The following is a 54,310-nucleotide window of genomic DNA, read 5'->3' on the forward strand; positions in this document are numbered from 1 at the left end:
CGCCGTCGCCGTGGACACGCCGGCGGCCTTCGCCACCTCGGTCAGTCGTGCCTTCACCCGGGCCAGTCTGCCAGCACTTGCGGTGGAAGCGCTTGCAGCCGTGGGATCGGGCGCATGATCGGAGTGGCGGTCGTTTTCGGGCTGAACGGGCTGGCCGTGGCGTCGTGGTTCGCCAGGGTGCCCGCGGCCAGGGACGTGCTCGGGCTGAGCGCGGGCGCGCTCGGCCTGGTGCTGCTGTGCCTGTCCGTGGGCGCGACGCTGGCGTTGCTCACCGCCGGGGAGATCACCCACCGGCTCGGCGCGCGGCGGGCGGTGTGCGTGGCGACCGGGGGCGTCGCGGCGGGCCTGGGGATCGCCGGGTTCGCCATCGGCGCCTGGCCGTCGGCGGTGGCCGCCGGAGCCGGGTTGTTCGTGCTGGGGTACGGCTCCGGCATCTGCAATGTGGCGATGAACGTGGAGGCTGCGGCGGTCGAGCGGGCCGCGGGGCGGACGGTGATGCCGCGGTTCCACGCGGCCTGGAGCCTCGGCACGGTGACCGGCGCCGGACTGGCGGCACCCGCGGCCTGGCTGGGGTTGCCGGTCACCGTGCACCTGACCGGCATCGCGCTCATCGCGCTGCTCGGCACACTGGTCGCCGCGAGGGGGTTCCGCCACGGCGGCGCTCCCGGCGGCCGGGGTGGAAGCGGCGTGCTGAAGGCCTGGCGGGAACCGCGCACGTTGCTCATCGGTGTCCTGGTCATGGTGCTGGCGTTCACCGAAGGCACGGCGAACGACTGGCTCGCACTGGCGTTCGTCGACGGCCACGCGTTCAGCCAGGCCGCGGGGGCCGCCGTCTTCGGCCTGTTCGTGACCACGATGACCTGCGGGCGAGCACTGGGCACGTTCGCACTCGACCGCTGGGGCCGCGTGCCGGTGCTGTTCGCCACCATGGCGCTCGCCATCGGCGGCGCGCTGCTCGTGGTGCTGGGAGAGCCCGTCCTGGCGATCGCCGGGGTGGCTTTTTGGGGCTTGGGCACGTCGCTGGGCTTCCCGGTCGGCATGAGCGCCGCGGCCGACGACGCGAGCCACGCTTCCGCCAGGGTGAGCGTGGTTTCGGTGATCGGCTACACCGCGTTCCTGGCGGGCCCGCCGGTGGTCGGACTGCTCGGGGACCAGACGGGAATCCTGCGTGCCCTGCTGGTGGTGCCGGTGCTGCTGGTTCCCGCGCTGGCCCTGGTACCGGTCTTGCGGCCGGGCGCGCGTGCCGCCCCGGAGGAGGCGCGCACCCGGTAGCTCGTGTCAGGCGCGATAGGTCAGGGTGTAGCGCCAGAACAGGCGGCGCCGGATGCGCGCGCCGGGGAGTTCGGCGGCCGCCGCGGCCCGGATTTCGGGCAGGGTTTCGGTGGGATCGGCGGTGGGCGCCCTCATGTGCGCCGGTGGTTCCTCCGCGCGGGCGGGGTGCTTGACCAGGCCGGCGATCGGATTGGCGAGCATCGCGGGGAGCGCGGCGAGCAGGTCGGCGCGACCGGCTTCGCGGTAGCAGCCGACGACCACGAGCTTGCCACCCGGCTTCAGGCAGCCGCGCAGTTCACGCAAGGCGGGCACCAGCGGCAGGTGGTGCAGCACGGCGACCAGCGTGATCGCGTCCCAGCGCTGCTCCGGATCACGGCAGGCGAAGTCGCCTTCCACGATGGTGACCGCGGGATCGTCCGCGAAGCGTTCCCGCGCCACGCGAGCGGCCGCCGGGTCGGGTTCGAGGCCGGTGACCGTGGCGTGACGGCGAAGCCGGTCGACGAGATTGCCCGTGCCGCAACCGATGTCGAGCACCAGCCGGGCCCCGGCCACCTGCCTGGCCACCCACGGGCCGTAGTGGTCGTTGTGGCTCCACGGGTGCCGCCGGTTGAACCGGTCGAGCCGCGCCAGGAAATCCACGGCGCCCACCCTAGTGGTTCCCCGTGACGACCCGCGGACGAATTCGCCACTGCCGTAGCGGTGCCGTGCCGGCTTGGGCTAGAACGGCGTCCAGCATCCGACTGTGGAAGGCAGGGCATGGCGAGAACGATCATGGGCGCGGTGGTTTCGCTCGACGGGTACCTAGCGAAGCTGAACGGCGAGATCGGCCCGTTGTTCGAGTGGTACGACAATGGCGACGTGGAGTGGAGATTCTCCGAAAAGCAGGAGGAATTCGCCCGCACCACGATGGCGTCCAAGGAATTCATGGAAGCGGTGTACACCGACATCGGCGCGGTGGTGATCGGGCGCAGGCTGTTCGACGAGACGAACGGCTGGGGCGGGGTGCCCGCCGCCGGGGACCGCGTTTTCGTGGTCACCCATTCCGTGCCGAGGAACTGGGAGTTCGCGGCCACCGCGCCGTTCACCTTCGTCACCGACGGCGTCGAGTCCGCGATCGAGCAGGCCAAGGAGTTCACCGGGGACGGGCAGGTCGACGTGGCCGCCGGCCAGGTCGGCGGCCAGGCCCTGCGGCTGGGGCTGATCGACCAGGTCGTGATGAACGTGGTGCCGGTGGTGTTCGGCGCGGGCCGCCCGTTCTTCGCCGCCATGGGCCCCGGCGAGGACATCCTGTTCTCGAACCCCACCCGGGTGGCACAAGGTGATCGGGTCACGCACCTGCTTTACGACGTCCGGCGGAATTAGCTCTCCGCCCGCCCACCGCCGCGCGGATCGGCCTGCTGGGTCACCTGGTGTCCTCCGGCCTCGTACTCCGGGGGACGTTAGGGGTGACCGGTGAATTCACGAGGAAACGGCGGACGGGCGCAGCCCGGCGGTCAGCGTGAGGCTTTCGGGCAGCAACGCGAACATCCGGTTCAGGTGCCCGGCGAAATCCGCGACCGTCGGCGTGCCCGCCTGCTCCGCCCACGCCTCCTGGGCGAGGTGGAACACCGCGACGAGCATGTCCAAGGCCAGGCGCGGGCGGGGATCGGCCGCGCCGGGGAGTTCGAGCCGCGAGTGGAGGATCTCCAGCGCGGTGCGGCTCGTCCGCTCGCAGAAGTAGAGCCCGTGTGCTTCCACCGAAGGCGTCTCGGCGGCCAGTTTCCGGCCTTGCAGCACGCGTTCCGCCCACCCGTCACCGGTCATGTCGTCGAGCGCGGTGAGCAGCGCGTCCCGCAGCACGGCCATCACCGTCCGGTCGCCGGGATCGAGGGTGCGCAGGTGCGCCAGGAAGGCGGCCCACAGGTCCTCGGACGGCGCCAGCGCGGCTTCCTCCTTGCTGGCGAACGTGCGGAAGAACGTCCGCTTGGACACGCCCACGGTGTCGCACAGTTCGTCCAGCGTCGTGGCCGCGAAACCGCGTGAGGTGAACAGGTCCAGCGCGGTGCCGATCAACGCGTCCCGTGTCTGCTGCTTCTTGCGCTCGCGCAGGGTGTTCATGGCGCAAGGGTAGCCGAGGAGCACTTGCCCCTTGTAGGCTAATGCCACTGAGTGGCACCTAGCGAGGAGTGAACCCATGCGTGCTCTGCTGACCGATCCCGCCGCGCCCGGCGGCCTCCGCCTCGGCGATGCCCCCGAGCCGGTGCCCGCGCCGGGCCAGGCGCTGGTCCGGGTGTCCGCGACCTCGCTGAACAGCGGCGAAGTCCTCGGCATGCTGCCCGGAGCGCCACCCGGCGCGGTGCTGGGCTGGGACGCCGCGGGCGTGGTCGAACAGGCCGCGGCCGACGGTTCGGGCCCGGCCGCGGGCACCCCGGTCGTCACCTTGGGGATGGCCGGGGCCTGGGCCGAACTGCGAGCCGTCGACACGGAACTGATGGGGGAGGTGCCCGCCGGGGCGGACCTCGGCGCGATCAGCACCGTGCCGGTCGCGGGGGCGAGCGCGTTGCGCGCGCTGCACCGCGCCGGGCCGATCCTGGGCAGGCGGGTGCTGGTCACCGGGGCGACCGGCGGGGTCGGCCGGTACGCCGTGCAACTCGCGCGGCGTGGTGGCGCGCACGTGATCGCTTCGACCGGAAATCCGGACCGGCACGGGGAAAGCCTGCGCGCGCTGGGCGCGCACGAAGTGGTCGACGGTCCGGCCGCGGTCGACGGCCTGGTCCACGCGGTGCTCGACATGGTCGGCGGCGCCCAGCTCGTGCAGGCCTACGGCAAGCTGGCCGAACACGGCACGCTGGTCTCGGTCGGGCGGTCGTCCGGGGCCGACGAGGTGTTCCCGTACGGCGCGTTCGAGGGCATGGGCAGGCACGACCGCTCGATCACCTCGTTCTTCCTGCTCAACCACACCGGTCTGGGTGCCGATCTGGCCTGGCTCGCGGGACTGGTGGCGGCCGGTGAACTGGATCCGCACATCGCCTGGCGCGGCAGCTGGACCGACGCGGCGGAGGCCATCAGCGCACTGCGTGAACGCCGCCTGTCCGGCAAAGCGGTGCTCGGTTTGGTGTCCTAAGAGGACGGAGGGGCCAGCCAGCCGTGCAGCACGAGCACCCGGCACCGGCGGTCGACCACCGCACGCAGCCGCTGGTCCGCGCGGTGGGCCTGGAACCGGGGCTCCGACATCAGCAGGACCAGCCGCTCCGGCTCCGGCGCCTTCACCGCGGCCGCGCACATCGCCCGCACCGACCGGAAGCGGCGCGCGATCGGCACGTCGAGGTCACGGGCACCGGTCAGGCCGATGTCGGTGAAGGTGCCCGCCGCCCACACCGCGGCCGCGTCCGCGGGCAGCTGAACGCGCAACTGACTCGGCTTGCAGCACCCCACCTCGCTGAGCCGGACGACGCGTTCGGGCACCGGGTTGGACTGACGGAACGACCAGGGCACGTCGAGGCGACCTCCTGAGCAGCGTCGGCGCATGCGCACGAGCAGGGTACGGCGAACCCCACCCCCCACCCCCCGAACCCCACGTTCCCGCACCCGAACCCCACGTTCAGACACCCGAGTCCCACATTCAAACAGCCGAGTCCACGTTCAGCGGGCCGAACTCCACATTCAGGCACCCGAACCCCACGTTGGCGCAGCCGAGTCCCACGTTCAAGCCCCGAAACCCACGTTCAGACATCCGAACCCCACGTTGGCGCAGTCGAACCCCAGGTTCAAGCCCTGAACCCCACGTTCAGGCACTCGAACTCCACGTTCAGGCACCTGAGTTCCGCATTCGGGGAGCCGAACTCCACGTTGGGGCGGGCGAATTTTCGTTGCGCCAGTCGAGTCCCCATGCCGGGTACGCAGCCCGCGCCCGTGGCGGATCCTGAACGCGGAACCCCCGGATGCCCGAATGTGGGGCCCACAGGTCCGAACGTGGGACTCGGCTGCCCGGACGTGGGACTCAGCTGCCCGAGTGTGGAGTTCGGCTGCGCCAACGTGGGGTTCGGCTGCTCGAGTGTGGAACTCGGCTGCCCGAGTGTGGGGCTCGGGTGCGCCAACGTGGGGTTCGGGTTCGGGTGCGTGGGTGTGGGGGTCGGGTGCGGGGATGTTGTGGGGGATGGCGTGTCCATTTGGGGGGTGGGCGTTCGTGGTTGGGGGGTACGGGCGAACGAGAGTCAGGGAGCGGACATGCGACGCGAACAGATCATGGGCTGGGTCAAGGACGAGCGGCTGAGCCTCGCCGACCTTCTTGAGGGGCTCAGCCAGCAGGAATGGGACGTGCGGTCCCTCTGCGAAGGCTGGACCGTGCGTGACGTGGCGGCGCACCTGTCCCTGTCCACGCGCATGACGATCCGCCTGTCCATCAGGGGCGCCATCCGCGCCCGCGGCAACGTCCACCGCATGTTCGACCTCCTGGCTCGTGAACGTGCGAACCAGTTCACGCCGCAGGAACTCGTGGCGCAGATCCGCGAGACGGCGGGGTCGACGCACCTGACGCCGGGTGCCAGCCCGCTGGATCCGCTGATCGACATGCTGGTCCACGGCCAGGACATCGCCCGCCCGCTCGGCAGGCCGCGGCCGATGCCGCTCGACGCGGCCGTCGCCGCGCTGGATCACGCCTGGAGCAGCCGGTTCTACGGGGCGCAGAAGCGCCTGCGCGGCCACCGGCTCGTCGCCACCGATCGGGAGTGGACCGGGGAAGCGGGCGCGGAAGAGATCCGCGGGCCGGTCGCCGATCTGTTGTTGCTGGCCACCGGGCGGAAGCTCCGGGCACCCGCCGGCTAAGCCGAGGTGCCAGGAGGGTCGTCGATTCGCCGGTCGAGTTCGGCGCGCAGGGCGCCGATCTCCTCCTGCGCCGCGGTCAGTTCGTCTTCGAGACCGGCGATGCGCGCCGCCGCCTGCAGGGTGTGGCCCTGGTCGAACAATTCCCGCAGCCGCGCGGCCTGTTCCAGCTGCCTGCGGGAGTACCGCCGGTGCCCACCGGTCGAGCGCTCGGGGCTCACCACGGCGGCGGTGTCCAGGCTGCGCAGGAAGGCGACCTGCACGCCGAGCAGTTCCGCGGCCTGTCCCGTGGTGAACGCCGGGAAGTCCTGGTCGTCGAGCCTGCCCAGATCTGGCACAACTCCTCCTTCCGTAGCAGCCCAATCACCTTAAGGTCAGCAGTCAGTTGACACAACCTCCAGTGCGCGCTACATATTTAGGCGTGACCGCTACCGGGTCTCCGAGGTCCCGGGAACAGAAAACTTGAGTCCATCGTTAGCAAGAACGACTCGCCTCCCACCCAGGAGGCGCCGGAAGGAGGACGACCATGATGTTGCTGCGCACCGACCCGTTCCGTGAGTTCGACCGGCTCACCCAGCAGTTCTTCGGCTCCGCCGGCACCAAGACGCGTCCGGCCGCGATGCCGATGGACGCCTACCGGGCCGGCGATGACTACGTCGTGGAGTTCGACCTGCCCGGCGTCAGCGCGGAATCCATCGACCTCGACGTGGAGCGCAACGTGCTGACCGTGCGGGCCGAGCGCGAGACCCGCTTCGGCGACGACGTGGAGGTCAGCGTGTCCGAGCGGCCGCGCGGGGTGTTCAGCAGGCAGCTGTTCCTCGGCGACACCCTCGACACCGACCGCATCGAGGCCGACTACCACGGTGGCGTGCTGACCCTGCGCATCCCGGTCACCGAGCGGGCCAAGCCCCGCAAGATCGCCATCGGTTCGCGGGACGAGACCAAGCAGATCGACGCCTGACCGACCCCACCCGCACACAGCCCCGGCCGCCACCACGCGGCCGGGGCCCGGCTGTCACTGGACACGAGGATGTTCCACACCACCCTGCTCGGATACGACCGGCTCGAAGTCGACGACCACCTGCGGCAGGCCGAACTGGCCCACGCGCGACTGGCGGACGAGCGTGACGCCGCCGGGGCGCGCTGCCGCGAACTCGAACGCCGCCTCAACGCGGCCCACCACGAGAACAACCAACTGCGCGACCGCGTAGAGCTGTTGCAGCGCCAGCCGATCGACGCCGCCGCGTTGCAGGAACGGTTGCGCGGCATGCTCGACGTCGCCCGCGAAGAAGCCGCCGAGCACCTGGCCGCCGCCCGCGCGCAGGCCGCCCGCGAACTCGAAACCGCCCGCCGCGAGGTCGCCGAACTCCAGCGGCTGCGTGACCGGCTCCGCGACCAGTTGCACCAGGCGAGCGAACTGCTCGAGGCCGACCTGCACACCGATCCGCCCGCGCCACCCCGCCTGGTCGCCGCCTGACGCTCAAGGCCCGTGGGCCGCGCCTCGCCGCATGATCATGATCCGGTCACCCGCGGCGAGGCGGAGCGCTTCGGCGTCGGCGCCCAGGTGCCGGACCCCGCTCCGCAGCACGCCGACCGCGCTGGAATCGCACTCCCGCAGGGAAAGCCCGATCTCCGAGGACTGCACCGGCCGTGACTGCACCAGCCAGCCCGGTCCCGCCTGCGGCCCCGGCGCGACGCGGCGGCCGAGCACTCCGGCGGCCAGCGCGGATCCCGCGGTGTCGGAGGAGATCACCACCTGGTCGGCGCCACGGAGGAAGCCGACGTGCCCGCGGTCGTTGACGGCGGTGACCACGACGGCGTCCGGCACGCACAGCTCACGCGCGACCATGGTGAGGAAGACCGCGAGGGCGTCCGGCTGCACGGCCACGACGATGTGCCGCGCGCCGGTGATCCCGGCCAGGCGCAGGGTCGAGCGGTCCGAGGCGTCCCCGAGCACGGTCCGCACGCCCAGCCGCTCGGCTTCGGCGACGGCCGAACCACGCTGGTCCAGTACGACGAGCTGAGCGGCGTGCACACCGGTCGACATCAGCAAGCGGGCGGCGGCGGCCCCGATGGCGCCGAACCCGATGATCACGGTGTGCCCGCTCACCGGGTTCCCCGCCTGTGTCGGCACATGAGGCGCGAGTAGATCGAAGTGAACACGAACGGGTGAAGGGCTGAGGGGGAATATTTACGTCTTCTTTGCGCTCGGCGGGGACGGATCAGCTGCGGTAGCGCGGATTTCGCGCGTGCCACTCGAAGCCGCCCGCCATCCAGTCGCGGACGCCGGCGAGGAACCGGTGCAGTTCCGGCGACGGCACGACCAGCAGTTTCTCGTGCCCCTCCCGGAAATCACGCACGATGGAATTGTGCAGTTCGACGGTGGCCTCGGTGGCTTCCTCGATCGAGCAGTCCCGGTCGGCCGCGATCTGCAGCACCATGTTGCAGACCGGGTGCTCGTCGGCGGCGTCCTTCGCCACCGAGTGCAGATCGTTGACCAGCACGCACGCCGTGCCCGCCTGCATCATCAGTTCACGCACGCGCGGGTCGTAGTACAGGTGCGCCGGTAACTCGTACCCGCCGACCGCGTCGATCAGCGTCATCGAGGTGTAGAAGCTGTCGTGCTGGCGCGCGGCCAGGTACTCCCACGCGGGCGGGTAGGCACCGGTGTACCGCCAGGCCGCGTAGGCGTCCCACGAGACGAACATGGCGAAGGTCGAGTAGCAGACCCGCTGGACCTGCACGGCCGAACCGTGGCGGGACAGGTGCCCGATCCCGGAGTTCAGCCCCACCAGGATCGGGTCCCGCCGCAGGGCCTCGTCCAGTTCCCTGGTGAACTCGCCCGCCGGGGCCACCGGGTCCATCGCCGCCATCACCAGCGCGAGCCGCGGCGGCAGTTCGGTCGGCGCGGCACCGAGTTCGCTGTCGTCGGCGTAGTAGTCGTCGGCCGCCCACCAGGCGGCGTTGAGCTGCGCGGCGATCAGCAGGTGGTCGGGGTCGTCGGAATCGGGGTGGGCGAGCATGACCAGCCTGCCGAAGCCGGCGCGGGCGATCTGGTCCAGGCCCGCGCCGGTGAACCCGCAGTCCACCGCCCAGGCGACCAGCCGCCGGTCGACCTCTTCGGCGAGCGCTTCGTCGTCACGCCGCAGTACCGGGCAGTACAGGGGCGACGCGCTGCCGTCACCCCAGGGCATGTCGGCGTACCCGGGCGCGGGCGCGGCGGACGGCTCGAGGCGGGCCGCCGCCACCCGCGCCGCCGAGGTGCCCAGGCCGGACGGCCCGGACAACACGGCGGCGAGCGCGGAATCGGTGTCGGTCATCGAGCGGTCAGACCCGGTCGGCCGCGATGAGCAGGTAGTGGAAACTGCCTTCGCGGTAGGCGGTGAGGAACGGGTCCTCGATACCGGTGGCGACCGAGGACTTCGCGCGCAGTTCCCAGTACGGGATCGTCGCCGCGGTCAGGTCGACCACGTTGATCGGCACGAACCCGTTGACCGCCAGCGCCTTGAAGTAGTCGCCGCGGGCGTGGATGTTGCAGATGTAGTGCTGGTCGATCTGGCTGACCGCCCGCGAACGGCCGCCGGTCACGTCGTTGTAGCAGCCGGTGATGGTCACGTACCGGCCGCCGGGGGCGAGCTGGCGGGCGTGTTCGGCGAACAGTTCGGTCAGGTCGACGTACATGGTGGACTCGTTGTTCCAGATCCCGGCGAACGCGCCGGATTCGAATCCGGTGTCCAGCATGTTGCGCTGGTGGTAGGCGACGTGGCCGTCGACCCCGAGGTGGGCGGCCTGGGCGTTCGCGAAATCCACCTGCTGGCGCGAAAGCGACACGCCGTCCACCCGGCAGCCGAAGCGCCGGTGCGCCATCACACTGGTGCCGCCGCGGCCGCAGCCGGCGTCGAGCAGGCGGTCGCCGGGTTTGATCGGGCCGAGGTGGTCGAGCAGCACGTCGGCCTGCGCGGTTTCGAGCCGGTGCATTTCGGCGATGATGGCCCGGTTCCGGATTTCCGGCGGGGTGTCGAGCACGGCCGGGTCGTAGGCGCCGATGCCGTAGTGGTGGTGGTAGAGGCCGTCGATTTCCCCGAGCCGGAGATTGACCGGGTCCTTCTCCCTGTCCCAGTAATCAGCGATCGATTGCTGATAGGCGGTGCGCACGACGGGACGGTCCAGAGAAGTCATTCCAGCGGCTCCTTAAAGCTAATAGCTCTAGTATGCTAGACGTTCTTTCCCGGGGTGATCGTTCGAACGCGGTGTAACGCTAGACGCGGCTTCTTGATCAAGACAAGGCGGTCGCGCACGGTTCACTCAGCGGTGGACCCGGTGGGGCGCGGACTGCCTGCTTGGCCCAGCCGACTCGTCGGCTGATCAGTACCGGGGGCCGGTCAAATGGGCGATGGCACCAAGAAATCTCTCGAACGGCTGACGGGCACTGACTGTCAGTGAAAGACGATCGCGGTGCCGAGTGCCTCGGCGGCCGGGACGAAGAGGTCGCCGGAGGGCGTCCGGCGCGGGTCGATCCCGTTGTCCCGCAGGAATTCGCCGGTGGCGTCGAGGTCGCGCACGGCCACGGTGCAGGCGACGAGCGCGGGCCGGGCGGCGGGGCGCTCACCCGGCAGCAGGGCCGCCAGGCCGGATTCGGGGACGATGGTCAGCCGCGCGCCATCGAGGCCGAACACGCGCGCCGGGCCGTCCGGACTGGCCGGGCGGTCGAGGTAGCTCCCGTACCGCGCGGTCGTGTTCTCGAGTTCCCCGTCCGCCACGCAGAGCACGGCGCCCACGAGGTCCTGTGCGCCGTTGGGGTGCGCCGACTGCCGGGTGCCCTGGATGTCCGGATCGAGGTCGGCGACCACGCCGACGCGCCCTTCCGCGGGGTCGTCGATTTCCAGGTAACGAACGGTCTCGGCGACGATCCCGGCTTCGGTTTCGACCGGGCGCTTCACCGTGTTCACCCCGCCGTGCCCGATTCCGGCCGCGCTCAGCCGGGCGGCGGCCGCGTCGATGTCCGGCGACGAAAACATGAGAATGTGCAGGCCTTCGAAACGCGCCAAATGCGCCGCCAGCCCGGCGCTGGTGGCGGTGACCCGCTCGACGAGCCGTGGCACCACCTCGGGCGGCGCCTGCAACGGAACCAGTTTCGCGTCGGCGGGAATCCGGTCGCCCTCACGCACGATGGTCGCGAGTTCGAGGAAATTGCGCGGGAAATCGGCGTGGGTATTGGCCGCGCCGAATGCTTCCGGCACACCGCCTTCGCGGCGGACCATGGCGGGATAACTGGGCGCAGGCACGGTGAAACCCAGTTCCCGGTAGCGCGCGAGCGCCGCGGTCATGTCCTCGACCACGTGACCGATGTGGTGCAGTCCGCTGATGTCGTGCGCCATACCGGACAACCTAGGGGAAACCGAGGACCGGCGTGGCACCGGCACGGACGACGACCAGTGCGCCGGGGGCCGGGACGAGCGCGTGGCGCCGGGTCCCGGAAAGCAGGCTCGGGGCGACTTCGGTGAGCGCGGGCCACGCCACCGGAACGCTCAGTGCTGGGCTGCCGTCGAGAGCCTGGCGGTGCAGGTGCGGGCCACTCGATCCCGAGCACAGGCGCCAGTAGGCCGTCACCGTGGTGGCGTGCGCGAGGCGGGAGTCGCAGGCGGCGAGGTCGACGGGGATGCCGTTTCCCACGGTGGCACTGAGGGTTTCGCCGTTCTGCGTGCGTTCCAGCAAGGGTGACGGACCGAGTTCGACCCGCGCCGGGACCTGACTGTCCAAAGTAGACGTCACCGCGCCGGTGGCCGCGTCCAGCAGGACATCGGCGGCGGCTTGGGTGTGCCGCAGGCTCAGCGACAGGGTTTCACCGCCGGGGGAGGAGTGCAGGAAGTAGTCCGTGCGTCGCTCGGACGGGCCGGTCACCGCCAGCCGGAATTCCCAGCGTTGCACGCCGGTGCGCTCGTCGAGCCCGAGCACGGCGATGCGGTCGTCGCAGCGCAGCGGTGCCAGCACCACGTCGCGGCCGCTCGCGGGCAGCGCGAACGGCGAATCGCAGCCGTCCGGGGCCGACCACGTCCAGAGTCCCGCGCCGGTGCGCAGATCCACCGTCTCGATGCGGAAGTCGTCCTCGCCCTGGTGGACGGTCCGCGGCAGGACACTGGCCGTCGGGGCGAGCTGGTCGGCGTCGCCGAGGACCTCGTCGAGCTGGCCGTCGTGCACGGCCACCCCGGTGAACGCGTCCAGCACCACCAGGTGGTGGCTGCCGGTGTCACGCCCGCCGCCCGGCGCGTACGAGGCGAGCAGCAGCGCGCGATCCGGGGTGGCCACCAGCGCGCGCACGTGGGCGCCGGGGCGGGCGTAGGTCCAGCGCACGGCGCCGGTCGGGCCGTCGAGCGCGGTGACGTCGCCGCTCGATCCGGCGACCGCCACACCCGTGCCCGCCGCGACGACCTCGCGCACGCCCGTCGGCGAGGTCCATGACCAGGGATCGCCGGACACGTGGTCCGCCATCGGTGCCGCCGGTGCCGGGGCGGCCGTGGCCGAGCGCACCGGAAGGCCGGGTACGACGGTCACCGCCGTGACGGTTCCGGCGGCCAGGACCACCACCAAGGGCACGGCGGGCCACCGGCGCGACCGGTTCAGGGTGAGGGCGGCGCCGAGCCCGACCACGGCGGCGACCGCGAGCACCCCGGTCGAGCTTCCCGGCGTGCCGCTGCGCAGGTCGCCGACCAGGCAGTACACCGCCCAGGCCGCGGCCGCCGTCGCCAGCCCGAGCGCGGTCCACCGGTTCGCCCGCGACTTGCCGAGCGCCAGCAGCGCCACAGCGGCCAAGGCCATCGCGACCAGCACGCCGCCGGGCTCCGGCCAGTCCGGCCGGATGGCGTCACCGGGCAGGAACAAGGCCACCACCGCGCAGGCGGCGGCGAGCGCCGCGACCACCGCACCCATCATCGGCGTCATCCTCGCACGGGCCCCTCGCCGTCGTGGCCGGAACGACCACGGCAACGACCACAGCACAGCCGGGCAGGAAGGCGCCACCTCGGCGGGGCCGGCCGCCGAGGTGGCCCGTGCCGGTCAGACGCCGGCGACCTGGGAGATCCAGGTGCGGTACCGGGTGATGTTCGTGTACGCGGTGTTGTTCGAGCGGTCGCTCGTCGAGGCGACGCCGACCTGGCGGCCGGAGGCGAACATCGGGCCGCCGGAGTCACCGCCCGCGGTGATGCCGTCGATCCGGTTGGCGCACACCGAGATGCCGCCGTAGTAGTCGCTGCAGTTGACCGAGTTGACCCGGACGTTGGCGTACTTCAGGTAGCGCGACTGGCAGTTGATCTCCGAGCCGCACTGGCTGGTCGCGCCCCAGCCGTAGACCTGCACGGTCTGGCCGGTCGAGACGTCGGCGGTGGTGCCGAGCGGGGAGTAGGTGGCGTTGACCGCGGTGGTCAGCCGGACGATCGCCAGGTCGGCGGAGCCGGGGTAGCGGGTGACCGTGCTGCCGGTGGCCATCGTGCCGCCGGTGGTCTGGTCCAGGCTGCCGATGCGGAAGGTGTAGGTGCCGCTGCCGCTCACGCAGTGCTTCGCGGTGAGGATGTACTGCGGCGCGATGATCGTCGAGGTGCAGGTCTGCCTGCCGTTGAGGAACAGCCGGGCGGCCCACGGGCCGCTGGTGGCGTGCTGGCCGCCGATGATGAACGGCTGCACCCCGGCGGGTTCGTCAGCGGCGACGGCGGTGGGCGCGGTCATCCCGAGCAAAGCCAGCAAAGCGCTGCCGAGCAGGACGGCCAAAGAGCGCAAGCGCATGATTCCGACTCGTTTCTGCGGCCGTGGTGCGACCGCGTGGGGGAGAGGGGGATGCGCTCATTCTGTGACCGGCCGCGGAAGCCGGGAACCGACGAAAGTCGGGTGGTCCAGACCAGAGATACCTAATTTACCGGTGCTATGACTGCGGTGTTATGGGTACCGTTGCGCCATTCGGCGGAGTGGGTACCGGGGAAATGGAAAAAGCCCGCGCGTTCGGCGGGCTTTTTGCACTTGGAGTCAGTCGGGGAGGTGTTCCGGGGTGAGTTCGTGACCCGGCTCGGCCGGGGTGCGGCGCTGCCGCTTGAGCCGCGCTTCCCAGCTGTGGCGCTCGCCCCCGGTGAGTTCACGGGTGCGGGCCACGTACTCGCGGAACACCTCGTAGTAGGTGTCGTCGTAGTCCTCGACCACCTGGAACGTCCATCGTCCCGGAAGGACGTTGCGCCCGAGCAGTTCGCGCTCCAGGTCGGCGGCCAGGTCGTGGTGCCCGGCCTGGCGCAGGGCGTCGATGCCTTCTTCCAGCGCGAAGTCGGCGGTGCCGGTGAGCTGGTGGAAGGTGTAGAGGGCGCCGCGGGCGCGCTCGATCGTCTCGAAGGCGGCGCTGATCTTGCCGACGGCTTCTTCGGTGGCCGGTGACTGGTCGGTCATGATCACCGGGTACCCCGGCGGCCGCCGGTTCAACGCACCGGCTCAGCGGTGGGCCCACCAGGCTGAGCGCGGCCGAAACCACGCCCGTGTTACAGCGCGTGAGGACCGGGACTACCATCCGGGTGACCACCGACACTCCGGGGGAGACCACCTTGAACCATTCCGCGTTGCACATGCACCAGAAGGTCACCTTCGCGGTGAACCGCTACGAGATCTTCGCCGACAACAATGGCGAGCCGGGCCCGCTGATCGCCTTCGTCGAGCAGAAGCGGCTCAAGTTCAAGGAGGAGGTGACGATCTACACCGACTCCACCAAGCGCACCGTGCTGGCCGCGTTCAAGGCCCGCAAGGTGATCGACCTGGGCAGCGGCTACGACGTCACCGGCGCCGACGGCCGGTCGATCGGCTTGTTCCGCAAGGACTTCGGCAAGTCGCTGCTCAACTCCACCTGGCACCTCGACCAGCCCGGCGCGGGCACGGCCACCGGCAGCGAGCGCAGCCAGGGCATCGCCGTGCTGCGGCGGGTGTGGAACTTCCTGCCGATCATCGAGAACATCCCGTTCCCCTTCCGCTACCACTTCGACTTCGTGCGCGACGGCAGGCCGGTGTTCAGCGTCGACAAGAAGACCTGGCTGCGCGACCACTACCGGATCGAGATCGCGGACGCCGAGGTCGACCGCCGCCTGGTCATCGCGCAGGCCGTGGCCGTGGACGCGCTGCAGTCACGCTGACGGACGCCGGTGCCTGCCGATCAAGGCTGGTCCAGCAGGACGAGGCGCGTGGCCGGGGTCAGCAGACGGGTGGCGCTCAGGCCGAACATGGTGCGGAAGCTGTCACTGAAGTGACCGGGTGAGGCGAAACCGGCGTCGACGGCGGCGGTGGTCAGGGTGTGGCCCGCGCTGACCGCCGCGCCGACGTGCAGCATCCGCGCCCACAGGCGGTAGCGGCGAAAGCTCGTGCCCGTGTGCGCGGAGAACAGGTGCTGGAACCGCGAAGCCGACAGATTCACCGCCTTCGCGACCTCCGCCACGCTCAAACGGCCTTCGCGATCGGCGCGCAGGAGCCGGAGTGCGGTGCTGATCCGTGCGTCGGCGGGTTCGCCCCACGGCGAGAACAGGGGCAAACGGCCGCCACGGGCTTCCTCGGCGAGGGCAAGCTCATCCTGGTGTCCGATGTGGACGGAGTCGTGCGCGGTCATCCGGGCACGCAGTCCGTCCAGCCACGCCGTGCTCGGATCGCGGTAGAGGAACAGCATCCGCCCGCCCGCGGACTCGAGGTGGTTCGGCGTGCGCGCGGGGATCAGGGCGCTGCGCACGCCGGGTTCGCCGTTGAGGGTGAACGGCGCGTCGAGGCCCAGCGCGAAGCAGTGCACCGAGCCCGAGTGCTCCCGCAGCCGCAGCGAAGGCCCGAGGTAGGCCGCCCGCCCGAGGCCGACCCACACCGTCGCCTCGGCGCAGCACGTTTCCGGAAGCGCCACGTCGTTCACCGCCCGCATGGTGGCACACGACGAACAGGAGCGTGCATGACGACGATCGTGCCCATCGGGGTGGCCGCCTTCTTCCTCGCGATGGGCGCCTACGCGCTCGCCGCACCGGAGGCGCTGGCGCGCCCGTTCCGCATCACCATCGACACCCCGGAAAGCCGATCCGAGATCAGGGCGGTCTACGGCGGCTTCGGCCTCGCCATCGCCGCGGTGCTCGTGCTCGCCGTGGTCGATGGCGGGGAGTTCCGCCGCGGGGTGGTGGTGACCGTCGCGCTGGCGCTGGCCGGGATGGCCGCCGGACGGGTCGTCTCCCGGCTCGTCGACAAAGCCACCCGGTTCTACCCGATCTGGTTCTACTTCGGCGTCGAGGCGGTGGCCGCCGGGCTGTTGTTCTGGACCGCCTGAGGGTTCACCCGCGCTAGGGTCGGCGGGGTGCTGACCGGGAAGCTGGTGCGCCTGCGGGCGCTGGAGCCGTCCGACGCCGAAGCGCTGTACCGCTGGAACGAGGACCCGGACGTCGGCCGCTGGATGATCAACGAGTACCCGCTGTCGCTCGCGCAGGTGACCGAACACTGCGAGCAACGGCGGCACAACACCTACGGCGACCTCACCCTGTGCGTCGAGACGCTCGCGGAGCGGCGCGCGATCGGGCTGGTGTCACTGACCGGCGCCGAACCCGAGTCCGGGCGGGCCGAACTGGACGTCTACCTGGGCGAAGCGGAGTTCCGCGGTGGTGGGTACGGCACGGACGCCGTCCGGGTGCTCTGCCGGTACGGCTTCGACGCCATGCGGCTGCACGGCATCAGCCTGTGGGTGGTCGCGGGAAACACCGCCGCCTACCACGTCTACCGCAAACTCGGCTTCGTCGAGGAGGGGCGGAAGCGGGAGAGCTTCCGCCGCGACGGCCAGTGGCACGACGAAATCCTGATGAGCGTCCTCGAAGGCGAACTGGTCGACCCCCGCTGACCCTCGCTGAACCCGCGTCAGCGCTCCGAGATCGCCTCGTCGACCGCTTCGCGGGCCCCGGCGTCGCCGACCGACTTGAGGTACTCGGCGAAGGTCGCGCTGACCTGGGTCTTGCCCCGCGCCACGACCGCCGCCAGGTGGGTGGTGGTGCGCACCGAACCGTCCACCCGCGCCAGTTCCATGCCGAGTTCGACCGCGAGCGACTCGTCCACGACGGTCGCCGCCGCGATCAGGTCGGCGAGCTGGGTGCCGAGGTCGAAGGACGGCCTCGGGCCGTCGGTGAGCCGCCGGATCCCGCGGCGGACCACCTCGGGCAGCAGGTCGAGCACCGAGGGCAGGCTCTTCGCGTTCAGCGCGAAGGCCAGCCGCCAGTCGAAGTACTGCTCGTCGGCGATGGCGAGCAGCGCGCGCAGCGCGGCCAGCCGATCGGCTTCCGTGCCCTTCGCCTCGGTGAGGTCCTCGCTGAGGTACATGGTGCCCGCGAGGTGGGCGAAGGTCTCGTCGACCGAGTAGCGGTGGTCGGTCAGCGCGCCGTGCCAGACCACCTGACCCGACTCGGCGGCCGCGGCCGCCACGGCCGCGTACCCGTCACGCTCGGCCCAGGAAGCCAAGGCGCAGCAAGCCAGGAACCGGTCGTACGGATCGGCGGACTCGTCGCCGAGCACCGCGCGCAGCGGCTCGATCCGCGCGGTGTAGCGGGGATCGTCGAACGCTTCGGTGATGACGTCGTCCGGGTCCTCGACCGGCTTCCCGTCGAAGTCGGTGAAGAGCAGCTCACGGATCGGGGAACCCACTGGCATCGTCCCATCGTACTCAGGCATTGGCCGGCCCATCGATGTACTGCTTGGGCACCACGCCCTTGATCAGCCATTCTTCGTCGCGCCGGGTGTTCAGCATGGCCTGCACGTCTTCGAGCAGCTTCTTCGACTTGCCCTTGCTGAGGCCCTGGTCGTCGACGAACTTCTGGACCTCCTGCGGGGTGGCGTTCGGCTTGAGGTCCACGTCGACCTTGCGGCCCGCGGTCTTGTCCAGGTTCTCCTGGATGCTGTCCTGCACCTTCTGCGGGGACAGGACTTCGACGTCCTTCACCTTGCCCGAGGCGATGTCGGCCTGGAGCTTGTCGTGGTCGATCTTGATCTCCTGGCCGCCGTAGACCTTGCCGTCACCACCATCCACGCTGAACGAGGTGTACGGGCTGTTCGCCTTGGCTTCCTTGCGCTTGCCGCCCAGCACGTGCTCGCGCGGCGTGGTGGCGCCGTTGGGGTTGGCGGGCACCAGGTTGCCGTCGGCGTCCAAATGCGACTTGCGGATGCCGCCGGGGTTGGTCTCGGCCGGGAAGTTGTCGTCGCGGCGGACCAGTTTGGGGTTGCTCGACGACGGGTTGGTCGAGCCCGGGCTGTTGTTCCCGACGTTGGCCGGGTCGTTGCCCGCGCCACCTCGCGACGGCACGTTGTTCGTGTTCGTGTTCGGTCCGCAGGTGGTCGAGGTCAGCCCCAGCGGGTCGGCGGCGCTGAGCGGGTTGCCGACGTAGGCCACCGGGTTCGGCGCGGGCCGCAGGCCCAGCGGGTCCTGGCTGGCGTACCGGCCGGTGGCCGGGTCGTAGTAGCGGTAGACGTTGTAGTGCAGCCCGGTTTCGGCGTCCTCGTACTGACCGGGGAAGCGCAGCGGCGTTCCGGCGCCCGGGGCCGGGAGCACCTTGCCCCACAGCGTGGACCGGCGGCGCCAGGCCACCGAGCCGTCACCGCCGACGAGTTCGGTCGGGGTGCCGATCAGGTCGGTGACGATGGCGTGGAAACGCTGGTCCACCTGCTCGCCGGTGGGCCGCAGCCGCCGTTCGGACTGGGTGAGCGGGCGGTCCTCGTGCGGGTGGTGGTCCCAGGTCAGCACGTGGTGCCTGCCGTCGCCGGTGCGGTGGACCTGCTCGACCACGGCCGCGCCGTCCCAGCTGAACAGCACCTCTTCGGCCACCACGGGCCTGCCGTCCGGCCCGGGTGCCAGCCGCTGCTTGGCGATCCGGCGGCCGAGCGGGTCGTAGCGGTAGCACCACCGGGTGCCGTCGGGCGTGAGCACCGCGGTCATCCGGTCGAGCGAGTCCCAGGTGTACCGCCAGACGTCCTCGCCACCGGCGCGGTTCGGGCACCGGCGCGCGACCAGCCGTCCCTGCGCGTCGTACTGGTAGCTGACCGCACCGGCCCGGGTCAGCACGTTGCCGGTGTACTGGCGGGGGCCGCCTTCTGCACCGCCGGTCGACCCGGCGATGTTCCCGGCGGCGTCGTAGCGGTAGCTCTCCCGGCGATCCGGTGCGGTGACCCCGGTGACCTCGGTGACCCGGCCCGCGGCGTCCAGCCGGAACCGGACCTCGCCGGTCGCCGAGTCCTGGACGCCGGTGAGCTTGCCGTCCGGCCGGTAGCCGTAGCGGCGCTGCTGCACGATCCCGCCCGCCTGGGTGGTGATGGCCTGGGAAGCCAGGCGGTGCGCGGCGTCGAAGCTCTGGCCGAACACGACGGTGTTGTCGAGCCTGCGCTCGACCTCCCGGCCCGCGGCGTCGTGCCCGAAGCGCAGCAGGTGCCCCGAGGTGGCCAGGGAAACCGGGTTCCCTGCCTCGTCGTAGGACCAGGTGCTGTCCACTCCGGACGGTGTGCGCCGGCGCATGCCGCGGCCGTCTTCGGTGTAGCTGAAGGAAACCGAGCGGCCGTTGACGGTTTCGGCGAGCACCCGGCCGTCTTCGTCGCGTTCGATGGTGAGGACCGAATCGGGGTTCGCGGCCGCGGCCAGCCGTCCGACGGGATCGTAGGTGTAGGTGGTGTTCCCGGTCGGCGTCCGCCGCTCGATCGCGTTGCCGAGCAGGTCGTAGCGGTACTCGGTGACCTCGCCCAGCGCGTTGACCGAGCGCACGAGCTGCCCGGCGGCGTCGTAGGCGAAGCGCAGCACGCGGCCGTCGAAGTCGACCTCCTGGACCACCCGCCCGGCCGCGTCGTAGGTGTAGTGCCACACCAGCCCGCGCGGATCGGTGACCGAGGTCAGCCGGAACTCGCGGTCGTAGCCGTAGGTCGTGCGCGCGCCGGTCTGGTCCACGCTCGCCGCGAGCAGGCCGAAGGTGCCGTACTCGCGCCGGGTGACCTGGCCGAGCGCGTCCACGTGCTCGACCTCGTTGCCCTCGCTGTCGTAGCGCCATTGCTCACGGGCACCGGCCGCGTCCAGCCGCCACGAGCGCTTGCCCTCGACCGTCCAGCCCAGCTGGGACCGGCCGCCGACCGCGTCGGTGACCAGGGTCGTCCGGCCGAACAGGTCCCGGTCGTGCCGCACCCCGCCCGCCGCTCCCGGCTCCGCCTGCCCGGGGTCGAACGTGGTGGCCACGCCGACGCGTGCGCTCAGCGGGTCCGTGTCACCGGGGTAGGCGCGGCGCCAGATCCGGCCGTCCTGCTCCACGGTGATGGTGAGCACGTCGTCGTCCTGCGAGACCCCCACCAGGGTGCCGTCGGGCCGGATGATCGCCAGCAGCGTGCCGTCGTCGTCGTATTCGTAGCGGGTGGTGCGGCCGAGCGGATCGGTGCGCGCCAGCAGGCGGTCGTACCGGTCCCACTCGAACCTCGTGGCGTTGCCGAGCGGATCGATCTCGCGGAGCGTCTGGTTGGCCTCGTTCAGCTCGAAGACCGTGGTGTGGCCGACGGCGTCGGTGTAGGTGGTGACCAGGCGCTCGCGGTCGTAGGCGAAGGCGCCGTCGAGGAAGCCGTCCGCCCCGACGGTCCGCACGCAGCGGCCGTCGGCGTCGTAGACGTAGCGGTACCAGGTGCCGTTGCGGTCCTGCCAGCCGGTGACCCGGCCGTCGGTGTCGTAGTCGAAGCGCAGCGGGCGGCCCGAGGAGTTGACCACCTCGGTGAGCCGCCGGTCGCCGTCGTAGCCGTAGCCCGCGACCAGCACCCCGCCGTCGCGCTCGGGGTCGAGCATCCGGATCGCGGTGACGCGGCCGTTTTCGGTGTCCACGGCCACCTGACGCCCGTCCGAGTGGACCAGGCGCGCGGGCACCCCGCCGCGGTATTCGAGGTCGACGCGGTTGCCCGCCCGGTCGGTGATCGCGTGCAGCGGCAGGCGGTTCCGGCCGGTCGCGGGGTGCGCGCGGAAGTGCAGCGTGTGCCCGGCGCGCGGGTCGGTGAGCTGGTAGCCGCCGTCCGCGGTGGCGGTCAGCGGCCGCCGCGGCCCTTCGACCGGCAGGACCGGGCCCGCCGCCGAGGGCAGCGGGTACACCAGGATCATGCCGTCCGGCGAGAAGTAGCAGGCGCTGTCCGCGTCCAGCTCCAGCCGCTGGTCCACAGTGGACGCCCAGGACGGGCCGAAGAACCGCCCGGCGCGGTAGGAGGACACGTGCGTGCGCTCGAGGCGCAGCAGGTCCGGTAGGTCCAGGTCGACCTGCTCGAGGATCATCTCGCCGGTGGCGATGTCGATCGGGTCCGACTTGCAGTTGCGGTCGGGACCGGGCACCGCGCTGTCCCGCGGCGGATCCGGCTTGGCCGCGGTCGGGGTGGTGGTCGAATCCGAAGTCGGCGTCGGCTTGGGCGGCGGGGGCGTGGGGGACGGTCCCGCACCGCTCGGCGTGGTGTCCGGGGTGGTGTCCGGCCCCTTGGGCGTCGGTGGCGGCGGGGTCGGCGTGGGCGTCGGCGTGGGGGAGGCCGAGCCGGGCGTGGTGTTCTGGTCGGGGCCCTTGGGGCCCGGCGGCGGGGGGCCGGGGGTGCCGCTCGGCGAGGTGTCGCCGCCGCCCCTCGGGGTGTCCTTGACCGGCGGCGGCGCGTCCACCTTCGACGTCTGGATGTTCTTCAGCGCCTTGGCGGCGTCGTCGAAGGAGTCGCCGAGCTTCTTCAGCAGCGGCGAGAGCTTGCTCATCGCCTGCACCAGCTTCTTGGTGATGCTGGCGATCTTGGTGGCCGTCTTCGCGACCGCGGCCACCACCTGCGGCACCACCCAGGCCAGCCCGATGCCCAGGGTGAACAGCACCTGCAAAGCCCAGCTGATCATGTGCCCGACGAGCTCGGCGATGATGTCGCGGACCAGCGTGCGCACGGCGTCGACCACGGTGCCCGCGGTGCCGATCCCGTCCGAGGCGCCGGTGGCCGCGCTCTGCGCCGTCGTCAGCAGGGTGGCGGTGTCGGCGCCGCGGGCGCGGTAGGCGTCGCCACCGGGACCGGTCCAGCTCGCGGTGTCCTCGGCGACCATCTTGGCCAGATCGGCGCTGATCGCGGTGAGCTCACCGGCGACGTTCTTCCAGGTTTCGGAGTGCGCCTTGATCTCGTCGGGATTGCCTGCCAGCGCGTCGAGCGCGTCGCTCAGCGGGCCGACGTGCTCCATCAGCCAGCCGACCCCGGCCGCGAGGATCGCGCCGAAGGGGTCCATCGCGGCCGCGGCGGCGTCCATCGCGGTGCCCACCGCGCCGAGGACCCCACCGGCCCAGTCCCCGCTGGAGATCGCCTTGCTGGTCTCGTTCACCGACTCCAGCAGGGGGATCCCGGTGTAGGCCTTGGTGTCGTCCTTGGCCTCGGCCACCAACGGATTGCTCAAGACTGCCCAACTCCCGCGCGCTCGCCTGCTGTGATCGCCGGACGGGCCGGCGGCCACGGCAGTCAACACAGCGGCGGCGGGGCAAGTCACCCGTTCGGCCGATTATTGCGCGATCCCCCACCGAAGGTTGCCCGTTCGGTCGCGGGCGGGCTCCGGCTCACCCGGCGACGGCGTCCACTTCGAACAGCATCCCCGGCAGCGCCAGTTTCGCCACGCCCAGCAGGGTCTGCGTGGGCGGCCGGTCGCCCCAGATTTCGGCGATCTGCGCGCCGAGCACGCCGAGCTTCTCCTCGTCGTGGTCGACGATGTAGGTACCGATGCGGAAGACCGCGCCGAAGTCGAGCCCGGCGGCTTCGAGGGCGATCCGCAGGTTGGCGAAGGACTGGCGCACCTGGGCGGCGAAGTCGCCCTCGATGAGGTGGCCCTCGGTGTCGGCGGCCCATTGCCCGGCGACGAAGACGAGGCCGCCGGAGGTGCGGGCGAGGTGGCTGTAGCCGTAGGGAACGGGGTCGGCGAGGCCGTCGGGATTGACGATCGTGTGAGACATGAACGCGATCCTGTCAACTCGACCGCACTGGAGGTCAAGGGCCGACTTCCGCGCGTCGGCTCGCGCAACCTGAGTTCCACACTCGAGCAGCCGAAACCCACGTTCAGGCGCCCGAGTTCCACGCTGGGGAGGAAGCCGAGTCCCACGTTCAGGCGCCCGAGTCGACACTCGGGCAGGCGAGTCCCACATTCGGCGACTGATTCCCACGTTCGCAACGCGGGTGTGTTCGGGTGGGCGAAAGCCGAATCGCCCACGCCAATGTGGGGTTCGGCTACCCGAACGCGGGGTTGGGCTGCCTGAACGTGGAACTCAGGCGCCTGAACGTGGGGTTCGGGTGCCTGAACGTGGAACTCGGGTGCGGGGCCCGTTTACAAGGACGAATCGAACAGCTATAAACAAAAACACACAACATACCGCAGGGTCGCGGGTGCGGTTCTGGCGTGGATGGGAGCCCTCATGTCGCTCGGCCGCCCGTTGGTCCTGCTCGCCGTGGTGTCCCTGCTCGCGGGGACGGCGACACCGGCGACACCGGCGACAGCGCGGGCCGTGCCGGTGTATCCCGAGGTCGGCGCCGGTACGCACCTGCTGGACCAGCGCGCGAAGCTGGCCGGGTTCGTCGAGCCGGAGTGGTATGAGGCGAACATCCCGTTCGTCGACCTGCCGGACAAGACGATCGAGGACACCTACTACTACCGCTGGCGCACCTACAAGGAAGCGCTCAAGTACACCGGTGCCGGCGACGGCTGGATCGTGTCGGAGTTCCTCGGGCCGGTCGGCTACTCCGCGCCGCACGGCGGGATCGTCGCCGCGGCCGGGCACCACGTGTACGAGGGCCGCTGGCTGCGCGACCACCGCTACCTCGACGACTACCTGGACTACTGGCTGCGGGGCAGCGGCGCCGGTCCCAAGCCCGCCACCGACCACCTCAACGAGAACACCACCGACTGGGCGCACCAGTACTCGTTCTGGGCGGCCGACGCGATGCTGGCGCGGGCCTCGGTGGACGGCCGGTTCGACTTCGCCGTGGACCGGCTGCCGGAACTGGAGAAGCAGTGGCGAACGTGGTCACCGCAGTTCGACCGGGAGCTCGGGCTCTACTGGCAGGTCCCGGTGTGGGACGCGATGGAGTACACCGCCAGTTCGTACCAGAGCGACGATCCCTACCACGGCGGTGAGGGTTTCCGGCCGACGCTGAACGCCTACCAGTACGGCGACGCCAAGGCCATCGCGAGCCTGCTCGAACTGCGCGGCGATCCGCAGCGGGCGCGGCAGTACGAAAGCGACGCCGAAGCGCTGCGCTCGGCGATGGAACAGCGGCTCTGGGATCCGGACGCGCAGTTCTACAAGCATGTGATGCGGGACGGCAACCCCGGCCGGGAGCAACTCGACGACCGCGAGCAGATCGGGTACATCCCCTGGTACTTCCACATGGCGCCGGAGGCGAATTCGGCGGCGTGGGCGCAGCTGCGCGATCCGGCGGGCTTCGCGGCGCCGTTCGGGCCGACCACGGTGGAACGCCGCAGCCCGTGGTTCATGCACCAAGCCGAGGCGGGCTGCTGCCGTTGGTCCGGGCCGAGCTGGCCGTTCGCCACCAGCCAGACGCTCACCGCGCTGGCCAACCTGCTCGCCGACTACCCATCGCAGTCCTTTGTGGACAAGAACGACTACGCCGCACTGCTGAAGGGTTACGCGGCCACCCAGCGCAAGAACGGCGTGCCGTACGTGGCCGAAGCCCACCACCCGGACCAGGACCGCTGGCTCTACGACAGCGCCGGGCACAGCGAGGACTACAACCACTCGACGTTCAACGACCTGGTGCTGTCCGGGCTGCTGGGCATCCGGCCGCAGCAGGGCGACCAGGTCAGGCTGGCGCCGCTGGTGCCGGACGGCTGGGACCACTTCGCCGTGGAAAACGTGCCGTACCACGGGCGGAACCTTTCGGTTGCCTGGGACCGGGACGGGAGCCGGTACGGGCAGGGCGCGGGCTTGACCGTGTGGGTCGACGGCCGGCCGGTGCACCACCAGGCGGACCTGCGCCCGGTGGAGATCGGGGTCGGGGCCGGGGCGCCCCGGCCGCTGGCCACGGGGGTCGACGACCTGGCGAACGTGGCGGGAACCGGGTTCCCGGCGGCCACGGCGTCGTACACCTGGCCCGCCGACACGCCCGCCGACGCCATCGACGGCCAGGATTTCCACCTCGACGTGCCGGCCACGCGCTGGACCTCCTACGGCAGCCCGAACCGGGAGGACTGGCTGGCGGTCGACCTCGGCACCGCGAAGCCGGTTTCGGACCTGCGCCTGTCCTTCTACGACGACGGCGGTGGCGTGCGCACCCCGGACCACTTCGCCGTGGAGTACCGGACGGCGGCGGGGGAGTGGGCGGCGCTGCCGGGCCGGACGCGGGTGCCGCCGACGCCGGAACGCGGTCGCCTGAACCGGATCCTGGTCGAGCCACCAGTGACCACGAGCGCCCTCCGCGTGCGCCCGGTCCGCGCGGACGGCGGGGCGGTCGGCATCACCGCGTTCCAATCGTGGCGCTCGCACGGTTGACACCCTCCTTGGACGGCTTTACCGTTAAGTTTCGGATGCATGTCCGAAACTTTCGAACCGCCACCACCTATCCGAAAGGAGGGCCCGGTGAAGCACGGTTCGGGCCGTTTCCAGATCCGTTCGATGGTTGTCCTGCTCGCGGTGGCGGCACTGCTGGTTCCCGGCACGGCGAGCGCCGCGCCACCGGTGGAGGACGAGGGCGCCGACTGCGCGGTGACCCTGCCCGGCTCCATCCCCGCCAACGCCAAACTCCCCGATCCCTTCAAGCGTCTCAACGGTTCCCGCGTTTCCACCAAGGCCGACTGGCGGTGCCACCGCGCGGAAACCAAGAAGCTCGCCGAGAAGTACGTCTACGGCGAGAAACCCAAGAAGCCCGCGAGCGTCACCGGGAGCGTCACGAACACCGGCATCACGGTGAACGTCTCCGACAACGGCAAGAGCGCGAGTTTCTCGGCGAAGGTCGAACTGCCGAGCGGCACCGGCCCCTTCCCGGCCGTGGTGGTGCTGGGCGGGTTCGGCGCGGACACGGCCGCCATCAAGGCCGCCGGCGCCGCGGTGATCAACTACGACCCGCTGGCGGTGGGCAAGGAGGGCACGCCGCGGAACAACAAGCAGGGCGCGTTCTACAGCGTCTACGGCTCGTCGAGCAGCACCGGCCTGCTGCTGGCCTGGGCGTGGGGCGTCAGCCGGATCATCGACGTGCTCGAGCAGGCCGGTGGCGGCGTGCTCAAGGCCGACGCGACCGGGGTGACCGGGTGCTCGCGCTACGGCAAGGGCGCGTTCGTCACCGGAGCCTTCGACCAGCGGATCGCGCTGACCATGCCGGTCGAGTCCGGGAGCGCCGGTGGGCCGATCTTCCGCGGCCTGCCCGGCGAAAGCGGGGCTCAGCCGCTGAGCAGCGCGTACGGGGAACAGCCGTGGCTGGGTGACGCCTTCGGTTCCTACACCGGCAATCCCGCCGGGCTGCCGGTGGACACGCACCAGCTGGCCGGGCTGGTCGCCCCGCGCGGGCTGCTGATCATGGAGAACCCGCACATCGACTGGCTCGCCGCGAAATCCGGCAGCGTCGGCGCGCTGGGTGGCGCGGAGGTCTACAAAGCACTCGGGGCCGGGGCGAACATCACCTACTGGTCCGACGTCCAGGACGGCAACCACTGCGCGGCCAGGACCGAGTGGAAAACCCCGATCCAGCAGCACATCCAGGCGTTCCTGCACAAGAACGGGAGCGTGAGCGGAACGATGCGGATCTCCGGCAAGAAGGCCGGGAACCTCGGCGAGTGGCGGGACTGGCAGACGCCTGCCCTGTCGTGAACCACGGGATCGGCCGCCCCCGCCGGGGCGGCCGATCCTCCACAGAGGACAGCTACTGTGCCGGAGCACACTGGCTCTTGCTTCTTAGGTAAGGCTGTCTTTAGTGTGTGCTCGTGTCCCCGACCCCGCCCGCCGTTTCCGGCGTGTCCGCCCGTGAGATCGACGTCGCCTACGGGCGTGACGTCGTGGTGCACGCCGCTTCCGTCACCGTCGGCGCCGGGATGGTCACGGTCCTGATCGGCCCCAACGGCAGCGGGAAGTCCACCCTGCTGCGCGCGCTGGCCCGGTTGCACGACCCGGCAGGCGGCGGGATCACCTTCGACGACGGCGCCGACCTGCGTGCCCTGTCCAGCCGCGACCTCGCGCGGCGGATCACCCTGCTTTCCCAGCACCGGAACACGCCCGGCGGGCTGTCGGTGCGCGAACTGGTCGAATTCGGCCGCCACCCGCACCGCGGCCGCTGGGGCGGCCGCGATCCCGAGGGGCCCGAGGCGGCGGCGCGCGCGATGCGCCTGACCGGCCTCACCGCGATCGCCGACCGGCCGGTGCAGGCGCTCTCCGGCGGGCAGGGGCAGCGCGTCTGGCTGGCCAGCTGCCTCGCCCAGGACACCGGGTTGCTGCTCCTCGACGAGCCGACCACCTTCCTCGACCTGCGCTACCAGGTGGAAATCCTGGACATGATCCGCGAACTCGCCGACGAGCACGGCGTCGGTGTCGGGGTGGTGCTGCACGACCTCGACCAGGCCGCCGCCATCGCCGACCGGCTGCTGCTCATCGAAGCCGGCCGGGTCACCGCCGAGGGCAGCCCCGGCGAAGTGCTCACCGAAGCGAACCTCACCCGGGCCTACGGCATCCGGGTGGAGGTCGAAACCGGCCCGGACGGGCGGATCCGCACCCGGGCCGTCGGCCGGTTCAACGGCGTGCCCGCCGTCCGGGCCTGACCGGTACCCCCCAACCGGTAGATCGAGTAGGAGACACATGCGCAAGTTGATCGGGCTGGCCGCGGCCGCCGTGTTCCTGGCCGCCGGGTGCGGCACCACCGAGGATCCGCAGGCCCAGCCGGGAACCACGGCGGCGGGCGCGCCGATCACCGTGGTCGATTCCCGCGGCAAGGAAATCAGGCTCGACGGGCCCGCCAAGCGGGTCGCGGCCACCGAGTGGAACGGGGTCGAGCACCTGGTCTCCCTCGGGGTCATGCCGGTCGCGGTGTCCGACATCCAGGGCTACGGCCAGTGGGTGAGCGCGGCACCGCTCGACGGCACCCCGAAGGACATCGGCACGCGGGGTGAGCCCAGCATCGACACGCTCAACTCGCTGGACCTCGACCTCGTCGTGGTGACCGACAGCCTGGCCGAGGGCGCGCTGGAGCAGATCGAGGCCAAGGTGCCGGTGATGGTGCTCGCCGGCGGGGACGCCAAGGACCCGATCGGCTCGATGTTCGCCGCCGTGGACCTGATCGCCGAGGCGACCGGGACCGAGGCCAAGGCCGCGCGGTTGCGCACCGAGTTCGACGCCAAGCTCGACGAGGGCAAGAAGGCCGTCGAACAGGCCGGTGCGGCCGGGCAGCCGGTCGCCTTCTCCGACGCCTACGTCAGCTCCGGCACGGTCGGCATCCGGCCCTTCGCCCAGGGCGCGCTGGTGCCCGCGGTGTTCGAGCGCATCGGCCTGACCAACCCGTGGCCGATGGCGGGCGACCCGGTCTACGGGCTCGCGCAGGCCGACGTCGAAGGCCTGACCCAGTTGCCGGACGTGCGGTTCTGGTACATGGCGAACGACGCCTTCGGTGACCCGTACACGAAGGAACTCGCGGACAACTCGATCTGGAAGAACCTGCCGTTCGTGGCCGGTGGCAAGGTGAAGCGGCTGCCGGATTCGCTGTGGATGTTCGGCGGGCCGAAGTCCATGGAGCAGTACGTCGACGCCGCGGTCGCCGCGCTCAAGCCGTAGCGCCGATCCCCAGTGGACAGAGTGGACAGAGCGAGCACAGTGGACACACTCGAGCGGCCGGTGGCGGTGCCGGTGCGGCGGCGGGGCGGGCGGCTCACCCTGCTGGCCGGTTCCCTCGCCGCGCTCATCGTGCTCGGCTCCGCGGTGCACCTGACCCAGGGCACCGCGAGCCTGGGCCCGTGGGACGTGCTGCGGATCCTCTTCGGCGCCGAAACCGGGGACGCCACCGCGGTGCTGCTCGAATCGCGGCTACCCCGCCTGGCCGCGGCGCTGGTCGTCGGCGTCGCGCTCGGCGTGGCCGGTGCGACGCTGCAATCGGTGGCGCGCAACGTGATGGCGTCACCGGACACGCTCGCCGTGGATTCCGGTGCCCACCTGGCCATCGTCGCGGTCGCCGCGCTGGGGTTCTCGCTGCCGCTGCTGGGCGCGGCGGGCATCGCCTTCGCCGGTGGGCTGGCCGCGGCGATGCTCGTGCTCGGCCTGGCCGGGACCGGCGGGCAGGGGATCGTGCGGCTGGTGCTGGCCGGGACGGCCATCGCGCTCGCGATGATCGCGGCGACCCGGGTGCTCCTGCTGTTGTTCTCGCACGAGACCCGGGGCCTGTTCGCCTGGGGTGCGGGATCGCTGGGGCAGAACGGGCTCGACGGCGTCCGGACGCTCGGGCCGGTGGTCGGCGGCGCGCTGCTCCTGCTGCTCGTCCTGTCGCGCCGGCTGGACCTGCTGTACCTGGGCGACGACCACGCGCGCACCCTGGGTGTCCACGTGGGACGGATCCGCTTCTCCGCGGTCGCACTGGCCGTGTTGCTGTCGGCGGCCGCGGTGACCCTCGCGGGCCCGATCGGTTTCGTCGGCCTCGCCGCACCCGCGCTGGTTCGCCTGCTGGCCAACGTGGTGCCCGGACTGCACCGGCACGCGGCACTGCTGCCGGTGTCCGCGGCCATGGGCGTGGCCCTGCTGCTCGGCGCGGATGTGCTGCTGCGGGCGGTGATCGGCTCGCAGGGCGCGCTCGAAGTGCCGACGGGCGTGGTGACCACGGTGCTCGGCGCGCTCGTCCTGATGGTGCTGGCCCGCAACATCCGCGTCGCGCCGACGGCGGCCGAACCACCGTCCGCCCACGCCAGGGCCGGGGTGAGCGGCTCGCGCTACCGCGTGATCGTCGGGGTGCTGGTCGTGGTGGCGATCGGCGCGCTGGCCGGCGCGGTCCTGCTGGGCGACACCAAACTGCTGCTCGGTGACCTGGTCAACTGGCTGGCCGGGCAGGCGGGACCGCTGGTCAGCGGGGTGATGGAGAACCGCGCGCCCCGGGTGGCCGCGGCGTTCCTCGCGGGTGCCGCACTGGCGCTGGCGGGTTCGGTGATCCAGGCGGTGGCCAGGAACCCGCTGGCGGAGCCGGGGATCATCGGGGTCTCCGGTGGCGCCGGGCTCGGCGCGGTCGCGGTGATCACGCTGGTGCCCGGGGTCGGGTTCTGGACCCAGGCCGGGTTCGCGGGCCTCGGCGCGGCGCTGGCCACGGTCGTGGTGTTCGCGATGGCGGCCAAGGGCGGGCTCGCCAGCGAACGGCTGGTGCTGATCGGCTACGGGATGCAGGTGGGCACCCAGGCGCTGGTGACCCTGCTGATCACCATCTCGGACCCGTGGAACGAGGCGAAGGCGCTGACCTGGCTCGGCGGGTCGACCTACGGCCGGTCGTTCGCGCACCTGCTGCCGATGGCGCTGGCGATCCTGCTGGTCGTGCCGCTGCTCATCCGCGCACGCGGGGAACTGGACCTGTTGTCGCTGGACGACGAAACCCCGCGCGTACTGGGCGTCGCGGTGCCGCGGTCCCGGCTGGTCCTGCTCGTCGGCGCGGTCCTGCTGACCGGGAGCGCGGTGGCGGGCATCGGGGTGATCGCGTTCGTGGGCCTGGTCGCGCCGCACGCCGCCCGCGCCATCGTGGGACGCCGCCACGCGCGGGTGCTGCCGGTCGCCGCCCTGCTCGGCGCGATCCTCGTGTGCGCGGCGGACACGATCGGCCGCACGATGATCGCGCCTTCCCAGCTCCCGGCCGGGCTGATGACCGCGCTCATCGGCGTGCCGTACTTCGTCTGGCTGCTCCACCGCTCCCGCGCCGGCGCTACCCTGCGCCCATGACAGCGACCCGGATGGCCAAGGCCGACCGGCGGCGGTTCCTGCTGGAGCGCGCCTTCGAACTCAGCGGGGAGCAGGGCACCGCCGCGCTGACCCTGGTCAGCCTCGCCGAGCGGGCCGGCGTGTCCCGGCCGGTGGTCTACGAGCACTTCGGCACCCGCGAAGGCCTGCTGATGGCGATGTACGCGGACTTCGACCAGCGGCTCGCCGAGCGGATGCGCGCCGCGCTGGCCGCGGCGGGTGGCTCGCTGGCCGACATCGCGCGCGTGCTGAGCACCACCTACATCGAGACCGTGGTCGCGGAGGGCGCCGGCTGTGCCGAAGTGAGCGCGGCGCTGGCCGCCACCGAGGAGACGAGGGCCTTCCGCGACGACTCACAGGCGGTGTACCTCAAGGAGTTCGAGGCGGCGTTCCGGCCGTACGCGAAACCGGGCCGCGCCACGCTCATCGCCGTCCACAGCGCCGTCGACGGACTCGCCACGGCGGCACTGGCCGGGCGGATTTCCCGCGCACAGGCCGTTTCCGCCGCGATCGCGGTGATCGTGGGCGTGCTCGGACGCTGAACCTACACTTTGTAACTTACATCATGTAGGTTCAGTGGCATGGACATCGTGATCGGGACCAGCAGCCGCGCGGACGCGCTGCGGGCGGCACTGGCGAACACCCACGGGGAGCACGACCTCGTGCTGGTGTGCGCCGACGACTACGCCGCCGCGGAGGCGGCGCTCGCCGGGCAACCCGCCGGGCGGGACGTGGTCAACCTGACGTCGGGCACCCGGGAGCAGGCGGCCCGCCTCGCCACGCGGGGCCGCTACCTCGACGGCGCGTTGATGGCGCACCCCGAGCACGTGGGCGATCCGGCCACCGTGACCGTCTACAGTGGATCCGCCGAGGTCTTCGACCGGCACCGCGAGCGGCTCGCCGCCTTCGGCCAGGCCGTCTACCTCGGGCCGGATCCCGGGACCGCCGCGCTCTACGACCTCGCGCTGCTCAACCTCGCGTGGGCCACGCTCACCGGCTTCGTCCAGACCGCCGCACTGCTCGGCAGCGCGGGTGTGCGGGCGGCCGAGGTGTCGCCGCTGATCACGGGCTGGCTGACCGGCACGGTGAACCAGGTGATCACCGGATACGCCGGGCAGATCGACGAAGGCCGCTACCCCGGCGACGGCGAATGGCTGGAACTCGACGCCCCGCTGATGGACCACCTCCGTGACACGACCCGCGAACTGGGCCTCGACGACACCCTCGTCACCACCGTGCGGTCCCTGACCCGCCGGGCGATCGACGCGGGCCACGGGCAGCACAGCTTCGCCAGCCTGGTCGAGGTCATCCGGCCTCCGGGAACATCGGAAGCGGTGTAGCCGGAACAAACCGGGCACTCTGACGTAGCCTCGGGGGGCGATGAGCTGGGAATGGGATCCGACGCTGTACGCCGGGAGCGCCGAGTACTACGCACGGGGCCGCATCGACTACCCGGCGGCGCTGGCCGCCGAATTCGACCTGGACGGCTCCGAGCGCCTGCTGGACGTCGGCTGCGGGCCGGGTTCGCTGACCCTGTTGCTGGCGGGTGCGGTCGAGGAAGCGGTCGGGATCGACGCCGATCCGGACATGATCGCGGAAGCCGAGCGCCGGGCGGCCGGGCTGCGCAACACGCGCTGGGTGTGCCTGCGCGCCGAGGAACTGCCCGCGGGGCTGGGGGAGTTCCGGCTGGTGACCTTCGCGCAGTCGTTCCACTGGACCGATCGGGCCCGGGTGGCCGCCATCGTGCGCGGGATGCTGACCGCCGACGGGGCCTGCGCCCACCTGCACGCCACCACGCACAAGGGCGTGGCGACCGTCATCCCGCTGGAGCACCCGGCCCCGCCCCACGCGGAGATCACCGAGCTGGTGCGGGAGTACCTCGGACCGGTCCGGCGGGCCGGGCGGAGCCGGCTCCCGCACGGCACGCCGGGAGGGGAGTCGGAGATCTACCGGGCCGCCGGGTTCACCCTGGTCCGGCGCATCGAAATGGCGGGAAGGGTGGTCACGCGGGACATCGACGACGTCGTCGCCTCGGTGTACTCGCTGTCGAGTTCGACCCCTTACCTCTTCGGGGAACGCCAGCCGGAGTTCGAAGTGGACCTCCGGGAGTTGTTGTGGCGCACCACCTCCAGTGGGCTGTTCAGCGAACGGGCAGCGAACCTCGCGGTCGACATCTGGCGTCCCTGAGCGGTCACGAACCCGGCACGGAGCCGATTCACCTGGCCAGCCGAGGCCGCCGATCCGCCCACGGCCGGGCCTGTTCGAGTTGGGCGGCCAGGCGCAGCAGCGCGCCGTCGGCCCCGAGCCGCCCGACGAACTGGGCGCCGATCGGCAGGCCACCGGCGGTCCAGTGCAGCGGCACGCTCATCGCCGGGCGGCCGGTCAGGTTGGCCAGTTGCGTGTACGGCACCCAGCTCAGGTTCTCGTGGATCAACTGGTCGACCAGCGGGGTGTGCCGCAGCAATCCGGCGGCCTTCACGGTGAGCAGCGCGCGCTGTGCCACGCGCACCGGCGCCGGGGTGTCGAACGCCCCGATCTTCGGCGGCGGGGTGGCCGTGGCCGGGGTGAGCAGGAAGTCGTACGACTCGTGGAACTCGGCGAGCCGCCGGGTGTGCTCGTGGCGCCGCTCGATGGCGCGCAGCAGCTCGACCGGGTCGGTGGCCCGGCCCAGCGCGGCCATCGTGCGGGTGTCCAGTTCGAAAGCCGAGTCGCTCGCCCCGCTCGCGGCCTTGCAGTCGGCCATCGAATGCGCGCAGCTGACGAACCAGCTGGTCAGGAAGTCCTTGGCCAGCGTGGCGTCGTCGAAGGGCTGCGACGGCAGTTCGACCACGTCGTGCCCGAGTTCGTCGAGCAGGTCACCGGCGGCGCGGGCGGCGGCGACGGCCTCCGGGTGCGGGTTGGGGTTGATGGCGCTCGCGGTGCACATCCCGATGCGCAACCGGCCGGGTTCGAGCCCGACCTCGTCCGCGAACGGCGTCGCGGGCCCCGCGGCGAGGTAGGGCGACATCGTCGTGGGACCGGCCAGCACGTCGAGCATGGCCGCGGTGTCCCGGACCGAACGGGAGATCACCCCGTCCGTGGCGGTGCCGCCGAGTCCCTCGGCGCGGGCCGGACCGGCGGGGATGAGCCCCCGCGACGGCTTCAGCCCGAACAGCCCGCAGGCCGACGCCGGGATCCGGATCGAGCCGCCCCCGTCGCTCGCGCCCGCGCACGGCACCACCCCCGCCGCGACGGCCGCGGCCGCGCCACCGGAGGAACCACCCGGCGTGTGCTCGGTGTTCCACGGGTTGCGCGCCGGCCCGAACAGTTCCGGTTCGGTGATGCCCTTGGCGCCGAACTCCGGGGTGTTGGTCTTGCCGAAGACGACCAGCCCGGCGTCGAGCCAGCGCCGGACCACGGTGGCGGTCTGCTCGGCGGGCACCGACGCCATCGACCGCGACCCGCCGCTCGTCGGCAGCCCGGCCAGGTCCTGGTGCAGGTCCTTGAGCAGGAACGGCACCCCGGCGAGGGGCCCGTCCGAGGCGGCGGCGGGCGGATCGACCGCGCGCACCACGGCGTTGAGCCGGGGATTCACCTGTTCGAGGCGGGCACGGGCCGCTTCGAGCAGTTCCGCCGGGGTGGCCTGGCCGTCGCGGACCAGGGCGGCCAAGCCGACCGCGTCGTAGCTCGGGTAGTCGTCCATGGGGTGATCTTGCCGGACGGAACCCGGTTCGACCGCCCGTGGCCGTCAGGCGCCGGGGTCCATGCCGCCCGCGCCGCCGCGGCCGGTGGGCTGGTTCTCCTCCGGCCCGGTCTCGGGGCGGCCGTGCTGCTCGTCGGCCACGGTCGGCCGGGTGTGCTCCTCGCCGAAATCCTGGTCCTGTTCCATGCTCTCGGCGGTGACGGGGTCGATCTCCGGTGTGTTCATGCGGCGGGGTTTCCCGAAAACCGGGTCGTCACACGTTCGGGGACTCAGTAGGCCTCGGCTGTGACGGCGAACCGGTCCGCCGGGGACCCCGTGCCGTACGGGTAGGAGATCTTCGCCGGGTCACCGTCCGAGGTGAAGCGGGTGTCCGGGTCGGCGGCCAGTTCGTCGAGCCACTTCGCCGAGCCGTGATCGGCTTCCTCGCCGTCCGCGCCCTGCGACCGGATCCGGGGGATCGCGCTCGCGTCGAAGTCGGTGGCGAACGGGGAAGGTGCCGGGTGCGCGCCGACGAGCAGCACGCCGGCGTACTCGTACCCTTCACCCGATCGTGCGATGTCGGCCGAGCGGGGCCGGGCGCCGAACGGCAGGGCGAGCGTCGCCGGGCGATAGCCGGGCACGGCCGTGCGGATCGCTTCGTCGCCCGCGGCGATGTCCTCGCGGGCGGTGCCTTCCGACGCGGTGCGCAGGTTGGTGTGGCCCAGGGTGTGGTTGCCGATCTCGAAGCCGTTTTCGTGCAGCCAGCGCAGTGCGCGGGTGCCCGCTTCGCCGCCGCCGAACGGTTCCGCGTTGACGTACACGCTCCCCGTCGGAGTGAACCCGGGGTGGGCGGCAGCGACGTCCCGCAGGATGCGCACGGCGGTGTCCGGCGCCGGTTCGCCGTCCTGTCCCAGCGTCAGCACGGTGGGGTCGCCGTCGTCGAAGGTCAGCACCACGGGGTGCTTGCCGGCGGGGAGGTCGATCCGGCCTTCGGCGAAGGCCGCGGTGGTGACCGGGACGTAGTCCTCCTTCGCCAGCCGTTCGAGTTCGGCACGGAAGTCCTGCGGCGTGCGGTCGAAGACCGACGACGGCGATGCCACGATCCGGTGGTACATCAGCACCGGCACGCGGCCGAGTTCGTTGGCGCGCACGTCCGCCGGGCTCGGCGCCTGCGCCGCGAGGGCCTGGGCCGGGGGCGCCGGTGCCGGGGTGCCTGCCACCGGTTCCGGCTGGTGCGCCGCGCAACCCGCCAGCAGCACCGAACCGGCGGCCAGGGTGAGGATTCGCTGGAAGGTCATGCCGGTCAACGTAAGCCGGGCCGCGCACCCCCGGCAGCGCGGGCGGCGTGCTTGTCATCCCTCCGGATGAAAAGTGGTTGACCGTCCACAGGGGCGGGAAGACTTCCACGGAATCGTTGGGGCAGGCCGGAGTGTGCCGGACTGTGGCATTGGGAGGCAGGGATGTTCGCTCGCTCGTCGGTCCGGAAGCGACTACCCGTGCTCGGCGCTGCCGTGCTCGCGCCGATCGGCATCCTCATCCCGCTCGCGGTGGTGCTGCGGCCGGAGGTCACCGTGCCCGCGCTGTCCGAAGGGGCCACGGTCTCGCCGGAAGCGGTGTCCCGCATGGAGATCGCCACGAACGGCAACACCGCCGAGGCCGAGGTCCGGCTCGACGGCGTGCCGGTGCCGTTCGAGCACGGCGACGGCTGGATCCGGCTCGCCGGCCCGGCACCGGCGGCCGGGCCGCACAAGGTCGAGATCGAGGTGCCCGGTTCACCGTCGGTGCTGCCTTCGGGCGCGGTGACCCGCTCCTTCACCGTGGACGTCACCCCGCCGGGACTGGTGGTCGAACCGGTGGCGGCTGTCCACGCGCAGGTGCCCGCCGCGGTGCGCGGCCAGGTCACCGAGGCGCACTCGGTGCTGGTGCACGGCAAACCGGCGCAGGTGGGCCCGGACGGGCGCTTCGCCGCGATGGTGCCGGGGCAGGTCTCCGAGGTCGTCGTGGAGGCGCGGGACGGCGCCGGGAACGTCGCGGCGCACAAGGTGCCGGTCGCGATCCGGCACCCGGGGATGCGCGCGGTGCACATGTCCGCGCTGGCGTGGAGTTCGCCCGCCCTGCGGGAGCCGGTGCTGCGCATGGCCGCGGAGAAGCTGATCGACACCGTCCAATTGGACGTCAAGGACGAGAGCGGCGAGATCGGCTACCTCTCGGAAGTGCCGCTGGCCAAGGAGATCCAGGCCACCCGCGACCACTACGACGCGCGGGCCACGGTTGACGAACTGCACAAGGCCGGGGTCCGCGTGGTGGCCAGGGTGGTGGCCTTCCGCGACCCGATCCTGGCCGAGGCCTCGTGGGGCAACGGCAATCGCGACCGCGTGGTGCAGAAGGCCGACGGGCAGCCGTGGACCGGCGGGTACGGCAAGTACGCGTTCACCAACTTCGCCGACCCGTCGGTGCGTCAGTACAATGTGGACATCGCGGAGGAGGCCGCCGCGCTCGGCTTCGACGACATCCTCTACGACTACGTCCGCCGCCCCGACGGCAAGCTCGGCGAAATGCGGTTCCCGGGGCTGAAGGTGAGCCCCGAGCAGTCCATCGCGGACTTCGTCGGCGAGACCCAGCCCAAGGTGCGGGCCCACGGCGCGGTGCTGGGGGCGTCGGTGTTCGGCATCGCCGCGACCCGGCCGGAGCAGATCGCCCAGGACATCCGGTTGCTGGCCAAGCACTCCGACTACGTGGCCCCGATGGTCTACCCGTCGCACTGGGGCCCGGGGGAGTACCAGGTGGCCGATCCGGAGTCGCAGCCCTTCGACATCACCCAGCGCTCGCTCGCCGACTTCGAGCGGCTCACGGCGGAGGGTGACGGGCAGACGGTGGTCATCCCGTGGCTGCAGGCGTTCAGCCTGAAGCGCACCTACGGCGCCGAGGAGGTCAGGGCCCAGATCAAGGCGGCGGAGGCCGTCGGGATCAAGTCGTTCCTGCTGTGGAACGCGGCCTGCAAGTACGACGCGGCCGGCCTCAAGCCCGGATGACGATGACCACCTTGCCGCGGATCTCGCCGTTCTCCCCGCGCCGGTGGATGCCGGGGAGTCCGGCGAGGGCGTGGTGTTCGGTGACGTCGAGTTCGACCGCGCCGCCGTCCACCAGGGCCACGAGCGCTCCCAGGTCGCGGGGATCGTTGCGCACCAGCACATGCGCCGCTGTCACCCTGGACTCGTGCGGCACTTCGAGGTGGTTGGTCACCGAGACGATGCGCCCACCCGGCCTGACCAGGCGCACCAGCGCGTCACCCTCGGCCTTCGGCAGGCCGACGAGGTTGAACAGCAGATCGACCGGCCCGTCGAGCGCGTCGCCGAGTGACGTGGTGGTGTAGTCGATCAGCTGCTCGGCGCCGAAGCGGCGGACCGCGGCAGCGCTGCGTGGACCGGCGGTGGCGATCACGCGCGCCCCGGCGCGGCGGGCGAGCTGCACGACGAAGCCGCCGATGCCACCGCCCGCGCCGTTGACCAGCACCCGTTCGCCAGGCTCGATGTGCGTCTGCGCGATCGCCTGCCACGCGGTCAGTCCGGCGAGCGGGATGGCCGCCGCGTCGACGAGCGGAACTCTGCCGGGCGCGGCGGCGAAGGTACTGGCGACGGCGAACTCGGCGGCCGCGCCATCGGTCCACCCGACGACCCGATCCCCGGCGGCGTGCCCGCGCACCCCCGCCCCGACCTCGGCGATCGTGCCCGAGAAGTCCCAGCCCAAGGTCAGCGGCAGGGGCACCGGCACCACCTCGCGCAGGGCCCCGGAGCGCAGCGCCAGCTCGGTCGGGTTGAACGAGGTCGCGGCCACCTCGACCAGCACCTGCCCGGGCCCCGGCTCCGGCCGGGGGATGTCTTCGATCCGGATGACGCCAGGGCCACCGAACTCACGAACTCTCGCGGCTCTCATGTCCACGACCGTAGAAGCCCCGGGCGAGACGAACCATGCTCCGTTGCCCCGCGTCCATACGCGATCGTCTCGCCCACGCTTATGCTGGCCCGGTGGACATCCTCAGCGACGTGCTCGCCGTGGTGCGCGCGGGTCGTCCGCGTTCGGCCGTGGTGGGCTGGGAGGCACCGTGGGCGCAGCGGTTCCCGCCCGTGCCCGGCGCGGTCGGCTTCCGGGTGGTGCTGCGGGGTGCCTGCGTGCTCATCCCGTCGGACGGCGTACCGGTGCGACTCGCCGCGGGTGACGTCGTGCTCCTGCCGCACGGCGGTGGCCATGTGCTCGCCGACAGCCCGGACACCCCACCATCCGGGGAAATCCGCGCACCGGAGTCCCCCGAGCCCCAGCCACCGGTGGACGCGGACACGACGACCCTCTGCGGTGCCTACGAACTCGCCCCCACCGGCGGGCACCCGCTGCTCCAGGACCTGCCCGCCGTCGTGCACCTGCGCGGTGGCCCGGAACTGCGGTCCACAGTGGACCTCCTGGCCGCCGAACTCCTGCGGCCCGGCCTGGGCACCGGCGGCGTGGTCCCGGCCCTGCTGGACCTGGTGCTGCTCTACGCGCTGCGCACCTGGTTCCGCGAGCGACGGCCCGGCTGGAGCGCGGCCCTGCGCGATCCGGTCGTCAGCCGGGCGCTCGACGCCATCCACCGCGAGCCCGCCCGGCCGTGGACCGTGGCGTCGCTGGCCGAGCGCGGCGGCCTGTCGCGCGCGCCGTTCGCCCGGCGGTTCACCGCGCTGACCGGGCAGTCGCCCGGCCGCTACCTGACCTGGTGGCGGATGACCACCGCGGCCCGGCTGCTGCGGGAGTCCGACCTGCCGTTGTCCGTGGTCGCGAAGGAAACCGGGTACCGCTCGGAATTCGCCTTCGCGGCCGCGTTCAAGCGGCAGTACGGGGTCGCGCCCGGCCGGTACCGCCGGTTGCCGTCGCGCGGGGGTGTGTGAGATCTTGGCGGGGAGCCCGGAAATGGGGCTTCCGGACGAGGGGTGCCGTACCCGGTGTGCGACAAGACGGCCCGCTGGAGACCGTGGTGTTGCCGATTTCGTGGATCGTACTGGTGTTCTCGGGCGTGCTGGAGGCCGTGTGGGCCACCGCGCTCGGCAAATCCGAAGGACTGACCCGGTTCTGGCCCGCGGTGGTGTTCTTCGCCGCGCTGGCCGCGAGCATGGTGGGCCTGGCCTACGCGATGCGCGAGCTGCCCGTGGGCACCTCGTACGCGGTGTGGGTGGGCATCGGGGCGGTGCTCACCGTGGTCTACGCGATGCTCACCGGGCAGGAACCGTTGTCCGCGTTGAAGGTGCTGTTCCTGGCGATGATCGTCGGCGGGGTGGTCGGGCTCAAGCTCGTCCACTGAGGCCGGTCACGCCGGGTGGATCTTGTCCGGGTGGTGGACCGCCGTCTTGCCGGACTTCTCGCTGCGTACCAGGTACTGCGGGCTCTCCTGGGATGCCTTGACCTCGCGGCCGCCCGCGTGGGTGTCGCTGGTGATCACGTCTTCGACGGTGCCGACCGAACTCTGGTTGCCGGCGTCCCACCGCACGCGGTCGCCCTTGCTGAACTTCTTCGTCATGCCCGCCGGTTACCCGGTCGTTCCCCGGTGAACCGGTCGAACCGGCTGTTGGGCGAAAGCCCTGCCTGACGGGGAATCACGCGATCGGCTGGGCCGCCCGGCGGGGTGGCCGGAAGGGGGTGACGATGTCCGGGATCGATTTCGGTGACCGCTCATCCGGGGAGAGTCGATGAAGTTCACGCGAGGTGCCGTTCCGCTGGCGACGACGGTGGTGGCGGTGCTGGCCCTCCTGGGCGGTCACGTCCCCGCGGCCGCGGCCAAGGCCACCCCGGCGAAGCTGATCGACGCCGATTTCGCGGACCCGGACGTGCTGCGCACCGACGCGGGCTACTTCGCCTATTCGACGGGCAACGCCACCGGCAAGGTGCCCTACGCGAGCGCGGCGAACGCGGACGGGCCGTGGACGGCGCGCGGGGACGCGCTCGCCCGCGTCCCGGTCTGGGCCGCGGAGGACGGCGGCTTCTGGGCCCCGGACGTGGTGCGCCGAGACGACGGGCGATTCCTGCTGTACTACACCGGGGCGTCGAAGAACGGCGGTCCCATGTGCATCGGCACGGCACTGGGTGACGCGCCGGGCGGGCCGTTCGAACCGGTGGGTGAGCAGCCGCTGATCTGCGTGCCCGAGGATTCCGGGGACATCGACCCGCAGACCTTCGTCGACGACGGCCGCCGGTACCTGCTGTACAAGAGCAACGGCGCCGCCGCGGGCCCGCCGTCGGCGATCTGGCTGCAGGAACTGACCGCCGACGGCCTCACCACGACCGGTCCCCGGCGGGAACTGCTGCGGGCGGACCTGCAGGAGGAGAAAGGTGTGGTCGAGGCCCCGGTGGTGGTGCGGCGGCCGTCGAAGTACCTGCTGTTCTACGCCGCGGACACCTACGAGAATTCCACCTACCACACCTCGTACGCGACCGCGCCGACGTTGACCGGGCCCTTCGTGAAGGCACCCGACCCGCTGCTGTCCATCGCGGGCCTCGGCGGGCAGGTGGACGGTCCCGGCGGCGCGGATGTGCTGGAGGACCGCATCTTCTTCCACAGCTGGCTCACCGCCGAGCACAAGGCACGCGGTCTGTTCTCCCTGCCGCTGACCTACCAGGACGACCTGCCCAGGATCGGCTGAGCGGTCACGCGGCGAAGAGCCCGGTGCGGCGGACCGCACCGGGCTCGGTTCCCGTCGGAGGTTCAGGCGGCGGCCGCCGGCAGCGGCGGCAGCCCGCCGAGCAGGTCGTTCACCAGATCGGACAGGCTCAGCAGGACGCGCTGCAGCAAGGCGTTCAGCAACGTCGACGCCGGCGGCAGCTGCCGTCCCTGGGTGCTCTGCTCGGCGATCTCGTCGAGCCCGGCGGCGGCCTCCGCCGATTCGTACTTCGCGGTGGCGGCGGATTCCTGCGCGGCCTCGGCCACCGCGTAGCGCTCGCCCGCGATGATCTCGTCGAGCAGCGGGTCCAGTTCGGTCAGCGCGACCTCGGTGCCTTCGATGTCCCCGGCGTCGGCCCGCTGCTGGAGCAGGTCCCGCAGGTTCTGCACCTTCGCCGCCGCGCTGGTGGTGCTGGTGGCACCCGTGCCGCCACCGGGCGGTCCGGCGACCGCGGCCGCGCTACCCGTGCCCACCAGCACGAGCGCGATCACCGAGGCCACCGCCACGATGGCGCGAGAGAGGTTGTTCTTCATGACCGGCTCCTCCGGAAAGTACGTGGTCTTGACCGTCACATCGTCGCCGGGTCCACAGAGGACTGTCATGTCGAGCGTCCACGCCGGACCTTCGCGCGGCCGGGAACCCGTTCGCTCCGTCAGGGGGTCCGCGAAGGGCCCCAGGTCAAACAGCCATTTCGCGTGAATGCCCGAAGGCGTCGATGTGACAATTTTTCACTTTGCGTATTCGTTACCGCTCGGCTGAGATGATCACGGTATCGGGTGGGTGATGTCCCCCATTGATCTTGATTTGTTCATCCTTTGGCGTGATGGGCCGATACGCATATCCCGGCCACTGGTACACCGGCCGTGAAAAAAGCCCCCGGCGACCGATCCGGTGATCGGCGCCGAGGGCTTTTCTTCTGGATTCGCTCAGCGAACCCCGCCCGGCGGGGCTTTCCGCGGTGCCGCCGGGGGATAGGTGTTCGCGGGCGGCGCGTCCGCGTTCGCCGCCGGATACCCGGCCATCGCCCCCGGCTTCGGGCCCCGGCGGAACAGCCCCGCCAAGCCCAGCAGGCCGACCAGGCCGAGCAGGCCCCACATGCCGTTATCACCGTCTTCGTCGGCGCTGTTGTTGTCGGTGCCGTCCCGGTCGTCGATGTCCGGGTCGGGTGCCTGCTGGACCGCCGCCGGCGCGGGCTCCGCCGCCGCGGCCACCGGGCCGGTGCCCAGTGCCACGGCCAGCCCGGCCAGCACCCCGCAGATCGTCCTGCGCATCCCGTTCCTCCTCCGTCGCTGGTGTTCGAAGCTCCAGCGGTACCCGGGCGGCGGCGGCTCAAGCCCGCATCAGCGGATCGGGGGAGCGCGGCTTGCCGCCCGGCGTCATTCGATGGAACGACGCCGGACCCGGCCGCCGGTACAGCCTGCGACCCGCGGCCAGTCTTCCGGGTGAGCGAAACGCTACGAGTGGGTGCTTTCCCGACCGGGTGGGTAAGGAGTCTTGTCGGTGTTCGTACACCGTCCGTATGATTCCCCGCTGGTTCAGCCGAGAGCCACCGGAAGAGTGTGCCGCGCGCCTGCTCGGCCGGCTTCGAAACCCCGAAGGAATACGAAAAATGTTCGACCACCTTTCGGTGTCGGCACCCGGTGCGGTTTTCACCGCGCGGTTGCTGCCGATAACCGGTGACCGGCTCATCCACCCGGCCGACCGGCAGAACGAACTGGGCCGGATCGTGCTCCGGTGGGGCAGGCAGTGGATCGCCCAGACCTGGGCCGCCGGTGAGCACTTCCGCATTCTCGGCGCCGGCTCCGGGGAGCCGCCGAGGTACGAGGACAAACACGTTCGGGGGTGGCTGTTCCTCCGACCGGAAATCGGTTCGCTGGCGGAAAAGGTGCGCACCGGCGAGATAGATGTGGCCACTGCGCTGTGCGTGGAGGCCGAAGCGTGGCCCGAATTCGCCGGACCCGGCGCGCGGCGCTGAACGCACTTTCGGGTGGCGCGGGATTTCGACGGGAATGGACGGGTATTCACCGGTCGGCGGCAATCGCCGCCGCATCGTCCATCGAAAGGATCGAACACCCGATGTCTGTCATCCGACGCGCCCTGGGCGCGGGGGCACTTGTGGTGCCCATGATCCTGCTGTCGGCGGGTCCGTCGACAGCTGATGTCATCCCGCACAACACCGGTGGCGCTTTCTTCGCCGAATCCGGCACGTACGCCGGGATCGGCGGTGCCGGCACCTTCGAACTGGCCTCGGCCGTCGACGAAGACGGTAACGCGTGGTACGTCGAGTCCGGTTCGTTCGCCGGCCTCGGCGGCGCGTGGGTGCAGGAGACCGCGTCGTCGGCGGAGGGTTCCGACTACGACCACGGCGCCTGGCACCACGATGACTGGGACGACGAGGAGGACTGGGACCACGACGATTGGGGCCACGACGACGACTGGTACCACGAGGACGACGACGGCGACGAGTACGACATCGAGTCGTCCATCGTCCACATCCAGGACTCCGACGACGACGTCAACAAGGCCATCGTCGAGGTGCCGTCGGGCGCCAAGGAGTCCGATGAGGAGGAGGCTGAAGAGTCGGAGGAGTCTTCAGTGTCCGAAGAGGAGTCCGAAGAGGTGACCTCGGAGTCCGACGAGATGGACGGATCGGAAGCCAGCTCCTACGAGTCGGCTACCGCGGCCGGCCCGGACGGTGCGGCGACCGGTGGTGCGTACAGTGCCGCGAACGACTACGGCACCCTGCACCACGAGTGGAGCTCCGCGGCCGGTCCGGACGGTGCCGCCACCAGTGGCGTGTTCAGCGCCGGCGGCCGCTACGGTTCGGTCTACAGTGAATGGTCCTCGGCGGCTGGTCCCGGTGGGGCTGCCGTGTACGAGGTGAGCAGCGCGGCCGGTCACTCGGTCGACGACTGACGAACCCCGCAACCAGGCTCCGCGTCGGCTCGCGCCGACGCGGAGCCTTTTGCTGCGCCGAGAAGTTTCGCTTGCACGTCAACGATTTTCGCGTTGTCGATCATGGTCGGCCACCCGAATGGGGGACAGCTGTGGTGGTCAGGGGATCGCGACCCCACACGATGGTTGTAAGCGAGTGGAACCGGGAGGACCCGATCAGTACGTTCTCCCTTGCACGGCGCGGAGATCGAATTCTCCCTGCGCCGGACAATCCCCCCTCTCTCTCACATCGAGGAGTTCGCTGTGCTGAAGAAAATCGGCGTCGCCACCGTCCTGACCGCGGCTGGCCTGCTCGCGATGGGCGGTGCCGCCTCGGCCGACGACCACGACGACCAGGTCGGCCTGGCCAACCTGAACAACCTCGACGCGCTGCACAACGTCAGCGGCACGCTGGGCGTGTGCGACAACAACGTCAACGTGCTGGGCGTCCAGGTGCCGGTCCACGACGTGCTCAACGGCGTCGGCGTGCCGATCCTGTCCCCGGGTGTCAACGAGGCCGCCGGCGAGGACCCGTACAACTGCGCCTCGGGCGGCATCCTCAGCGGCGGGTCCGTCCAGGACAACTGAAATTTCGCGGTGCCGCGCTCCGGCGCGGCACCGCGATGACGGTGGCGCCGTGCTCCCCGGCGGGTGCGGCGCCACCGGCCCATCTGAAATCACCTGAAGTAGATCGAGGAGTTTTTTCGTGTTGAAGAGGATCGGTGTCATCGCGGGTACCGCCGCGGCCGGGCTGGTCATGCTGGGCGGTGTGGCTTCCGCTGACGGCGGTCACACGCTGCGCGTGGAGGACGACGACCAGGTCGGCTTGGCCAACCTGAACAACCTCGACGCGCTGCACAACGTCAGCGGCGTCGTGGGCGTGTGCGACAACAACGTCAACGTGCTGGGCGTCCAGGTGCCGGTCCACGACGTGCTCAACGGCGTCGGCGTGCCGATCCTGTCCCCGGGTGTCAACGAGGCCGCCGGCGAGGACCCGTACAACTGCGCCAGTGGTGGCATCGAGGACGGCGGGACCGTTCAGGACAACTGACGCCGGTGACGCGAAGGCCCGGGACCTGCCCCGTCCCGGGCCTTCGCCCACGGATTCGCCAAGTACGGGACCGGCGATGGACACGGAGTCGGATCTGGTGGCCGAACTGGCGCAACGGCGGCGGCAACTGGCCTCTCTGCCGAAGATCGAGCAGGCGAAGGGCATGCTGATGCTGTTGCAGTCGTGGGACGAGCGGCGTGCCTTCGCCACGCTCAAAGCCGTCTCCCAGGCCACCAACGTGAAAGTGCACGACGTCGCCTCGATCGTCGTGGCCACCGGCGCCTCCGGCACGCGCGAGCCGCTGCCCGAGTGCGCCGGACTGGTGCTCGCGAAACTGCGGGAGCTGTTCGCCCAGTGCGGCTGAACCCCCGGTGGTTTCGAATTCCCGCGTGGTCTTTCTGACCCGCGCACGCGCCGCACGATGATGCGGCCACTTCGGTTTCGGACAATCAATACCCCCTTGTCCGGCCAACTCGTCGAAAATCGCCCGGACCGCCACGTGCCCGCGACCGTGGACCTGTTCGGCCGATAACACGGGGCCCCATCCGGCTGGTCCACAGTGGAGAGTGTCCACGGGCGGCCCAACGGCACCGGCCGCCCGGGTGAGCACAGGATTTTCCGACTACTTTGTGTAGGGGTTTCCGGAGACCAATGATCACCCTTCGTCACCAGTTCGTTATTGTCGGGATGATCTGTCATTCGTCTCGGTGAGTCGAATGCCGGGCTGTGACCGTGTAACGCTGAATTCAACCCTGCCGATACCACCGCGTGTATCGCTCGTGTTCCTACTGAGCGTATACCGCCTGTAGTAACTCTCAGTCATAATTCTGAGGGACACCTGCTGAGTGTGGGAGGTCCGATGGAAGAGTCGGTGCGGCGGTCATTGCCGGTCGATGATGCGCGGCCCCACATCGGCCTTCCGGCGATCCACCGGCAACCACCCCCGCCGCGCCCGGTGAACACGGCGGACCCGCGCCTGCCCGTCGCGTCTTCGCGCACCCCGCGCTCATCCGACTGGGAGTCCGGCTACCGCGGCCTGGTGGTGCTCGGTGACCTGCTCGCCACCACCGCCGTGGTCACCGCGGGAGCCTTTGTGCTGCACGGTTTCGGCGCCGCCTGGCCGATCACGCGGTGGCTCGCGCTGGGCACCGTGATCGCGGTCGTGTGCGCGCTGCCCGCCAGCCGCGCGTGGAACCCCAGAGTGCTCGGAGAGGGCGCCGAGGAGTTCCGAAGACTCGGGCGGGGCCTGTTCGCCGCGGCGGTGATGGTCGCACTCGGCGGGCTGCTCTTCGGCGCGCTCGCCGTGCAGCCCTGGGTGTTCGCCGTCGTCCCCGCCGTCGCGCTGGTCTCGTTCCCGCAACGTTATGTCCTCCGCCGCTGGCTGCACCGCACCCGCCGCCGCGGCGGCTGCCTGCTGCCGGTGCTCGCGGCGGGCAGCCCGGAAACCGTGCGCGACCTGATCGCGCGCACCCGCGCCGAATCCCACGTGGGCTGGCGCGTCGAAGCGGTGTGCACCTTCACCGGCGAAGGCGATCCCGGCAGCGGTGAGCTGGACGGGGTGCCGGTGGTCGGCAGGCTCGACGAACTCGCCGACCACGTCCGCCGCGGTGGTTACCGCGTGGTCGCGGTCACCGCCGACCAGTACTGGAGCCCGCGCAAACTGCAGCAGGTGGCCTGGGACCTCGAAGGCACCTCGGCCGAAATGGTGGTCGCGCCGGTGCTGATGGAGGTCGCCGGGCCGCGGCTGAACGTCTCGGGGGTGCTCGGCATGCCCCTGCTGCGCGTGACCGCGCCGACCTTCACCGGCGGCCGCCGCCTGGTCAAGGAGATCGTCGACCGGGTCGCCTCGGGTCTGCTGCTGGCTCTGTTTTCCCCGCTGCTGCTGGCCATCGCGGTGGCGATCAAGGCGGGCGACCGCGGCCCGGTGATCTACCGCCAGCGCCGCGTCGGGCGCAACGGCCAGCCCTTCACCATGCTCAAGTTCCGCACCATGGTGGTCGACGCGGACGCCGTGCGCCGTCGGCTGCTCGACGCCAACGAAGGCGCCGGCCCGCTGTTCAAGATGCGCCGCGACCCGCGGGTCACCCCTGTGGGCGGGCTGCTGCGCCGCTACTCCCTCGACGAGCTGCCCCAGTTGTTCAACGTGCTGACCGGCCGGATGTCGCTGGTCGGCCCGCGCCCGCCGCTGCCGGAGGAGACCAAGGCCTACGCCGCCGACGCCCGCCGCCGCCTGCTGGTCAAGCCGGGGCTGACCGGGTTGTGGCAGGTCAGCGGCCGCAGCGACCTGACGTGGGCGGAGAGCATCCGGCTCGACCTGCGTTACGTGGAGGACTGGTCGCTGGCGCTGGACCTGGTGATCCTGTGGAAGACCGTGCGGGCGGTGCTGGGCGGTGACGGAGCCTACTGAGGCGGCCCGTGTGACCTGTATCTAGTTGAATTCGAAATAGTCAAGCGCTCAACTATGTTGGCGGAGGTAGTCAGGAATTCACCAGGAAGGACCTCCGCCATGACCTCCACCGACACCCGCACCGGCGACCTGGCGCTCGACGGCGACGGGCAGGACCTGCTGTTCCGCCAGGCCCGCACGGCCAACACCTTCAGCGCCGAGCCGGTCAGCGACGAGCAGGTCAAAGCCATCTACGACCTGGTCAAGTGGGCGCCGACCTCGATGAACACCCAGCCGCTGCGGGCGATGGTGCTGCGCAGCGGCGAGGCCCGCGAGCGCCTGGTGCCGCTGCTGGCCGAGGGCAACCGGACCAAGACCGCCGGCGCGCCGCTGACGGTGATCTTGGCCGCCGACACCGAGTTCCACGAGAACCTGCCGCGGTTGTTCCCGCACCACCCCACCGCCAAGGACTACTTCGCCGACGAGGACGTCCGCGTCGAGACGGCCAAGGCGAACGCGCTGCTGCAGGTGGGCTACTTCATCATCGGCGTGCGCGCCGCCGGGCTGGCCGCCGGCCCGCTCACCGGCTTCGACGCGCACGGGGTGGACAAGGAGTTCTTCCACGACCGCCCGTGGCGCTCGCTCGTCGTGGTGAACATCGGCAAGCCCGGCGACAACGCCTGGTACGACCGGCTGCCGCGGCTCGGCTACGACCAGGCGGTCGACACGCTCTGACCCCGCCGGACCCCGCCGACCGCGCCAACGGCACCGTTGTCGCGGTCGTGAACCACGCCCACGGCCCGTTCGCCCGCTTCTTCCCGCGCAACAGCGCCGTGGGCGTTTGACTCGGGATGAGCTGCCGGGGTCACGGCGGCTAGCATCACTGGGGTCATCGGAACACCCCAGTTGAGGAGCACACCGTGTCAGAGTTCTCGCCACCCGCGGCCCCACCGTCCCAGCGCGTGGTGGTCGCCGCGGGCACCACGGCGAGCGCCGCGGTCCGGGAAGCCGGGCTGCCTGGCAAGGGCCCGGACGCGGTCGTGGTGGTCCGGGACACCGAGGGCAAGCTCCGGGATCTGGCCTGGGTGCCCGAATCCGACACCGAGGTCGAGCCGGTGGCGGCGAACACCGAGGACGGCCGCGCGGTGATCCGGCACTCCTGCGCCCACGTGCTCGCCCAGGCGGTGCAGCAGCAGTTCCCCGAGGCCAAGCTGGGCATCGGCCCGCCGGTCAAGGACGGCTTCTACTACGACTTCGCCGTGGACACCCCGTTCACCCCGGAAGACCTGCAGGCGCTGGAAAAGCGCATGAAGCAGATCATCAAGGGCTCGCAGCAGTTCTCGCGCCGGGTGCTGGAATCGGTGGAGGCGGCCAAGGCCGAGCTGGCGGACGAGCCGTTCAAACTCGAGCTGGTGGACATCAAGTCCGATGTGGACACTTCAGAGGTGATGGAGGTCGGCGGTGGCGAGCTGACCGTGTACGACAACCTCGACCCGCGCACCAAGGAGCGGGTGTGGGGAGACCTGTGCCGCGGCCCGCACCTGCCGACCACCAAGCACATCCCGGCCTTCAAGCTGACCCGTGTCGCGGCGGCCTACTGGCGCGGCAACGAGAAGAACCCGCAGCTGCAGCGCATCTACGGCACCGCGTGGGAGTCGGCGGAGGCCCAGGAACACCACCTGGAGATGCTGGCCGAGGCCGAGCGGCGCGACCACCGCAAGCTCGGCGCCGAGCTGGACCTGTTCTCCTTCCCCGACGAGATCGGCTCGGGGCTGGCGGTGTTCCACCCCAAGGGCGGGATCATCCGGCAGGAGCTGGAGAACTACTCGCGGCAGCGCCACGTCGAAGCGGGCTACGACTTCGTCAACTCGCCGCACATCACCAAGGCCTCGCTGTTCGAGATCTCCGGGCACCTCGGCTGGTACAAGGACGGCATGTACCCGCCGATGCACCTGGACGCGGAGTACAACGAGGACGGCACGGTCCGCCGCCCCGGGCAGGACTACTACCTCAAGCCGATGAACTGCCCGTTCCACGACCTGATCTTCCGCTCGCGCGGGCGGTCCTACCGCGAACTGCCGCTGCGCATGTTCGAGTTCGGCTCGGTGTACCGGTACGAGAAGTCGGGTGTGGTGCACGGCCTCACCCGCGTGCGCGGCATGACGCAGGACGACGCGCACATCTTCTGCACCCCCGAGCAGGTGCCCGGTGAGCTGCGCTCGCTGCTCGGCTTCGTGCTCGGCCTGCTGCGCGACTACGGGCTCGACGACTTCTACCTCGAGCTGTCCACGCGGAACGACGAGAAGTACGTCGGCACCGACGAGATGTGGGCGGAAGCCACCGAAACGCTGCGCGCGGCAGCTGCCGACTCCGGGCTGGACCTGGTGCCGGACCCGGGTGGCGCGGCTTTCTACGGACCCAAGATCTCGGTGCAGGCCAAGGACGCGCTCGGCCGCACCTGGCAGATGTCGACCATCCAGCTGGACTTCAACCTGCCCGAGCTGTTCGAGCTGGAGTACACCGCGGCGGGCGGCGAGCGGAAGCGGCCGGTGATGATCCACCGGGCGTTGTTCGGCTCCATCGAACGGTTCTTCGGCGTGCTCACCGAGCACTACGCCGGGGCGTTCCCGGCGTGGCTGTCGCCGGTGCAGGTGGTCGGCATCCCGATCGCCGACGAGCACACCGAGCACCTGCGCGGGGTGGAGAAGGCGTTGCGCACCAAGGGCGTCCGGGCCGAACTGGACCTCGGCGACGAGCGGATGCAGAAGAAGATCCGCACGCACACCATGCAGAAGGTGCCCTTCATGCTGCTCGCGGGCGGCAAGGACGTGGAGTCGGGCGCGGTGTCGTTCCGGTTCCGCGACGGCGGTCAGCTGAACGGGGTGCCGGTGGACGCCGCGGTCGAGGCGATCAGCGCGTGGATCGGCCGGCGCGAGAACACCTCGCCGTCGGCGGAGAGCTTCGGAGCGGTCCTCGCGTGAGTGGCCCGGAATTCGAGGCGCAGGACGGCGTCGGCGTGCCCGACGCGCTGCAGCGGCTGTGGACCCCGCACCGGCTCGCCTACATCCAGGGGGAGAACAAGCCGGAGGGCGACCAGCCGACCGGCTGCCCGTTCTGCCGCCTGGTCGACCTGGACGACGCCGACGCGCTGATCCTGGCACGCGGTGAGTCGGTGTACGCGGTGCTGAACCTGTACCCGTACAACCCGGGGCACCTGATGGTGGTGCCCTACCGGCACGTGGCCGACTACACCGACCTCACCGCTGAAGAGACGGTGGAGCTGGCGCGGTTCACCCAGCACGCCATGGGCGTGGTGCGGAAGGTCTCGGATGCGCACGGGTTCAACATCGGCATGAACCAGGGCGTCATCGCGGGCGCGGGGATCGCCGCCCACCTGCACCAGCACCTGGTGCCGCGCTGGGGCGGCGACGCCAACTTCATGCCGGTGGTGGGCCACACGAAGGTGCTGCCGCAGTTGCTGAACCAGACGCGCGACCTGCTGGCGAAGGCCTGGGAAAGCGCGTGACCCCTTAGCCGTCCCGGTCGTCGAGTGTGACTACGGCGGAGATGACCTTGTCAAGGCGGGAAAGATGCCCTGACGAGGTCATCTCCGCCGTGTTTTGGCTTGGATCAGTTCAGAATGAGCTGGCGCGTCGGCTTCGGCTGCGGTGTCGGATCTTCCAGCATTGTCGGATGCGTGAGCAGGTTTTGACCGGCGAGCTGTAGGCGCGGCTGGAGCTCAAAGGGGGGACCACACCGGGCCGAGCCCGGTCGACCGGCGCAAATCCGGCTCCAAGCACCACCTGATCACCGACACGCACGGCACTCCGCTCGCCGTCACGCTGACCGGAGGACATCGCAGGCGGCGTCACCCAGCTGATCCCGCTGCTCGACGGCGTCCCGCCCATTCGGGGCGTGGTCGGCAAGCCACGTCGGCTGCCGCAGCGGCTCTACGCCGACCGCGGCTATGACCACGACAAGTACCGGCGCTTGGTCCGAGCCCGTGGTGTCGCCCCGCTGATCGCCTGGCGCGGTGTCGAGCATGGTTCCGGCCTGGGCAAGATCCGCTGACCAGTCGAACGCACCTTTGCCTGGCTCAAAGGTTTCCGCAGGCTACGCATCCGCAGCGAACGTCGAGCCAGCATCCACCAAGCCATCCTCAGCCTTGCTTGCTCGATCATCTGCCTCCGCGAACTCATTCTGAACTGATCTCTTAGGCCCGGGGTGGGACGGGGGATCCGGGCGGATCCTCCGGTGGGCGCCCCGGGCGGCGGTCGCCGCCCCGCCGATGTCACGAATGTGGCTTTCGGGACGCCCACCCGTCGCTCGCCGCCACCTTCGACGGAGCTACGCACAGTCCTGTCCCGCGTCCCGAAGCCACCTTCGTGACACCGCCTGCCTGCTGGCGGGCACTGCTCAGCCCTGCAGGGCGGCCTCGATCTCGAGGGTGATCTTGACCTTCTCGCCGAGGAAGGCGTTGCCCTCCGGGCCGATGCCGAAGTCGCGGCGGGCCACGGTGGCCTCGGCGGACACGCCGATGGTGGTGGCGTTGTTGTTCGCCGGGTTCGGGCCGATGCCGTTGAACTCCGCCTCCAGGGTCACCGGCACGGTGACGCCACGCCAGGTCAGCTCACCGTCGATGAGGAACTCGTCGTCGTCGGCGCGGATGCCGGTGGAGCGGAACACGATCTTCGGGTGGTTCGCCGCGTCGAAGTACTCCTCGGTCTTGAGGTGCTCGTCGCGCGCGCCGACGCCGGTGCTGACGGAGGCGACCTCGATTTCGGCGGTCACCGAGGAGTCGAAAATGCTCTCCCCGGTCACGATCTGGCCACCGAACCGCTGGAAGCTGCCGCGCGACTTCGCCAGCCCGAGGTGCTTGACGCTGTAGGTGACCTCGGAGTGGGCGGGGTCGATGTTCCAGGTCCCGGTCACGTAACCAGGGATCTCGGTGGTGGGTGCGCTCATGGAAACGTCCTCCTAGGTTCTGCGAGGGAGCTGTAGTTGAACCCTCAACCACACCGTAGCGAATTATGGTTGAGCGTTCAACCAGGTATCATGGGCGGTATGACCGAACCGAGGTGGCTCACCGATGAGGAGCAGCGGGTCTGGCGCTCGTTCTCGGCCGCCGTCTCGATGCTGCGCGCCCACGTCGAAGGGCAGCTCCAGCAGCAGAGCGGCATGCCGCACACGTACTACGAAGTGCTCGTCGCGCTGTCGGAAGCGCCCGAGCGCACATTGCGGATGAGTGATCTTGCCGACGTTTCCCGGTCCTCGCGCAGCCGTCTCTCCCACGCGGTCTCCCGCCTGGAGGCCAACGGCTGGGTCCGGCGCTACTCGTGCGCCACGGACAAGCGCGGGGCGTGGGCGTCGCTGACGCCCGAAGGGTTCGCGGCGCTGGAAGCGGCCGCACCCGGGCACGTGGAAACGGTGCGGGAAAGCCTGTTCGACCCGCTCACCGGCGATCAGGTGCGGGCGCTGGGGGAGATCAGCGACGCGATCGTCGCCGGTCTCGCGGGCACCTGCGCCGAGGCCAAAGCCAGGGAGCTGATCGAGGAACCCTGCGCGGGCGAGCCGTGCGCCGAGGAGCCTCCAGCGCTTTCCGGCGAGCCGAAGGCCGGGACCCGGGGAGGCTCTGGATAGGCTGCGGGGGACCCCACCCTCCTCCAGCTAGGTCCGGCCACCACACTCATGCTCAACATCTTCGCGCGTGCCTCGGTCTCCCGCGTCACCGATCCCATCGGCGCGGTGCTGGTCCGTGCCGGGCTGACCCCGAACGTGATGACCGTGGCGGGCACCCTCGGCGCGATGATCAGCGCGCTGGTCTTCTTCCCGAACGGCTGGCTGCTCACCGGCACGTTCACCGTGTGGGGCTTCGCCATGCTGGACCTGCTCGACGGCGCGATGGCCAGGGCGCGCGGCCACGGCACCCCGTTCGGCGCGGTGCTGGACGCCACCTGCGACCGGCTGGTCGACGGCGCGCTGTTCGCCGCGATCGCCTGGTGGTGCTTCACCATCGGGGACAACCACCGCGCGGCCGCGGCCGCGTTGATCTGCCTGGTGCTGGCCCAGGTCATCTCGTATGTGAAGGCGCGGGCCGACGCCTCCGGGCTGGCCGCGGACGGCGGGCTCGTCGAGCGCGCCGAACGGCTGATCATCTCGCTGGTCGGCACCGGGCTGATGGGGCTGGGCGTGCCGCACGCGGTCGAGGTGTCGCTGTGGCTGCTCGCCGTGCTCTCGGTGATCACCCTGTTGCAGCGGCTGGCCGCAGTGGCCAAATCGGCGCGGGAGGCCGGATGAGCCTCGCCGGCCGGATGACGGACCTCGCCTACGCGGCGGGCTGGCGCGTCTCGCGCATGTTGTCCGAACCGGCCGCCGACGCGGTCTTCTCCCTCGGCGCCGACCTGGCCACCTGGCGCGGCGGGCCGAGCGTGCAGCAGCTGCGCCGGAACCTGGCCAGGGTGGTGCCCCGCGCCGACCAGGCCGAGCTGGACGAACTGACCAAGCGCGCGATGCGGTCCTACGCGCGGTACTGGCGCGAAAGCTTCCGGCTGCCGTCGATGGACCCCGAGGTGGTCCGCGAGAAGGTCGCCTCGGCCATCACCG

The 54,310-nt window shown here is 71.0% G+C and carries 57 protein-coding genes, 1 pseudogene and 1 riboswitch (2 of these 59 only partly in view); of the genes and pseudogenes, 34 read left to right on the top strand and 24 right to left on the bottom strand.

All coding sequences use genetic code 11. The annotated features are described in order from the left end of the window. Positions 1-57, bottom strand: partial view of a LacI family DNA-binding transcriptional regulator gene (locus L3Q67_RS25270; RefSeq protein WP_499183953.1) — the 5' end (the start) only. It extends 915 nt beyond the left edge of the window; the window shows 57 of its 972 coding nt (coding positions 1-57); its start codon is at positions 55-57; the stop codon falls past the left edge of the window. A 57-nt stretch (positions 58-114) separates the two neighbouring features. Here L3Q67_RS25270 and L3Q67_RS25275 point away from each other — a divergent pair, with 57 nt between their 5' ends. Further along, entirely contained in the window at positions 115-1,272 is a 1,158-nt protein-coding gene (locus L3Q67_RS25275; protein ID WP_499183954.1) for an MFS transporter, read from the top strand. A 6-nt stretch (positions 1,273-1,278) separates the two neighbouring features. Here L3Q67_RS25275 and L3Q67_RS25280 read toward each other — a convergent pair whose 3' ends face one another. Beyond that, the gene (locus L3Q67_RS25280) at positions 1,279-1,911 is read right to left on the bottom strand and encodes a class I SAM-dependent methyltransferase (RefSeq protein ID WP_499183955.1); all 633 of its coding nucleotides are present in this window, start codon (positions 1,909-1,911) and stop codon (positions 1,279-1,281) included. Between the two features lie 117 nt (positions 1,912-2,028). Here L3Q67_RS25280 and L3Q67_RS25285 point away from each other — a divergent pair, with 117 nt between their 5' ends. After that, positions 2,029-2,634, top strand: coding sequence for a dihydrofolate reductase family protein (locus tag L3Q67_RS25285; RefSeq protein ID WP_499183956.1), 606 nt, complete (start codon positions 2,029-2,031; stop codon positions 2,632-2,634). Positions 2,635-2,730: 96 nt separating this feature from the next. Here the strand turns inward: L3Q67_RS25285 and L3Q67_RS25290 are convergent, their stop codons facing one another. Next, positions 2,731-3,369 carry a TetR/AcrR family transcriptional regulator gene (locus L3Q67_RS25290; RefSeq protein WP_499183957.1) on the bottom strand — a complete coding sequence of 213 codons (639 nt, stop codon included), beginning with the start codon at positions 3,367-3,369 and terminating at the stop codon, positions 2,731-2,733. A gap of 76 nt (positions 3,370-3,445) precedes the next feature. Between L3Q67_RS25290 and L3Q67_RS25295 the strand changes: the two genes are divergently transcribed. Further along, a complete protein-coding gene (locus L3Q67_RS25295) occupies positions 3,446-4,375 on the top strand; it encodes a zinc-binding dehydrogenase (protein ID WP_499183958.1) in 930 nt (309 codons plus the stop codon). On the opposite strand, the gene L3Q67_RS25300 is transcribed toward L3Q67_RS25295, so the two are convergent. Beyond that, the gene (locus L3Q67_RS25300) at positions 4,372-4,746 is read right to left on the bottom strand and encodes a hypothetical protein (protein WP_499183959.1); all 375 of its coding nucleotides are present in this window, start codon (positions 4,744-4,746) and stop codon (positions 4,372-4,374) included. The genes L3Q67_RS25295 and L3Q67_RS25300 overlap by 4 nt on opposite strands. A gap of 732 nt (positions 4,747-5,478) precedes the next feature. Here L3Q67_RS25300 and L3Q67_RS25305 point away from each other — a divergent pair. Beyond that, positions 5,479-6,075, top strand: coding sequence for a maleylpyruvate isomerase family mycothiol-dependent enzyme (locus L3Q67_RS25305; protein ID WP_499183960.1), 597 nt, complete (start codon positions 5,479-5,481; stop codon positions 6,073-6,075). Here L3Q67_RS25305 and L3Q67_RS25310 read toward each other — a convergent pair. Then, entirely contained in the window at positions 6,072-6,410 is a 339-nt protein-coding gene (locus L3Q67_RS25310; RefSeq protein WP_499183961.1) for a MerR family transcriptional regulator, read from the bottom strand. The two genes, L3Q67_RS25305 and L3Q67_RS25310, sit on opposite strands and share 4 nt — an antisense overlap. A 191-nt stretch (positions 6,411-6,601) precedes the next feature. Between L3Q67_RS25310 and L3Q67_RS25315 the strand changes: the two genes are divergently transcribed. Continuing rightward, positions 6,602-7,033: an Hsp20/alpha crystallin family protein gene (locus tag L3Q67_RS25315; protein ID WP_499191635.1), complete on the top strand. Its 432-nt coding sequence runs from the start codon at positions 6,602-6,604 to the stop codon at positions 7,031-7,033. A gap of 69 nt (positions 7,034-7,102) precedes the next feature. After that, positions 7,103-7,549 (top strand): hypothetical protein, encoded by a 447-nt coding sequence (locus tag L3Q67_RS25320; protein WP_499183962.1) that lies wholly within the window; start codon positions 7,103-7,105, stop codon positions 7,547-7,549. A gap of 3 nt (positions 7,550-7,552) precedes the next feature. Here L3Q67_RS25320 and L3Q67_RS25325 read toward each other — a convergent pair whose 3' ends face one another. From L3Q67_RS25325 to L3Q67_RS25355, 7 genes are all read right to left on the bottom strand, one after another. Next, the gene (locus tag L3Q67_RS25325; RefSeq protein ID WP_499183963.1) at positions 7,553-8,182 is read right to left on the bottom strand and encodes an NAD(P)-binding protein; all 630 of its coding nucleotides are present in this window, start codon (positions 8,180-8,182) and stop codon (positions 7,553-7,555) included. Between the two features lie 112 nt (positions 8,183-8,294). Continuing rightward, on the bottom strand, positions 8,295-9,392 hold the full coding sequence (locus L3Q67_RS25330; protein ID WP_499183964.1) for an isoprenoid biosynthesis enzyme family protein: 1,098 nt from the start codon (positions 9,390-9,392) through the stop codon (positions 8,295-8,297). 7 nt (positions 9,393-9,399) lie between these two features. Continuing rightward, the gene (locus L3Q67_RS25335) at positions 9,400-10,251 is read right to left on the bottom strand and encodes an SAM-dependent methyltransferase (protein ID WP_499183965.1); all 852 of its coding nucleotides are present in this window, start codon (positions 10,249-10,251) and stop codon (positions 9,400-9,402) included. Between the two features lie 257 nt (positions 10,252-10,508). Continuing rightward, the gene (locus L3Q67_RS25340; protein WP_499183966.1) at positions 10,509-11,450 is read right to left on the bottom strand and encodes a VOC family protein; all 942 of its coding nucleotides are present in this window, start codon (positions 11,448-11,450) and stop codon (positions 10,509-10,511) included. A gap of 10 nt (positions 11,451-11,460) precedes the next feature. Continuing rightward, complete coding sequence (locus tag L3Q67_RS25345; protein WP_499183967.1) at positions 11,461-13,011, bottom strand: PQQ-binding-like beta-propeller repeat protein; 1,551 nt, start codon at positions 13,009-13,011, stop codon at positions 11,461-11,463. A 114-nt stretch (positions 13,012-13,125) separates the two neighbouring features. Further along, positions 13,126-13,848, bottom strand: a complete 723-nt coding sequence (locus L3Q67_RS25350; RefSeq protein ID WP_499183968.1) for a S1 family peptidase — start codon at positions 13,846-13,848, stop codon at positions 13,126-13,128. A 237-nt stretch (positions 13,849-14,085) separates the two neighbouring features. Beyond that, a complete protein-coding gene (locus tag L3Q67_RS25355) occupies positions 14,086-14,493 on the bottom strand; it encodes a hypothetical protein (protein ID WP_499183969.1) in 408 nt (135 codons plus the stop codon). A 122-nt stretch (positions 14,494-14,615) separates the two neighbouring features. Here L3Q67_RS25355 and L3Q67_RS25360 point away from each other — a divergent pair, with 122 nt between their 5' ends. Beyond that, positions 14,616-15,224 carry an LURP-one-related/scramblase family protein gene (locus L3Q67_RS25360; protein WP_499183970.1) on the top strand — a complete coding sequence of 203 codons (609 nt, stop codon included), beginning with the start codon at positions 14,616-14,618 and terminating at the stop codon, positions 15,222-15,224. 20 nt (positions 15,225-15,244) lie between these two features. Here the strand turns inward: L3Q67_RS25360 and L3Q67_RS25365 are convergent, their stop codons facing one another. After that, positions 15,245-15,979 carry a helix-turn-helix domain-containing protein gene (locus tag L3Q67_RS25365; RefSeq protein WP_499183971.1) on the bottom strand — a complete coding sequence of 245 codons (735 nt, stop codon included), beginning with the start codon at positions 15,977-15,979 and terminating at the stop codon, positions 15,245-15,247. A gap of 36 nt (positions 15,980-16,015) precedes the next feature. Between L3Q67_RS25365 and L3Q67_RS25370 the strand changes: the two genes are divergently transcribed. Together L3Q67_RS25370 and L3Q67_RS25375 are read left to right on the top strand one after the other, a co-directional pair. Then, positions 16,016-16,381, top strand: coding sequence for a DUF4345 domain-containing protein (locus tag L3Q67_RS25370; RefSeq protein ID WP_499183972.1), 366 nt, complete (start codon positions 16,016-16,018; stop codon positions 16,379-16,381). 27 nt (positions 16,382-16,408) lie between these two features. Further along, positions 16,409-16,942 carry a GNAT family N-acetyltransferase gene (locus L3Q67_RS25375; RefSeq protein ID WP_499183973.1) on the top strand — a complete coding sequence of 178 codons (534 nt, stop codon included), beginning with the start codon at positions 16,409-16,411 and terminating at the stop codon, positions 16,940-16,942. 17 nt (positions 16,943-16,959) lie between these two features. On the opposite strand, the gene L3Q67_RS25380 is transcribed toward L3Q67_RS25375, so the two are convergent. From L3Q67_RS25380 to L3Q67_RS25390, 3 genes are all read right to left on the bottom strand, one after another. Beyond that, positions 16,960-17,742 (bottom strand): hypothetical protein, encoded by a 783-nt coding sequence (locus L3Q67_RS25380; protein ID WP_499183974.1) that lies wholly within the window; start codon positions 17,740-17,742, stop codon positions 16,960-16,962. 13 nt (positions 17,743-17,755) lie between these two features. Beyond that, positions 17,756-22,492, bottom strand: a complete 4,737-nt coding sequence (locus L3Q67_RS25385) for an RHS repeat-associated core domain-containing protein (RefSeq protein WP_499183975.1) — start codon at positions 22,490-22,492, stop codon at positions 17,756-17,758. Positions 22,493-22,649: 157 nt separating this feature from the next. After that, positions 22,650-23,039 (bottom strand): RidA family protein, encoded by a 390-nt coding sequence (locus L3Q67_RS25390; RefSeq protein ID WP_499183976.1) that lies wholly within the window; start codon positions 23,037-23,039, stop codon positions 22,650-22,652. Between the two features lie 456 nt (positions 23,040-23,495). Between L3Q67_RS25390 and L3Q67_RS25395 the strand changes: the two genes are divergently transcribed. The 8 genes from L3Q67_RS25395 (at position 23,496) to L3Q67_RS25430 (ending at position 33,182) form a co-directional block, all read left to right on the top strand. After that, the gene (locus tag L3Q67_RS25395) at positions 23,496-25,589 is read left to right on the top strand and encodes an MGH1-like glycoside hydrolase domain-containing protein (RefSeq protein WP_499183977.1); all 2,094 of its coding nucleotides are present in this window, start codon (positions 23,496-23,498) and stop codon (positions 25,587-25,589) included. Positions 25,590-25,676: 87 nt separating this feature from the next. After that, positions 25,677-26,900, top strand: coding sequence for a glucuronyl esterase domain-containing protein (locus L3Q67_RS25400; RefSeq protein ID WP_499183978.1), 1,224 nt, complete (start codon positions 25,677-25,679; stop codon positions 26,898-26,900). A gap of 113 nt (positions 26,901-27,013) precedes the next feature. Then, on the top strand, positions 27,014-27,841 hold the full coding sequence (locus tag L3Q67_RS25405) for an ABC transporter ATP-binding protein (RefSeq protein ID WP_499183979.1): 828 nt from the start codon (positions 27,014-27,016) through the stop codon (positions 27,839-27,841). 37 nt (positions 27,842-27,878) lie between these two features. After that, positions 27,879-28,847: an ABC transporter substrate-binding protein gene (locus L3Q67_RS25410; RefSeq protein WP_499183980.1), complete on the top strand. Its 969-nt coding sequence runs from the start codon at positions 27,879-27,881 to the stop codon at positions 28,845-28,847. A 39-nt stretch (positions 28,848-28,886) separates the two neighbouring features. Next, on the top strand, positions 28,887-30,977 hold the full coding sequence (locus L3Q67_RS25415) for an iron ABC transporter permease (protein ID WP_499183981.1): 2,091 nt from the start codon (positions 28,887-28,889) through the stop codon (positions 30,975-30,977). Next, positions 30,974-31,537 carry a TetR/AcrR family transcriptional regulator gene (locus L3Q67_RS25420; RefSeq protein ID WP_499183982.1) on the top strand — a complete coding sequence of 188 codons (564 nt, stop codon included), beginning with the start codon at positions 30,974-30,976 and terminating at the stop codon, positions 31,535-31,537. Before L3Q67_RS25415 ends, L3Q67_RS25420 begins: the two co-directional genes overlap by 4 nt. Positions 31,538-31,576: 39 nt before the next feature. Further along, positions 31,577-32,335 carry an NAD(P)-binding domain-containing protein gene (locus L3Q67_RS25425; RefSeq protein ID WP_499183983.1) on the top strand — a complete coding sequence of 253 codons (759 nt, stop codon included), beginning with the start codon at positions 31,577-31,579 and terminating at the stop codon, positions 32,333-32,335. 40 nt (positions 32,336-32,375) lie between these two features. Continuing rightward, positions 32,376-33,182, top strand: coding sequence for a class I SAM-dependent methyltransferase (locus tag L3Q67_RS25430; protein WP_499183984.1), 807 nt, complete (start codon positions 32,376-32,378; stop codon positions 33,180-33,182). A 28-nt stretch (positions 33,183-33,210) separates the two neighbouring features. Here the strand turns inward: L3Q67_RS25430 and L3Q67_RS25435 are convergent, their stop codons facing one another. From L3Q67_RS25435 to L3Q67_RS25445, 3 genes are read right to left on the bottom strand one after another with little or no spacing between them, the layout of a single operon-like run. Next, on the bottom strand, positions 33,211-34,677 hold the full coding sequence (locus tag L3Q67_RS25435) for an amidase (protein WP_499183985.1): 1,467 nt from the start codon (positions 34,675-34,677) through the stop codon (positions 33,211-33,213). Between the two features lie 45 nt (positions 34,678-34,722). Next, on the bottom strand, positions 34,723-34,902 hold the full coding sequence (locus L3Q67_RS25440) for a hypothetical protein (RefSeq protein ID WP_499183986.1): 180 nt from the start codon (positions 34,900-34,902) through the stop codon (positions 34,723-34,725). Positions 34,903-34,946: 44 nt separating this feature from the next. Then, a complete protein-coding gene (locus L3Q67_RS25445) occupies positions 34,947-35,954 on the bottom strand; it encodes a polysaccharide deacetylase family protein (protein ID WP_499183987.1) in 1,008 nt (335 codons plus the stop codon). A 162-nt stretch (positions 35,955-36,116) separates the two neighbouring features. Here L3Q67_RS25445 and L3Q67_RS25450 point away from each other — a divergent pair, with 162 nt between their 5' ends. Further along, a complete protein-coding gene (locus tag L3Q67_RS25450) occupies positions 36,117-37,688 on the top strand; it encodes a putative glycoside hydrolase (RefSeq protein ID WP_499183988.1) in 1,572 nt (523 codons plus the stop codon). Here the strand turns inward: L3Q67_RS25450 and L3Q67_RS25455 are convergent. After that, the gene (locus L3Q67_RS25455) at positions 37,675-38,589 is read right to left on the bottom strand and encodes an NADP-dependent oxidoreductase (protein ID WP_499183989.1); all 915 of its coding nucleotides are present in this window, start codon (positions 38,587-38,589) and stop codon (positions 37,675-37,677) included. The two genes, L3Q67_RS25450 and L3Q67_RS25455, sit on opposite strands and share 14 nt — an antisense overlap. A gap of 92 nt (positions 38,590-38,681) precedes the next feature. Between L3Q67_RS25455 and L3Q67_RS25460 the strand changes: the two genes are divergently transcribed. After that, a complete protein-coding gene (locus L3Q67_RS25460; protein ID WP_499183990.1) occupies positions 38,682-39,572 on the top strand; it encodes an AraC family transcriptional regulator in 891 nt (296 codons plus the stop codon). A 9-nt stretch (positions 39,573-39,581) separates the two neighbouring features. Continuing rightward, positions 39,582-39,648: riboswitch (guanidine-III (ykkC-III) riboswitch) on the top strand. 19 nt (positions 39,649-39,667) lie between these two features. Then, complete coding sequence (locus L3Q67_RS25465; RefSeq protein ID WP_499191636.1) at positions 39,668-39,982, top strand: DMT family transporter; 315 nt, start codon at positions 39,668-39,670, stop codon at positions 39,980-39,982. A 6-nt stretch (positions 39,983-39,988) separates the two neighbouring features. Here L3Q67_RS25465 and L3Q67_RS25470 read toward each other — a convergent pair whose 3' ends face one another. Then, positions 39,989-40,198: a hypervirulence associated TUDOR domain-containing protein gene (locus tag L3Q67_RS25470; protein ID WP_499183991.1), complete on the bottom strand. Its 210-nt coding sequence runs from the start codon at positions 40,196-40,198 to the stop codon at positions 39,989-39,991. A gap of 169 nt (positions 40,199-40,367) precedes the next feature. Between L3Q67_RS25470 and L3Q67_RS25475 the strand changes: the two genes are divergently transcribed. Continuing rightward, a complete protein-coding gene (locus L3Q67_RS25475) occupies positions 40,368-41,318 on the top strand; it encodes a glycoside hydrolase family 43 protein (protein WP_499183992.1) in 951 nt (316 codons plus the stop codon). Between the two features lie 62 nt (positions 41,319-41,380). On the opposite strand, the gene L3Q67_RS25480 is transcribed toward L3Q67_RS25475, so the two are convergent. Together L3Q67_RS25480 and L3Q67_RS25485 are read right to left on the bottom strand one after the other, a co-directional pair. Beyond that, the gene (locus tag L3Q67_RS25480) at positions 41,381-41,869 is read right to left on the bottom strand and encodes a hypothetical protein (RefSeq protein ID WP_499183993.1); all 489 of its coding nucleotides are present in this window, start codon (positions 41,867-41,869) and stop codon (positions 41,381-41,383) included. A 393-nt stretch (positions 41,870-42,262) separates the two neighbouring features. Continuing rightward, entirely contained in the window at positions 42,263-42,607 is a 345-nt protein-coding gene (locus tag L3Q67_RS25485) for a WGxxGxxG family protein (RefSeq protein WP_499183994.1), read from the bottom strand. Between the two features lie 338 nt (positions 42,608-42,945). Between L3Q67_RS25485 and L3Q67_RS25490 the strand changes: the two genes are divergently transcribed. The 10 genes and pseudogenes from L3Q67_RS25490 to L3Q67_RS25535 all read left to right on the top strand — a co-directional run. Beyond that, positions 42,946-43,311 carry a hypothetical protein gene (locus L3Q67_RS25490; protein WP_209668209.1) on the top strand — a complete coding sequence of 122 codons (366 nt, stop codon included), beginning with the start codon at positions 42,946-42,948 and terminating at the stop codon, positions 43,309-43,311. Between the two features lie 101 nt (positions 43,312-43,412). Next, complete coding sequence (locus L3Q67_RS25495) at positions 43,413-44,252, top strand: hypothetical protein (protein WP_499183995.1); 840 nt, start codon at positions 43,413-43,415, stop codon at positions 44,250-44,252. A gap of 282 nt (positions 44,253-44,534) precedes the next feature. Continuing rightward, positions 44,535-44,858 (top strand): hypothetical protein, encoded by a 324-nt coding sequence (locus tag L3Q67_RS25500; RefSeq protein WP_499183996.1) that lies wholly within the window; start codon positions 44,535-44,537, stop codon positions 44,856-44,858. Positions 44,859-44,976: 118 nt separating this feature from the next. After that, positions 44,977-45,321, top strand: a complete 345-nt coding sequence (locus L3Q67_RS25505; RefSeq protein ID WP_499183997.1) for a hypothetical protein — start codon at positions 44,977-44,979, stop codon at positions 45,319-45,321. A 76-nt stretch (positions 45,322-45,397) separates the two neighbouring features. Continuing rightward, the gene (locus L3Q67_RS25510; RefSeq protein WP_499183998.1) at positions 45,398-45,685 is read left to right on the top strand and encodes an ANTAR domain-containing protein; all 288 of its coding nucleotides are present in this window, start codon (positions 45,398-45,400) and stop codon (positions 45,683-45,685) included. Between the two features lie 495 nt (positions 45,686-46,180). After that, positions 46,181-47,728 carry a sugar transferase gene (locus L3Q67_RS25515; protein ID WP_499183999.1) on the top strand — a complete coding sequence of 516 codons (1,548 nt, stop codon included), beginning with the start codon at positions 46,181-46,183 and terminating at the stop codon, positions 47,726-47,728. A gap of 99 nt (positions 47,729-47,827) precedes the next feature. After that, on the top strand, positions 47,828-48,442 hold the full coding sequence (locus tag L3Q67_RS25520; protein WP_499184000.1) for a nitroreductase family protein: 615 nt from the start codon (positions 47,828-47,830) through the stop codon (positions 48,440-48,442). Between the two features lie 227 nt (positions 48,443-48,669). After that, positions 48,670-50,688 carry a threonine--tRNA ligase gene (thrS, locus tag L3Q67_RS25525; RefSeq protein ID WP_499191637.1) on the top strand — a complete coding sequence of 673 codons (2,019 nt, stop codon included), beginning with the start codon at positions 48,670-48,672 and terminating at the stop codon, positions 50,686-50,688. Continuing rightward, positions 50,685-51,233: an HIT family protein gene (locus tag L3Q67_RS25530; RefSeq protein WP_499184001.1), complete on the top strand. Its 549-nt coding sequence runs from the start codon at positions 50,685-50,687 to the stop codon at positions 51,231-51,233. The genes thrS and L3Q67_RS25530 overlap by 4 nt, the downstream gene beginning before the upstream one ends. A gap of 184 nt (positions 51,234-51,417) precedes the next feature. After that, positions 51,418-51,916: pseudogene (locus L3Q67_RS25535) on the top strand (IS5 family transposase); the annotation flags it as partial. 207 nt (positions 51,917-52,123) lie between these two features. Here the strand turns inward: L3Q67_RS25535 and L3Q67_RS25540 are convergent. Then, positions 52,124-52,672, bottom strand: a complete 549-nt coding sequence (locus L3Q67_RS25540; RefSeq protein WP_499184002.1) for a YceI family protein — start codon at positions 52,670-52,672, stop codon at positions 52,124-52,126. A 99-nt stretch (positions 52,673-52,771) separates the two neighbouring features. On the opposite strand from L3Q67_RS25540, the gene L3Q67_RS25545 reads away from it, so the two are divergent. The 3 genes in view from L3Q67_RS25545 to L3Q67_RS25555 are tightly spaced (at most 48 nt apart) and all read left to right on the top strand, a layout consistent with a single transcriptional unit that may run on beyond the window. Beyond that, entirely contained in the window at positions 52,772-53,347 is a 576-nt protein-coding gene (locus L3Q67_RS25545; protein ID WP_499184003.1) for a MarR family winged helix-turn-helix transcriptional regulator, read from the top strand. A gap of 48 nt (positions 53,348-53,395) precedes the next feature. Continuing rightward, complete coding sequence (pgsA, locus tag L3Q67_RS25550) at positions 53,396-54,004, top strand: phosphatidylinositol phosphate synthase (RefSeq protein ID WP_209668199.1); 609 nt, start codon at positions 53,396-53,398, stop codon at positions 54,002-54,004. Beyond that, positions 54,001-54,310: the 5' end (the start) of a phosphatidylinositol mannoside acyltransferase gene (locus tag L3Q67_RS25555; protein WP_499184004.1), read on the top strand. It continues 608 nt past the right edge of the window; the window shows 310 of its 918 coding nt (coding positions 1-310); it begins with the start codon at positions 54,001-54,003; the stop codon falls past the right edge of the window. The genes pgsA and L3Q67_RS25555 overlap by 4 nt, the downstream gene beginning before the upstream one ends.

Origin of the sequence: Saccharothrix sp. AJ9571 (assembly GCF_021725495.1) — a bacterium.
Classification (GTDB): Bacteria; Actinomycetota; Actinomycetes; order Mycobacteriales; family Pseudonocardiaceae; genus Amycolatopsis; species Amycolatopsis magusensis.

Excerpts from the sequence above, each read along its gene's own strand:
- L3Q67_RS25420 (WP_499183982.1), top strand. The coding sequence starts at position 30,974 with ATGACAGCGACCCGGATGGCCAAGGCCGACCGGCGGCGGTTCCTGCTG.
- L3Q67_RS25370 (WP_499183972.1), top strand. The coding sequence starts at position 16,016 with ATGACGACGATCGTGCCCATCGGGGTGGCCGCCTTCTTCCTCGCGATG.
- L3Q67_RS25475 (WP_499183992.1), top strand. The coding sequence starts at position 40,368 with ATGAAGTTCACGCGAGGTGCCGTTCCGCTGGCGACGACGGTGGTGGCG.
- L3Q67_RS25380 (WP_499183974.1), bottom strand. The coding sequence starts at position 17,742 with ATGCCAGTGGGTTCCCCGATCCGTGAGCTGCTCTTCACCGACTTCGAC.
- L3Q67_RS25345 (WP_499183967.1), bottom strand. The coding sequence starts at position 13,011 with ATGACGCCGATGATGGGTGCGGTGGTCGCGGCGCTCGCCGCCGCCTGC.
- L3Q67_RS25450 (WP_499183988.1), top strand. The coding sequence starts at position 36,117 with ATGTTCGCTCGCTCGTCGGTCCGGAAGCGACTACCCGTGCTCGGCGCT.
- L3Q67_RS25390 (WP_499183976.1), bottom strand. The coding sequence starts at position 23,039 with ATGTCTCACACGATCGTCAATCCCGACGGCCTCGCCGACCCCGTTCCC.
- L3Q67_RS25355 (WP_499183969.1), bottom strand. The coding sequence starts at position 14,493 with ATGACCGACCAGTCACCGGCCACCGAAGAAGCCGTCGGCAAGATCAGC.
- L3Q67_RS25330 (WP_499183964.1), bottom strand. The coding sequence starts at position 9,392 with ATGACCGACACCGATTCCGCGCTCGCCGCCGTGTTGTCCGGGCCGTCC.
- L3Q67_RS25275 (WP_499183954.1), top strand. The coding sequence starts at position 115 with ATGATCGGAGTGGCGGTCGTTTTCGGGCTGAACGGGCTGGCCGTGGCG.
- L3Q67_RS25540 (WP_499184002.1), bottom strand. The coding sequence starts at position 52,672 with ATGAGCGCACCCACCACCGAGATCCCTGGTTACGTGACCGGGACCTGG.
- L3Q67_RS25435 (WP_499183985.1), bottom strand. The coding sequence starts at position 34,677 with ATGGACGACTACCCGAGCTACGACGCGGTCGGCTTGGCCGCCCTGGTC.
- L3Q67_RS25455 (WP_499183989.1), bottom strand. The coding sequence starts at position 38,589 with ATGAGAGCCGCGAGAGTTCGTGAGTTCGGTGGCCCTGGCGTCATCCGG.
- L3Q67_RS25480 (WP_499183993.1), bottom strand. The coding sequence starts at position 41,869 with ATGAAGAACAACCTCTCTCGCGCCATCGTGGCGGTGGCCTCGGTGATC.
- L3Q67_RS25315 (WP_499191635.1), top strand. The coding sequence starts at position 6,602 with ATGTTGCTGCGCACCGACCCGTTCCGTGAGTTCGACCGGCTCACCCAG.
- L3Q67_RS25445 (WP_499183987.1), bottom strand. The coding sequence starts at position 35,954 with ATGACCTTCCAGCGAATCCTCACCCTGGCCGCCGGTTCGGTGCTGCTG.
- L3Q67_RS25320 (WP_499183962.1), top strand. The coding sequence starts at position 7,103 with ATGTTCCACACCACCCTGCTCGGATACGACCGGCTCGAAGTCGACGAC.
- L3Q67_RS25295 (WP_499183958.1), top strand. The coding sequence starts at position 3,446 with ATGCGTGCTCTGCTGACCGATCCCGCCGCGCCCGGCGGCCTCCGCCTC.
- L3Q67_RS25545 (WP_499184003.1), top strand. The coding sequence starts at position 52,772 with ATGACCGAACCGAGGTGGCTCACCGATGAGGAGCAGCGGGTCTGGCGC.
- pgsA (WP_209668199.1), top strand. The coding sequence starts at position 53,396 with ATGCTCAACATCTTCGCGCGTGCCTCGGTCTCCCGCGTCACCGATCCC.
- L3Q67_RS25425 (WP_499183983.1), top strand. The coding sequence starts at position 31,577 with ATGGACATCGTGATCGGGACCAGCAGCCGCGCGGACGCGCTGCGGGCG.
- L3Q67_RS25335 (WP_499183965.1), bottom strand. The coding sequence starts at position 10,251 with ATGACTTCTCTGGACCGTCCCGTCGTGCGCACCGCCTATCAGCAATCG.
- L3Q67_RS25520 (WP_499184000.1), top strand. The coding sequence starts at position 47,828 with ATGACCTCCACCGACACCCGCACCGGCGACCTGGCGCTCGACGGCGAC.
- L3Q67_RS25430 (WP_499183984.1), top strand. The coding sequence starts at position 32,376 with ATGAGCTGGGAATGGGATCCGACGCTGTACGCCGGGAGCGCCGAGTAC.
- L3Q67_RS25490 (WP_209668209.1), top strand. The coding sequence starts at position 42,946 with ATGTTCGACCACCTTTCGGTGTCGGCACCCGGTGCGGTTTTCACCGCG.
- L3Q67_RS25350 (WP_499183968.1), bottom strand. The coding sequence starts at position 13,848 with ATGCGCTTGCGCTCTTTGGCCGTCCTGCTCGGCAGCGCTTTGCTGGCT.
- L3Q67_RS25340 (WP_499183966.1), bottom strand. The coding sequence starts at position 11,450 with ATGGCGCACGACATCAGCGGACTGCACCACATCGGTCACGTGGTCGAG.
- L3Q67_RS25495 (WP_499183995.1), top strand. The coding sequence starts at position 43,413 with ATGTCTGTCATCCGACGCGCCCTGGGCGCGGGGGCACTTGTGGTGCCC.
- L3Q67_RS25485 (WP_499183994.1), bottom strand. The coding sequence starts at position 42,607 with ATGCGCAGGACGATCTGCGGGGTGCTGGCCGGGCTGGCCGTGGCACTG.
- L3Q67_RS25410 (WP_499183980.1), top strand. The coding sequence starts at position 27,879 with ATGCGCAAGTTGATCGGGCTGGCCGCGGCCGCCGTGTTCCTGGCCGCC.
- L3Q67_RS25515 (WP_499183999.1), top strand. The coding sequence starts at position 46,181 with ATGGAAGAGTCGGTGCGGCGGTCATTGCCGGTCGATGATGCGCGGCCC.
- L3Q67_RS25305 (WP_499183960.1), top strand. The coding sequence starts at position 5,479 with ATGCGACGCGAACAGATCATGGGCTGGGTCAAGGACGAGCGGCTGAGC.
- L3Q67_RS25290 (WP_499183957.1), bottom strand. The coding sequence starts at position 3,369 with ATGAACACCCTGCGCGAGCGCAAGAAGCAGCAGACACGGGACGCGTTG.
- L3Q67_RS25510 (WP_499183998.1), top strand. The coding sequence starts at position 45,398 with ATGGACACGGAGTCGGATCTGGTGGCCGAACTGGCGCAACGGCGGCGG.
- L3Q67_RS25470 (WP_499183991.1), bottom strand. The coding sequence starts at position 40,198 with ATGACGAAGAAGTTCAGCAAGGGCGACCGCGTGCGGTGGGACGCCGGC.
- L3Q67_RS25395 (WP_499183977.1), top strand. The coding sequence starts at position 23,496 with ATGTCGCTCGGCCGCCCGTTGGTCCTGCTCGCCGTGGTGTCCCTGCTC.
- L3Q67_RS25440 (WP_499183986.1), bottom strand. The coding sequence starts at position 34,902 with ATGAACACACCGGAGATCGACCCCGTCACCGCCGAGAGCATGGAACAG.
- L3Q67_RS25285 (WP_499183956.1), top strand. The coding sequence starts at position 2,029 with ATGGCGAGAACGATCATGGGCGCGGTGGTTTCGCTCGACGGGTACCTA.